The following is a 57,671-nucleotide window of genomic DNA, read 5'->3' on the forward strand; positions in this document are numbered from 1 at the left end:
TATTGCCCTTCTTGACTATGGCATGGGAAATCTTCACTCAGCAGCAAAAGCCCTCGAACACGTGGGTGCAACTGTTGATGTCACCAATGATCCTAAGTTGATTGCACAAGCAGATAAAATTGTGTTCCCCGGTGTGGGAGCAATGCGTGACTGTATGCAAGGCATGCATGATGCAGGCATTGATGAAGTGGTCCGTAAAGCGGCATTTAATAAACCTGTGCTTGCGATCTGTGTCGGTATGCAAGCCCTAATGCAGCATTCCGAAGAAAATGGAGGTGCAGATGCATTGGGTATTTTTGAAGGTTCGGTTAAACGCTTCCCTGATGTAGAGGGATTAAAAGTGCCTCACATGGGCTGGAACCAAGTGCATCAGGCAGACCCTAGCCATCCGATGTGGAAAAACATTGAGCAAGATGCACGTTTCTATTTCGTACATAGCTTCTATGTAGAGCCGCAAGACTCAAGCATTGTCGCTGCTACCTGTGACTATGGTTTGGAATTTTGTACCGCAATTCACAAGGAAAACTTGTTTGCGACACAATTTCACCCAGAAAAAAGTCATACAGCCGGCCTACAATTGCTGAAAAACTTTGTGGAATGGGATATTTAAAATACCTTCCTCTCAAAAAAGCCCGCTCCTTGCGGGCTTTTTTGTACTGTTTATTTTTCATCCTTTTATTTTCTACATATTCATTTTAAAATTTGCCTACTTATAAAAACACCAAAGCCTAGGAATAATAATGAATACCTTCACATCTGACTCACCGACCCAAGCCAGTGGTCGCTTTAGCCGTCGCGCTTATCTTGCATGGAATCTACTGCTCGGCATTATTTTTACACTAATTGCTGTTGTAGTCGGCCTGCTCATACCCGGCGCGCAAAATGCGTTGACTGAGGGTGCTATGTCGACGCCACTCATGATTATTTTCTTTATCATGTATGCCATCGTCATTTATTACAGCGTCATTTTCTTAATCCGTCGTTTACATGACCGAGACCATTCTGGATGGCTTGCACTGCTGATCTTAGTTCCTGTAGTGAATATATTGTTTGCGCTCTATGTGTTATTTGCACCGGGTAATAGTGGTAGTAATAGCTTTGGACAACCACGCCCGACCAAAGGCTGGGAAACTGTGCTGGCTGTTTTGTATATCGTGGTGTTTATAGTCGGGATACTTGCTGCGATCATGATTCCGTCTTAGCAAAACTATGTGATCCGCTCTCAGCAAACCACGATTCAACAACAATAATGATAAATCATTAGATGCCGCCTATATCACTCTAAACAGCAATACATCTACTCAAACAAGCTCACACAAGTGGGCTTTTTTTGTACTTTACCTTTATAATCAACGCGCTTTTTAGATTCAGGATAAAATCCTGTACTTTTTCACATTTTTATGTCGTTTTTAGCTCAATTTTTTGCGGCTAAAAATGAATGATAACAATACTTTTTACGATAATTTAAGATCATTTAATATGAATAATTCACCCAATATAAACTCTGGTTGGAACCGTGACGGTCGTTTTAATCGCATGTCTTTTATCGGTTGGAATGTCTTCTATGGCCTCATGCTGAGCATATTGATGCTACTGATCGTCAGCATGATGCCCAATACCCTCAATGCCCTAATAGCTCATGCTGAAAATCCAATGACGCAAGTGATTGGATTGATCCTAAATATTTTAATGCTGATCCCTTTGATGATTTTTTCAGTGCGTCGTTTGCATGACTTTAATCTCTCAGGCTGGTTTGCACTCTTAGAGCTGATTCCGTTGCTCAATATCGTCATGTGCATTGCGCTGATGCTCATCCCGGGGTCTGCAAATGCCAATCAATATGGTGAGCCACGTGAATCCAAAACATGGGAGGTGGTTCTCGCCTTTCTCTTTATCGGTTTATTCTTACTGATCTTGGTAAATGTATTATTTACTGCGCGTTTTCTGTTTTAAGTTACTGTCTTTAAACCTCTTGGTCACTGTGTTTAAGTGCCCTCGTCACTGTCATAGCAACGCGCTATGACAGGCCGATGAGTCAATCGCTCATGCTCAACGCCACATCTCGGTATTTGCATTTCCCTACTAAACGCTCTAGGCTGCAACAACAAGCCTTTGAATTGAATCACAATGACTGATGCTCTACTGACACCTATTTTGCCAACAAAAGAACAGATTAAAGATTTTCCATTGTTCCAAAATTTAGTGCCAGAGCAGATCCATGTCATTCACAATGCCGAACAATGCCAACACTGGTCCGATGAATTACAGACAACTGCCTTATTCGGTTTCGACTCTGAATCTAAGCCGACTTTTCGTAAAGGTGAGGTCTCTACCGGCCCACATTTAATCCAACTCGCGACGGCGCAACAGGCATGGTTGTTTCAAATGAACGAATGCACTTGGGATTTTTTAAGACCAATCTTGAGTAATCGTGATCAAATTAAAGTGGGTTTTGGCTTAAAAAATGATGCGCATTTATTTCGTAAAAAAGGCATCGAACTGAATAGTGTATTGGAACTCTCCAAGTGCTTTGCTTCTTTTGGCTTAAGCCAACCCGTCGGTTTAAAAAATGCCATGGCACTGCTTTTTCGTGTGAATTTTCCAAAATCTAAATCGGTCAGCACCTCCAATTGGGCCAAAAAGCGCATAAGTCCGGAGCAAATTCGTTATGCCGCTGCCGATGCTTATGCCCCTGTTTTGGTCTTTGAAGAATTATTACAACGTGGCTTATTACCTAAAACCATTCCCAATACCTCCCTCAAACTAAGAATTCGTCCGCACATGAAATTATAAACCCTTAATTATTTTAATGATTTAAATTAAGCCTCTTTCATAAATCAAAAAACGAACAGTCTCTTGCTGATTATTTGTACCGAAGAATTTTAAATATTCATGCATAATCTGCGGATGAAATATATCGATTCAAAGAAGCTTTCTGAAACACAGTTTAAGCGATACACCGGCATATCATGGTCAACCTTTGATTTAATGGTTGAACAACTGAAAATGCATGTTCCTGCTAAAGGTAGACCAACTAAATTGAGCATAGAAGATCAAATCCTTCTGTGCTTAAGTTATTGGCGCGAATACCGAACCTTGTTCCATGTTGCAACAAGTTATGGTGTGTCAGAGCCGACTGCTTCAAGAATTGTCCGTCATGTAGAGGACTGCCTGACCAAGTCCAATTTATTTAATTTACCGAAGCATTTGCCTGAGGGCGAAGGCATCGACTGGAACGTGGTGATTGTTGATGCCACAGAAATTCCAATACAAAGACTTAAAAAAACAGAAGAAAAGCTATAGTGGCAAAAAGAAGGCACATACTTTCAAAGTCCAGGCCATCATTCATTATAGAACTCAGCAAATTCTGAGTTTATGCACTGACCGTGGTGCTGTACATGATTTCGAACTCTTCAAACAAAACTTACATCAGATTCCGGCAGGTGCCTTTATCCTTGCAGATAAAGGCTATCAAGGGATTTATGCAATGTATCCAAATAGCTTGTTGCCATTAAAAGCAAAAAAGCGCTGTAAATTGGATCCTGAACTAAAAATCTATAATCAAGAAATCAACAAAAGAAGAATTGGGGTTGAGCATGTATTTGGTAGTTTAAAAACTTTCAAAATCCTTGCCGAGCGATATCGTAATCGAGGAAAAAGACTGGGCTTAAGATTCAATTTAATTGCGGGAATCTATAATTTAGAGCTGAGCAAAAAATGAATTATGAAAGAAGTCTATTATATTCAGCGATGTAACCGCTCTGTAACTGGATATTGCCCCAATCTATGGCATGACCAAGTGCAAAGATCGGCTGAAGAGTGCCAATGAATTTGCAGTTTATTTGCGCTAAAGATTTGAACAGTACGTTATTGCTTTAAAAATAGTCACAGCACAGCCTAAAAACAATAAATTTGCACCTTTTAAGTACATTTATATCTTTGATTTAACTAATTTTAATTACATTAATATACATTTATATTTTTATTCAACTAAGGTTTTGATCTCTCTGGGTTTTCTAGCAGAATTACATGATTTATCTCATTCTTTCTATACTTTCATAATTTGTTTTCATCAATCTCCTTTTGCTAAAACAAGTCTGCCAAATACATAACACATCATAATTTAAAAGCTTGGAGAACCTGACATGTTGAACTTATTTACAGGAAAAATCAGCGGTGTACTCAGCCTGACTTTACAAGGGATCAGTAAAGCGGTTGGACTGGTCTTAAATACTGTTTTGGATACAGTAGACAGCGTATTAGAGACCGTAAGTAGCTTAACAGCGCCCTTAACGGATGCACTGACTGAGCTTCCGCTCATTGGTGGGACCATCGAAAAAGTACTCGCGGTTGAAAATCAGTTGGTTGGCACCTTAGGTGATGGCTTACATGCTGTAGCCGATCAACTAGCGACAGGTGATCTTCTCGGCGGTGTACAAACCGCTCTCAATGGCGTAACTGGTGTGGTCGGTCAAACCGTGACGGAAGTTGCAGGTTTGGTTGATCATCTCAGTGGCGTGGCTGCACCAATCACAGATGTACTTTCTGACCTGCCATTGCTGGGCGGTCTATTGGATGCAGTAGGCGAAACTACGGGGAATTTAACAGGCTTGTTGGCTGAAACGGGCGACTATGTAGCCAGTATTGATCCTACCGAATTATTAACATCCGTCCTGAATGATCCTTTAGCAAGTATGGGTAGTGTCGTGCAAGATGTTTCAGGCACTTTAGATGCCTTACTGGATGACATTGTACCGATTACATCGATTGCCACTGAACTTCCTGTGGTGGGTGATCTTGTTCAAGTGGTCGGTGAAAGTACCACAGCCCTCAATCAAGGCCTATACGATGTCGGTAGCTTACTTCAATCCGTAAACAGCGATTTATTACAAACAACCGCTTATGTTTAATGACTAAAAATACTAATACACAGCGCATTTTTATAGACCAACAATAAAATCCAATCCTCTATTTGCACTAGCCTGACCTATGTCAGGCTTTTTTAATTCATCAATTCTGATATTAGCATTTAGTGAATAGCCGTTTATTTGATAAGATTAGGTACAAATTCATTCTTAATTTGATTGAGCAAGGAGCGAAAGCATGCTGATCATCCCTGCAATTGACCTGAAAGATGGCAAATGTGTCCGTTTAAAACAAGGTCGTATGGAAGACGATACCGTATTTTCTGACGATCCAGTGGCAACTGCACAGCATTGGGTAAATGAAGGCGCGCGTCGCTTACATTTGGTAGATTTAAACGGTGCTTTCGCTGGTACACCGATTCATAAGCCTGTGGTTGAAGCGATTGCTAAAGCACAGCCTGAATTACCAATTCAAATTGGTGGTGGTATCCGCTCTCTTGAAACCATTGAACATTACCTTGATGCAGGCGTTTCGTTTGTCATTATTGGTACAAAAGCGGTAAAAGAGCCTGAATTTGTTGAAGAAGCGTGCAAAAAATTTGCAGGCCATATCATTGTCGGTATCGATGCCATGAACGGTATGGTAGCAACAGATGGTTGGGCAAATGTCACTGACGTGAAAGCTACTGATTTGGCAAAACGCTTTGCAGATGCCGGCGTATCGAGCATCGTCTACACCGACATCGCACGTGATGGCATGATGCAAGGTGTGAACGTCGAACAAACCGTAAACCTTGCAACATATTCAGGCTTACCTGTTATTGCATCGGGTGGCGTGACTAACCTTGACGACGTACGTAACTTAAAAGGCCAACCGGGCATTTTAGGTGCGATTACTGGTCGTGCAATTTATGAAGGGACATTGAACCTTCGTGAAGCTCAATTACTGCTTGATCAACAAAGCTTATAATTTGCCCGAGCAGAAAAGAGGTCTTCGGGCCTCTTTTTTATTTCTCCTCTTTGAACATTCAAATACACATGCCAACCGTACAATCTGCCTGGAAAGCCAAGTTTCCGCAGCTCGCACTCATCCTGATTACCATGATTTGGGGTGCCAGTTTTATCACCGTGCAATACGGTTTAAATTTTAGCAGTCCAGTGCTGTTTGTCGGTCTACGTTTTGCCGCAGCAACACTGGCTGTGAGTCTTTTATCACTTAAATATCTTAGACACTTTTCTCAATATGATGTCATTGCGGGCGCAAGTATCGGCGCGGTGATTGCGATCGGCTATGCGACGCAAACAATCGGCCTGCAAAGCATCAGCAGCAGTGAATCGGCTTTTTTAACAGCGCTGTATGTACCGCTGGTGCCGATTTTTATGTGGCTCTGTTTTCGGCATAAACCGCATGTAATGACATGGCTGGGTGTGTGTTTGGCTTTTGTTGGTTTGGTCTTTTTAACTGGTAATGGTTTTGGCGCTATTCAGCTCAATTTTGGACAAATCATTACGCTGCTCGGTTCGATTGCCATTGCCTTTGAAATTATCTTGATCAGCTATTTTGCGCCCCGCGTCAATCTGCGCAGAGTGACGGTTCTACAACTGGCATTTGCCTCACTGTTCTGTTTTTGCTTTGCTCCACTGGTAGGTGAAACCACATTGCCCAAATTTGAATGGCCATTAATCGCTGTACTCTGCGGATTGGGGCTGGCCAGCGCCGTGATTCAACTGGTGATGAACTGGGCGCAGCGTATGGTTGATCCTGCACAGGCGGCAATCATCTATGCAGGTGAACCGGTTTGGGCCGCAATCATTGGGCGGCTTGCGGGTGAACGCTTAACACCGCTCGCTCTCATTGGCGGACTGTGTGTAGTGCTTGGTGTGATTGTGAGTGAATGGCGGCCGAAATGGTTAAAGAAACGCTAATTTCTGCATCCTCTATTAGATCAAAAAAGCGACTCATACGGTCGCTTTTTTGATGCCAAGATTTTTATGCCAAAAAGTTCTGAACTCGCATTACTCATACATCGGTCGGTTGTCATTGACACGGATTAAACCTTTAATCGCGCGGTACACAATCCATAACCAAGACAGTCCGATCACCGTGACGCAGAAGGTACTCGCTCCCAGTGCCACACCCGCAAAGGCATTGGCATTATTGCCAGTAAAGAACAGAAAAATAAAAGGCACGAAAGCAATGATATTCCAAATGAGATACCACCAAAACGTACGGATCTGCCAAGTAAAATGGCTTTCAAAAATCGTGCCGCGCACATCACTGCGTTTGACGTAATTGATAATCAACGCGAGGACCGCAAGCAAGCCGGCAGAAAAAATCGCCACAATATAAAGAATATACAAAATAATCGTGAGCAGGCGGTTTGGATCTTTATCAATGGAATAATTCATTTCGCTCTCCGTCATGATGATTTTGCGGATCATTCCACCCTAGATATGCAGGATATTAAATGGTGAAATCAGCCATAAAATCAGTAATATGTTAAAGGCTATAGTATAGAAATATATTTTTCGAAATGGTTGTTTTTGTGTTTTATGCCGCAAACGTTGCTGAGCCAGCCATGCCGCCGGCCACCCACCTAAAAAAGACAAAAGATGCAGTGTATTTTCTGGCACGCGTCGGTTCCCCATTTGCGCAGCTTCTTTATCTTGAGCGTAGAACCAATAGGTCAAGACATTGATAATACTCACAAAAAGCAGCACCATGCCACTGAGTAAACCCGCCACAGATAAGCCCGCCAAGGCTAGGATATACACAATGCACAAGATTTGCATCGGCTCTGCCTGACGCGGCATCTGCACCACATTTTTTTTATTGGGGCGTTGTGTAGCTTTGGTTTGTGAGGCTTTTAAATAATGCACTTGCTGCGCACGAAAGCGTCCGCGTTCGTCTAAGATCACAGCATAATCCAACGCGCAGCCCACGATTGGTCGTGGGCCGGGACGGGAAAAGTCTTTAATGTGCAAAAATACGCGATCTTTGGTGCTATCGTTCGGTTGAATGAAGCCGTAGCCCTTATCATCAAACCATTCTACTAAGCGTCCTTGATCACGCATGCTTTTCCCTCTCGTTGTTTTTAAAATTTATGCAGTGACGAATTTTAATCGTTCAATCAGCATATTACGCATTTCAGCAGGGTTTTTCTGCAAAATATCATCACCTGTACGACCTTCTGCAGCATTTTTCTGTGCCACCTGTAAACGCATCATCCAGAAGCGACCCGCCGCCATCGCCAAATATAACTCTAGGCATGATTTTTCATCTGCGGTTAATGGACGCACGCTTTCATAGGCATTTAAAAAGGCAATGGCTTTGTCTTCATTCAAATGTACATCCGGATATTCAGTACAAAAGTCATTTAAAGTAATAGCAATATCAAACAAGAGTTCGTCTTTATTTAACTCATAAAAGTCTAAAATGCCGTTGAGTTGATCGCCTTCAAATAGAGTATTGTCACGGAACAGATCAGAATGAATAAAACCGGTAGGACGGTCTGGATACATCGCCGTTAAGATGTCATATAAGCCCAACAGATTGTTAAGTAACGTGGTATCTGCTTCATTTAATGTTGGACGAATATCACGTGAAACTTGTAACCAATAAGCATGATCACGATATTCTGCACGTTCCAAAGGGAAATCTTGTAAAGCCACATGCATTTTCGCTTGGGCTACAGCAATCGCTTCTGCTTGCGCTAAGCTCGCAGGCATGGGATGTTGACCTTGCATGCGTGGCGCAATCTGTGCAGGTTTATCCTTTAAGCTATGAATCGCTTTACCTGAATGATTCAGTGGTACAGGCACAGCTAGACCAGCCTGCCCCAAGTGTTCGAGTACAGGAACCAGCTCCCCTGCACCTTGCTCGTCCATCTCTTCAAAAACGGTTAATACATACTGCGTGCCATTTTCGCAAACAATAAAATAGTTGGTATTTTGAATACCGCCTTGAATCGGAATCAGGTCAATCACCTCCAGTCCATAAGGTGCTGCAAAATCCTGAACTTCCTTTAAAGTCAAAGTGGTATAAACCGACATAGAAAACCTGCGAAAAAACTTACATATTTTTGATAGAATAACCGCTCCGACTACTAAGGTGTAGCATCTAAGTCGCGAAGTTTCATAATCGGCTGTTATTTTTGGAAAAAATTATGCTTGCTAAACGTATTATTCCTTGCCTCGACGTGGACAACGGTCGTGTAGTGAAAGGTGTTCAATTTCTTGATATTCGTGATGCAGGCGATCCAGTTGAAGTTGCACGCCGTTATAACGAACAAGGTGCGGACGAAATTACCTTCTTAGACATCACCGCAACCTCAAATGGTCGTGATACCACTTACCGTACGGTAGAGCGTATGGCTGAGTCTGTATTTGTGCCATTAACAGTCGGTGGTGGCGTGCGTAAAGTAGAAGATATCCGCCTGTTATTAAATGCTGGTGCGGACAAAGTTTCGATTAACTCTGCGGCTATTTATAACCCTGAATTTGTACAAGAAGCCTCTCAGCGTTTTGGCGCACAGTGTATTGTGGTTGCTATTGATGCGAAAAAAACCGGCGACAATAAATGGGAAATTTTCACCCACGGTGGTCGTAAAGAAACCGGTATCGATGCCATCGAATGGGCAGTAAAAATGGCGGACTTCGGTGCAGGTGAATTACTTATCACCTCGATGGATGCCGATGGAACCAAAGCCGGTTATGACATTGAACTGATGCGTAATATCAATGACCGTGTGACCATTCCAACCATTGCTTCTGGTGGTGTCGGTAATCTACAACATTTGGCCGATGGTATTTTAAAAGGCGGTGCAGATGCGGTGCTTGCAGCCTCTATTTTCCACTTTGGTCAACACACCATTCCTGAAGCGAAAAAATATCTAGCAGAACAAGGCATTGAAATGCGCCTTTAATTGATTCATTTTCAATGAAGATTTAAAAGAGCGATGATTCGCTCTTTTTTTGCTTTGGTGTTTTTGATGCAACAACATGGAGTTACAGCAGAGCATCGTCCATACAATTCATTTACTATAGACATAAAAAAAGGAGCCTTGTCGGCTCCTATAAACCAAGAAAAACTACAGCACTTGGTCTGATACTTAAAACAAATGAAAAAATATACATAGCAACTTCATCAATCAACTCGTCGTGTACAAGCCTTTTGATGATTTAAATATAGGGCATTTACACCGTATTTGATTGACAGTAGATTCATAATTTATTGACAAATTGCGACAGCTCAATTGGGTAGCAACGCTTGTTGTCAAAACGCACAGTGCATTCATATTAGACCGTTTCAAGAAGTGCAACTGGCTTTTCTCGCTCAGCCACCCACTTTGCAGGAAATACCCGATTGACCCAGTGCGACAATGGCTTGGCAATCGCTGTCGGCAGTAGCACACCCAATGGGTTTTGTTCCTGTAATTTCGCCGAGGAGATCACCCGAGTCCCTAAAATATAATCAAACCACGGTTTGGTCACACACCAATTGGCATCCTGATTTGAATTCATATGGTGGTCATAGTGCCATGGAATCTTTTTCATCGCCCACTCTGGCTCAAGATGTGCGCGACGATGGATATAATAATAATTGCAAGCACTATACAGCACTGCCAAGCTCATTCCTTTAGACACAGGATAAAATAAGGGCGTAAATACACCTGCAACTATAGCCAAAGATATAATTTCATTTTTCGTGCGCCAGTTCTGTACACCTTCAACATAGCCATGATCATGAAAATCTGTTTTTCGAACTTCACGATGATGTTCCCAATGTGATTTCATGCTTTTCGGTACTGGACTAAAACGTGGCTTGCCTGACCGATGTGTCCCATGCAAAACATATTTATGTGCGAACCATTCAAAGGCATTGGCGACGACCAACCCTGCAATAAAACCTTTTAACATGACCAATATCTCCTTTTCTTAGCTCCACTATAGGTAATGAAAAGGGCTAGATATTGACCGTTTTTTTTAATATTATTGACAAAACACGACAAAATTTAGAATTAAAAAAATATGCAACAACTCAAGGACTATACAGGATCGGTCTATGGAGGACTGGGCCATTTGCTCTATGCTTATCACCAAGCTCAAGGCATTGCTATTCCTGAAAAACTGAATAAAGTTCAAAACTTAGAGCGTTTTGATTATGCCATTTGGCGTGATTTATTGATGGATTTAGATCAAAAGATCCAAAAGCCGGCGCTGGGTTTAGAAATTGCTGAACATGTGCAACCCAAACATATTGGCATTATTGCGTATATTGCCCTGTCCTGTGAAAACTTGGGCGAAGCAATGCTCCGCTACCATGATTTTCATCGCTTAATCTTCGATGGCAGTCCATTGCTGATTGATATTCAAAATGATTTTTTCTCCATCGGTTGGAATGATTTACCCATGAATATGGCCAATCAATTGACCGATGAAATTGCGATTGCCTTAATGCTGCAGTTTCTAAAATTATTCATGCGTTTTGAAGATATCAATTTACACGAAGTACATTTTCATAATCCTGCACCAAAAAATGTCGCTCAATATGAACAATATTTTCGCTGCAAAGTTCGTTTTTCCCAAGAAAAGTCGAAGGTTATTGTTCCCATTCAAGAACTGTCTCGTCCCTTTTCCCAAGGCGATCAGACCTTACAAAAACTGTTGATGCAACAGGCACAGTCTTTATTAGAAAAACTGCCGAATACCACGCAAATCGACCAACGCTTACAGCAAGCCATCTTAATGGGTTTGCAAAAAAATCAGTTCCAAATTGAACATGTCGCTACGCAACTCAATCTTTCCGTCCGACAATTACAACGCCATTTACAACAACAAGGCAGCACCTATCAGCAGCGTATGCAGGAAGTCCGCTGCATGATGGCTGAAGAATTTTTAAGAGACCCACATTTAAGTTTGCAAGAAATTACGCTACTGCTGGGTTATTCAGAACAGAGTGCATTTCAACGTGCTTTTAAACAATGGCGAAATTTAACCCCACAGCAATGGCGCTTATCGCAAATTGAAGCAGCAAGTTAAAAATGTGATGCAGTTATCATTTTATATATTGTGATTTTCAGCAAAATCTATTAAATCTATGCATATTCAATAAATGAATAAAACAACACTTCACAACTAGATTGCACTCATGCTGAGTGAAAGATTGAAAATCTATTCCAAATGACAAAAACAAATGGAGTTTTAAATGAATAAATATTTAGCAGAACTGATCGGTACCTTTTGGCTGGTCTTTGGTGGTTGTGGTAGTGCGGTCTTGGCTGCGGCCTTTCCTGAACTTGGCATTGGCTTCGCTGGCGTGGCACTGGCCTTCGGTTTAACCGTATTGACGGCTGCTTATGCACTGGGACATATCTCAGGCGGACATTTTAACCCTGCAGTGAGTATCGGCTTGTGGGCCGGTGGTCGTTTTGAAGCAAAAGAACTGGCTCCATATATTATTTCTCAATTACTAGGTGCAACCCTCGCCGCATTTATTCTATTCATCATTGTGCAAGGTCAGGCTGGATTTACAGGCGTCGGCGGTTTTGCCACCAATGGGTATGGTGAATTATCTCCGGGCAAATACTCTATGCTCTCAGCCTTAATCATTGAAATTGTGCTGACTGCTGGCTTTCTGATTGTGATCATGGGAGCCACGGATAAACGTGCCCCTGCTGGATTTGCCCCAATTGCGATCGGTCTTGCGCTTACATTGATCCATCTCATCAGCATTCCCGTCACCAATACTTCGGTCAACCCAGCGCGTAGTATGGGTGTGGCATTCTTTGCTGAAACTGCTGCACTATCACAAGTTTGGCTGTTTTGGGTAGCCCCTATCATTGGCGCAGTGATTGGTGCGGTCATCTATAAACTGATGGCAAAAGACGCATAAATAGAAAAATACGCCACAAAAAAAGCTCACAACCTGTGAGCTTTTTTTCATTCATCCCGAATTGAGCATTGCGTCCTTCGACAGCCGATGACACAGCATTAAAGAAATGGATTTTCCACTTCGTTGCCTTCACCGCCCTGCGCTATTTTTTCAGCTAAGTTGGTTTCTGCCTCAAGCGTGGTCACCACATCATTGAAAAATGCCTGTAAAGCTTTCGCTGCAGCTAAACCAGCTTGGTCTTTCGTCACCTGTAAGTTGCCATAAATATTAATTCGATCTTGGCCATTTTCTAGTGTTAAGTCATGAATTGCATGCGACGCTGTGTCATTTTCAAATGCTTTAAACATGTTGGATATCCTTCTTTTTTGTTGTATTGATGCTGCAATAGAAATACGTGAAAAAGATTTCAACTGCAAGCAATGCTCCTCTTCATCGCTCGCAGTTCAACGCTATTAGCTGCTCGATTATTTCAAAATTTGTAGCAGATATTGCAAAATTTCTTCAATCAATTGTTTGACCAAGGCATCTTGATTGTTGTCATTTTCACTGCTTGCCATGGATGTCCCTCCCACAGAACCACCACTCGATTTAAACTCTTTTTGCAAACTTAAAATCTTGTCTTCTGCGACATCTGCAGCACACTGGCTTTCAGCATCCCAATGCAAATAAGCGATTTCTTGATTTGCTTTTACTTGAGTGGCTTTGAGTGGCAAACGGTAGGTATTACGCTTTTGGTCTTCGGTTAATTCTGGAAAGAAATTAATTCCAGTCAGTTCTTCTAGCGCACAAATACTCATGACTTTGACTGTCGGTGCCGTATCACGCAAGGTATTGTCCGCATAGTACACGCCTGCAACACCTTTTTTCGGTAAATAGATCGCCTTATAAGTAGCGGTCGGCACGATGACCCCTTGCCCGATGGTTTTTAATTTTTTCGCACTATATACCGGCCCCGTTACCACATAGACATCTTGCTTTTGTTTGGTCACTATCGCCCGTGTGGCTTCTTCTAACTCACGCCACACTTGCTGATTATTTTTTGGAGCTTGCGGCACCATATTGGCCAAAGAAAAACTGTCTAACTGCGCAGCTTTATTGGGCATATCGGCATTTGGCGCCATGTGTCCACGGTCATAGCCTGAAGATTTATAGTCTGAAAGCAAAGCCCGATATTCAGACGGCACGCGAGTCTCTTCATGAAAGTTATCTTCACGCGGAATTTTTTGACTCAGGCGTGCGGGGGTTAATGCTTCTGCAACCCAAAGCGGTGTCTTGGATATCCCTGAATACATGACATTAAAGCCATTAAAACACAGTGGAAAACTGTTTTTATGTAGGCGTTCACGGACCAAATAAGGTGGCACTTCACGATAAAATTGGTCCAAACAGGCGCTATTTGAAGTGCTGCTCATAGAAACAAGTTGTTGAATTTTTTCTTGCCCGAAAGCAATAGCAAAGCTTCCTGTTGCCACCAGACCCAACAGCACTTTTATGCCATTTGGCCCAAATAACTGTGAAAGCGGATTTGCTGAATTGCGTTTCTTTTTGACCATGACTTACAACAATGACTTCTAAAAGGACTATTTTTCCGCAGCTTAGCAAGGGCGCAAATTTTAGTACACTTTTCTTTTTTAATTTGCTTAACAATCACACAAATATTGTTTAACAAAGCAGCAGTTGATGTAACTTTATGTCGCAGTTGTGCAGTTCTTTATAGGAGGTCATGAAGCAGTTGCGTATGTTTCATTGAATTCGCCTCAAGAATTATGACAAGGTAAAAATACGAAAAATTGCGATAAAAATATACGGAGTGATTATGCATTCTAAAATTTTAGGTTTAGGTTTAATTTCAGGTTTAATGAGCGCAGCAGCATTTGCAGAGCCGCCGATTCAACCCGGTGATACATTAGAAAGCTTATCTAAAGTCAAAATTGTGACCACCGTGAATGGTCAACCTGGTTCCATTCAGGACTTAGTTTCAAGTGGCCAAGTTCAATTGGTTGAAGCTCCTGCCGGACAAGTCAATGCCGCTGCAACAGAACAGCCCTTAAACCCTGAACAGGCTCAGGCAAACCAAATCGATCCGAATGCCCCTGCAGTCCCTGCAAATGCTGAACAAGCCGTGACTGAAGCGGAAAATGCACTCGCAAATGAACAACAAAGTGTAGCTGCTGCACCTACAGAGCAGTCCGTTCCAACTGAACAAACAGCAGTGGCCAATACACCTGAAGCCGCGGTAACTGAAGCACCTGTGGAAACAGCACAGCAAGCACCTGAAGCCGTATCAGCGGATAACAACGCTGCACCCGTCATTGCCTCTTCTGCAGAAGCGCCAGTGAATGCCGATAGCGCATCGGCTGCATTGCCTGAAGCTCCTCAAGGACAACAAGATGCTTTTATGGCAGCACCTGAGACTCAAAGTGTAAATCCTGCAGATGCATCAATTCAAGCCAACCCAGAAGCACCTGTTGCTGACGAAGCCATCCAAGCTGCGCCTGAAGCCTCTGCAGATGTAGACGCGACAATCAACTAATCAGCGTATTTTCAAGGATGAAATAACGCAACATCTTCATTCTGTTGTTTTGCTCGCATACTCCTCCCAGGAAAAAGCAACAGAATGATCTCTATGTCTTTGGACTAAAAAAGTTTAATTATTACAGATAAAAAAAGCCAGAATTGATCTGGCTTTTTCGTGTCTAACTTTTAAATCTATGCCTAAAAGTTCAATCTACGTCTTAAATTTCAATCTGACTGCCCAACTCAACCACACGGTTGGTTGGAATTTGATAAAAATCGCTGACTGGACTGGTATTTCGCTGCATAGAGATAAACAGCTTTTCTCGCCAAGGTGCCATGCCTTCACCCAAGGTATGAATAATACGGTCTCTGGAAATAAAGAAACTGATTTGCATTAGATCAAATTCAAAGCCCAATTCACGATACGCATGCTCCAAAGCGGCAGGAATATTCGGCTGATCTTTAAACCCATAAAACATCGTGATTCGATAGAATCGATCATCTAGTTTTTCCGTGATCACCCGCTCATTTTCGGGTACAAATGGCACATCTCGGGTGTTGACCGTAACCATAATATTGCGTTCATGCAGAACTTTGTTGTGCTTAATATTATGCAACATGGCATGAGGCACGATCTCAGGCGTTCCTGTCAAGAATACGGCATCACCTGGAACAAACTTGGTTTCACTACCCATGCTGACACTGCGAATAAACAGGTCAATAGGCAAAGCATCTTTACCGAGTCGATTGAGCACCAATGCCCGACCATCTTTCCACGTCATTAAAATCGTAAACAATACCGCACCAATCAGGATTGGAACCCAACCGCCCGCTGCAATTTTTAATGATGTCGATGCAACAAAGATCAAATCAATCAATAAAAATGGCACTGCAAAAATCGCCACTTTCCAAACCGGCCAACGCCATAAACCATAAGCTAAAACTGAGATCAAAATCGTACCGCAGAGCATGGTCATGGTCACAGCTACGCCATACGCACTGGCCAAATTCGCACTGTTTTCAAACAGCAAGATCAAGATCAGCACCGAGATAAACAATGCCCAGTTAATAAATGGCAAATAAATCTGACCACGTTCAACTTCAGAGGTATGTTTCACTGTCAAACGCGGCAAATAACGCAATTGAATCGCCTGATTGACCATAGAGAATACCCCTGTGATCACCGCTTGAGAGGCAATCACCGCGGCCGCTGTCGCCAAAGCAATCATTGGATACAGTGCCCATTCTGGGATCAGCATATAAAATGGATTGGCTAAAGCTTCTGGATTACGCAGTAGCAAGGCACCTTGGCCTGCATAGTTCAACAGTAAACACGGCATGACCACAATAAACCATGCCAAGCGGATTGGGAGTCGGCCAAAATGCCCCATATCGGCATAGATTGCCTCACCACCCGTCATCGTCAAGATAACCGCACCCATGGTCAAAAACGCAACATAGGGCTGCTGTACCACAAAATTGAAAGCCCAATGCGGACTGATCATGGTCAACACAAATGGCGTTTGCGAAATACTCCATAATCCAAATCCGCCAATGGATAAAAACCACATGAGCGTCAATGGACCAAAGAATTTACCCATCGTGCCTGTGCCATGGCGTTGCACTAAAAATAGCCCCGCCAAAATACCAATCGATAAAGGTTGCAGCCATTGGTTAAACATCGGCGTCGCAATACTTAAACCTTCAATCGCGGATAACACGGAGATTGCGGGGGTAATGATCCCATCACCAAAGAACAAAGATGCCCCAATAAAGCCAAGGGCAATCAGGTAGATTTTTTTGTTTTCGGCAATTCGTGTGGTCCGTAGATTTAAGGCCAACAGCGACATAATACCGCCCTCGCCATTGTTATCTGCGCGCATAATGATGCTGACGTATTTAAAACTAATCGTCAGCATGATGCACCAGAAAATCAGGGACAGAATACCCAGCACAGACGCTTCGCTAATCGCCAAGTGTGCTGTGAGGAAACATTGGCGCAGCGCATATAACGGGCTCGTCCCAATGTCTCCGAATACTACGCCCAAAGCTGCCAAGGTGATGGCAGGCAATGCGGCTTTTTGTGCAGTACTTTGCATATAATTGTCTTCAATTTAGACAGGATTTTTGCGAATCATAGCACCGCTCAAGATGTTTTTGTCTAATTCAATTGTTTCTCTTGGCAGAATATATTTTTTTCGCTATTATCCACCGCGCAAAAGGTGAAGTGTCCGAGTGGCTGAAGGAGCACGCCTGGAAAGTGTGTAAACGTTTATAGCGTTTCGAGGGTTCGAATCCCTCTTTCACCGCCAGAATAAACTGCAATGCCAAGCAGAATGAAGGTCTAAATTGATAAAATTTAGGCCTTTTTTAATTTTATTGTCCTCAATATTAAATATTTCTACCTAATTGATCTTTAAACTTTTTGGCTTAATGACATCACAATATTTGAGTCCTGATTGATGGATTTAATTCACACGTTTTTTTCCTAATGCACGACTTATGGATTTTTTATTGGCAGCAAGAAAGACACGTTTATTTACAAATACAAATTTTATATTCTAAAGACAATTACTTAAGCCTATGCTAAAAATTAATCATCCTCTCAATATAGGCACTATTCAAAAAATTATTCATTAATTTAAACATCATAGAACTGAAACGCGATTGCGGTACTTTTAACTTGATCAACGAAAAACTTAAAAAACACCTTTCATATATCACTGCTATTCGGGAGAGAACATGAATAACAGCCAGAATTATGTTAAGCAGATCAAGAACGCCAAACGTGGTGGCTATACCCCAACCCTTGCCAAAGACATCAATAAACATAAAATTCAAAAAGCACAGCGTCTGATTGACGAATGGCGAAAGCTCGCCAATGAACTCCGCCCCCAAATGCAACTGGAGATGGCATATACACTTGAAGAATGCGCACAGGATCTAGATCAAATTTTAAGAATGAAATAGCACTCAACGTTCATCCATCCTATTTTTTCGCCCACATCTTGTGGGCGAAACATTGCCTAATTTTATTTCTCTGGTTTTAGAGCCAAACATCGGTTGAATGCTGAATAAATCAAACGTATAAATTACATTCGATTTGCTGTTTTTTTAACTTGCACCACTTCAAAAAATCTGTAGAATGCATTCCACAACGCCGGCATAGCTCAGTTGGTAGAGCAACTGACTTGTAATCAGTAGGTCCACAGTTCGAATCCGTGTGCCGGCACCATTTCTTAGCCTCGATTTTTAGTGAGGCTTTGATGTTTTTAGAGCCGCTCTTTTATGGCTTCCTCGCGCTAATCTGCACATAACGAATCAGCCCGTCTCGATACAACTTCTCACACAATTTTGCCGTCATCTTGATTTTGAATTGATCCACATGACTCAGGCTCATCTGACTTTTTTGTTCTTGAATATAATCGGCAAAACCCTGAAATACGAATTCGCTGATATCTTCAATCTGGATATTTTCGAAACCTGCCTGTTGCACTTGTTGTTGTAAATTTTGCTTTGAATTTAAATTTTTCAAATTCACATCTGCTGCTTTCAACAGACTTTGATATTTCAGTCGCTGTAATGAATTTAAATTCAAAAACGTATCGGACAACATTAAATAGTGAAAAGCAAAGCGCCCTTTTGAATTCAAAACATGAAATATCGATAAAAGCAATAAATTCAAATCACTATGATACGCAGCATCAATACACAGTACGGCATCCATACAGTTTTGTGGATAAATATTTTTTAAATTCAAAAATGAATCTTGTTGTATTTTGATTTTTGAATTTAAATTTTTTTGGATTTTTTCCACACATTCGGTTTGCAATTCGACTGCGGATAAGTTTTGAATTTGAAAATGTTCCATCCAAAAAACCAAGCTCGCGCCCTGCCCACAACCAAGGTCTAAAACACGATCTGTAGATTTTAATTGAATGGATTCGGCAAGATATAAAGCGAGTTTTTGACAGGCTGCAGGATAGGATGATTTTGCATCATCCCAATAGCCCAAATTGCTCCAAGCAAGCTCCGCATCATCTCCGAGTAATCGACTGTTAATCGCATATTTATGGCTAGGGACGTACTGACGAATTGCTTGAAGCCATTTCATGTTAGTAACCGAGTTGAGGGGCAACCTCCACTTTAGGTTTTAAACCCACAAACGGCAATGGCGCACCAAAAATTTCTGCAATATGCATAGCAGATGTTACCGCGGACTCTAAAATCGGCAGACCATCGCAAGACCATGAGCCACAAAAGAAGACTTTACGCTCAGGGGATAAATGTCGTTGCTGTAACTCTTTATTCAGCGCCACGGTATGTGAATCCACCACTGCGCGTGTCAAACTGACCGAAGAGATCACTTTTTTAGGATCAATCGGTGTCACTGGCTGCCAAGTTTGGAACACTGGAGTTTTACCCACCAAGCTCGGCTCGATTGAGTTAAGCCACACGGTAAATTGCTGACGGGTAAATTTACGGTCCATCATATAACTCAGTACAGACCAATCTTTACGCTTCGGCGGCATCACGGTTTGATCGGTGTGAATCACCAACTGACCTTGCTCAAATTTAAATTTCTTTAAGAGCTCCATATCGTCAGCAAACTGGGTTGAATCTAAAAATTCTTCCGTTTTGGTGGTTGGTGTCGCAACAACTACACGATCGAATAGATGATGTGCTCCCGCCTCAGTTTCCACCAAGACTTTATCGTCTTGCTCGTGCACTTTGGTAATTGCCGTACCACTTTGAATATTTAAACCTTCAATCAGTTTATCAACCAACGCAGGTGTACCACCTTGGATACGCAGCAAGGCATCACCATTGGTCAATTGACGCAAGAAAATCAATAGCGGTTTTGCAGGCCATTCGCCAATCGTTTTCGGGTTACAGGTGCAAATGGTATACAACACAGGCATGACCGCACCATGCCAAAATACTTCTTCAATTTCATTTTTATTAATGAACTCGGCAAGCGTGATGTCCTGATTTTTTGATTTAAAAAATCGAGTGATCGCGGCTTTGAGTTGCAACATTCCTTTGACTAAACGCCAGCCATATTGTTGTAAGCCTTTACGGTTATTAATAATTGGGAAATTACCAATACGGCTACGACTAGTGGTCAACCACGTTTCTGTACGATCTTCAAATAGCCAACTGCATGCCATATAGGTACGGACTGGGAAAGTTTTAATCCCTAAATGGGTCGCCAAACTTAAGGTATTTTTCCAGAGGTGTGGATTCATCACACGCAAAGGGGCATCGATCAAGCCACCTTCAAACTCAGTGCTGTGGCTATCCATACCACGACCAGGCAGAGCTTCGAAAATTGTAATGTTATGCCCTGCGTCTTTAAGAATTCTTGCGGTAGCCAGCCCAGCCATGCCACTACCGATGACTGCAATTTCCAATTTTCTTTTCCATCTATAAAACACAGTTTAAAAGTATGACTGATCAGAAGTTAAAAATAGCTATTAAAAAATACCAGATTCGCACTTTTTGTATGGATTTCAGTACAGCGGTTTTTAAGTTAAATTTACAAATATTTACAGTCAAAAAGCACACAATTTAAGCTTTGTTTTTTAAACATATTTTTCTTTAAAATTTTAATTACTCTATAAAACCAAACAATTAAATTAACCATTTTTATAACTTTCGGTTTACTTTAAAGCCAAGTCTCGCTAAGATGCGCCACATAAGAAAGTGATAAATTCATCACAATTTATAAAAAGTAAAATGATATTTAAATCATGACAACTATAAATACTACAGCGCTCAATAAAAAAGCCTCTGACTGTTCAGAGGCTTTTTTTTCGGCTATTTCAATGTCATGAATTTCGCTTAAGCTTCATGCGCCAGTGCAATTTCACCAAATTTTCCGTTATTGAAATCATCAAAGGCTTGAATGATTTCAGCTTTGCTATTCATCACAAATGGGCCATAACCTTGAATCGGCTCATTTAGTGGCTCACCGCTAAGTAACAGAAATTGTGTGTCCTGCAACGCTTGTAGCTGAATGGCGATATCGTCTTTGGCAAACATGACCATCGAACTGTCTTGCACTTTATGGCTTTCATTCACCACAACCTCACCCTTCAAGACCACCAAAATGGTGTTATGCCCTTCAGGTACATGTAAGGTGGTTTCATATTGAGCTTTCAACTCACCATCCCAGACATTCACTGGACTAAAGGTCTGTGCTGGCCCAAGGTGACCACCCATTTCACCGGCAATCACCCGAATATGCCCTGCACCTTCATCCATGTCTATGCGAGGAATATCTTGGCGTGTGATCGCTTGGTAACGAGGCTGAGTCATTTTGTCTTTTGCCGGTAAATTCACCCACAATTGAACCATCTCAAAAAGACCACCTGCTTGAGCAAATTCAGGCGAATGAAATTCTTCATGTACCAAACCCGAACCTGCGGTCATCCATTGCACATCACCCGTTTGAATTGTGCCGCCACCACCACTTGAGTCTTTATGAGTCACTTCACCGCTGTAGGCGATAGTCACGGTTTCAAAACCACGATGTGGATGTGAACCCACGCCATGCTGTGCAGTGGTGGGATCGAACTGATAAGGTGCTGCATAATCCAAAAGCAAAAATGGGCTAATCGCCTGACCTAGACGATCATAGGAAAATAAGCTTTTGACTGGAAAACCATCGCCCACCCAGTGCATTTGCTGATTACGATAAACACCAATTACTTTTTTCATTTCTTAGCTCCTATATTCATACGATAGGATGAACATAGCGCTAATTTTAAACTTTGAAATACTTACTGACCATCATCCAGATAGCATTCTATATCTCAAATATAGAACAATAATCAGTAATACAATCTAAAATTTACTCAAAAACAAGCATTGATTTGAAAAATATAGGGGTTTAAGTCATATTCAACAATAAATTATCCCAATTTTATGATTGTTTTTCTCATTTAAACCCATTCCGTTATCCCATTTTTATAGCTATGCTAAATCGAGTTAACACGCAGACTTCATCTGATCCTGCGTACTTGCAAACAGGAAAGAGGACAATAAAATGGGCAAACCTTACGTTCGTTTAGACAAAGACAATGCCGCGGTACTTTTAGTTGACCATCAAACAGGTCTACTTTCATTGGTTCGCGATATTGATCCAGATAAATTTAAAAATAATGTGCTTGCACTGGCTGCAGCCGCGAAATATTTTAATCTTCCAACAATTCTCACCACCAGTTTTGAACAAGGTCCAAACGGGCCATTGGTTCCAGAACTCAAAGAAATGTTCCCTGACGCACCTTATATTGCACGACCAGGTCAAATTAATGCTTGGGATAATGAAGATTTTGTGAAAGCAGTCAAAGCAACCGGCAAAAAACAATTGATTATTGCCGGTGTAGTGACTGAGGTTTGTGTGGCATTCCCAACCTTGTCTGCTTTAGAAGAAGACTTTGACGTCTTTGTGGTGACCGATGCTTCAGGTACTTTCAACCATTTAACCCGCGACTCAGCGTGGGAACGTATGACGCAAGCGGGTGCACAGCTCATGACGTGGTTTGGTACCGCGTGTGAATTACACCGTGACTGGCGTAATGATATTGAAGGTTTAGGTGCGCTTTTCGGCAATCATATTCCAGACTACCGTAACTTAATCAACAGCTATACGCAAAATACTGAAAAGAAATAATCCTCCAGTAGTAAAAAGCGGCTTCGAGCCGCTTTTTTTATACCTGATGTATAAATTGACGTATGATGATTTGAATTGAAATAATTTTTCACTGCATAAGGTGATCCATGCATTCATTTGATGACTATTACTACTTTTATTTGGTGGTGAAACATGGCGGTTTTAGCGCTGCAAGTGAAGCATCGAATATTACAAAATCAAAATTAAGCCGACGCATTTTAGATCTCGAAGCCAAATATAATGTCACCCTTATTCAGCGTTCTACCCGACACTTTAAGGTCACGACATTAGGCCAAGAATTGTATGAAGAATGCATAAAAGTGATCGAACAAGTCGAATGTGCGCATCAGGTACTCCTGAAGCAAAAAAGTGAACTTGAAGGCTTGGTTAAAATTAGCTGTCCACCGGTCATGATGAAACATCAAATTCGCCCCTTGTTAAATCAGTTTTTAAAAGATCATCCCAAAGTTCAGGTCGAACTCGAGCTGTCTAGCCGCCGTGTGGATGTCTTACATGACGACATTGATTTAGCGATTCGCACCAATTTTAGTAAGAATGAAGACTCGAGCATTATTGTACGTGACGTGATTAAAACCGTGCATTGCTTAGTGATTAGTCCTGAACTTTTACAAGGACGCGAGTTAAAGCATATTACGGAATTGACAGAATTTCCGAGTATCGTTTTGGGCACACAGAAAAACCGCTATCAATGGCATTTGCATCATACGGGACAGCAAGAACAGATTGAAATTACCTTACAGCCTCGGATTAAAAGCAATGACTTAGCCGGTGCTTATTATGCAGCACTCGATGGTTTAGGCATTGCAGACTTACCCTATTTAACCGTGCAAGCAGATATTGAGGCAGGTCGTTTAATTCACCTCTTCCCCGAATGGTGCTCAAATGTCGGTACGGTACAATTGGTATATGCTTCGCGCAAAGGTCAACGCCTAGTCATGGAAAGATTAATTGACTATTTAGTCGATGGAGTTCGTGGCTATGCTCCAGAACATGATGGCTATTTAGTCTAATGATCTAAACCACAAAAAAGCCAGAACTGAGTTCTGGCTTTTTTAAATCTACGGTTGGATCACCAAATTAGATTTTACCCACTAGGTCGATCGATGGTGCAAGCGTCGCTTCACCTTCTTTCCATTTTGCAGGACATACTTCACCTGGGTGTGCATGTACATATTGAGCAGCTTTTACTTTACGCATCAATTCAGAAGCATCACGACCAATACCACCTGCATTGATTTCAACGATTTGGATCTTACCTTCAGGGTCAATTACGAAAGTACCACGGTCAGCAAGACCATCCGCTTCAATTAAAACATCAAAGTTTTTCGCAAGTGTCCAAGTTGGATCGCCAACCATTGGGTATTCGATTTTCTTAATTTCTTCAGAAGAATCGTGCCAAGCTTTATGCGTGAAGTGTGTATCAGTAGATACTGAATAAATTTCTACGCCCATTTTTTTGAATTCAGCATAGTGATCAGCAAGATCGCCTAATTCTGTTGGACATACAAAAGTAAAGTCAGCAGGATAGAAAAACACCACAGACCATTTACCGTAGAAGTCTTTTTCTGAAACTTCAATAAATTGACCGTCTTGGTAAGCGGTAGCGTTAAATGGTTTTACTTCAGTATTAATTAAACTCATTTGATATTCCTCTAACTCATTTCAAGGATTGCTTATCTGTTGAAGCTAGAATACGACTTATCAAATCATAGGTAAAACCGAACTTTTTTATAAAAACTATCGGATTTTTAGATTTATTATTTAAATCAATCTTTACCTTTCCATCGTACAAAGCAATCAATTTCAATGAGTGCAAGCCTTTATATCCATACAGAGGGCCTGCCAAGCAGCCTGTGTAAACTGTTGTTTATAGTGTGATGGTGGCGTTTTGACTTTATGCGACAACCATGCCCGACAATAATTTTCCGTTGCCCCTAAGACCAAAGACATCATTAATTCTTTGGGTAAATGCTCGATCAAATGCCAATCGGATTGTGCGGTCAACCAATCCAGCAGCGCGGTATTGCGTTGTAGATTATGTTGTTTTAACTCGGCTTGTAGCGTTTCCTTACGCATACTAAACCCTGCCGCATACAAGAATGCTGCAAAATCAGGATACGCTTCGACCCAGTCGATATACGAGCACAAAATGGCTTGAATGCCTTCCTGCAGCGATTGGGCCTGTGTCAAGGCGTCTGCCCTTTTCGCAAATTGATCTTGCAATGCCGCAAAATACAATGCTGCTACTAAACCATCTTTATTTTTAAAATGATGGTAAATCGCACCAACACTGGTCTCTGCGCGGTCTCGCACAAGTTCAATCGTCGTCGTTTCAATCCCTTGTTCTAAAAAACATGCAAGGGCTTCTCCTAAGATCTGCCGTTTAAGTTCCGCTCTGCGACCGCTGTAAATTCGTTGCAATAATGCTTGATTTGACGACATTGATACTTTCCTTTGCTCGGGTCATTTTAAAACAATGTTGGCTTTTTTTAATAGCTGTAACGTCATTTACGCCATTAACAGAATATTATTCCGTATTAGAATTATATTCTGAATAATGAAGGATAATTAAGCATGAGCCAAGCATTAAAATTATGGAAGACCTTCCAAAACAAACCCGCAGGGAAATGGACTTTTTCTAAATTGCTGTGTTTAAAAGCACCGTATTTCAGTAGTATTTCGCCTGTTTTTGATGAATTAAAGCCCCAATACTGTGAACTACATATTAAAAAACAGCGCAGTGTGCTGAATCATATTGGCACTGTCCACGCGATTGCCATGTGTAATATGGCTGAATTGGCTGGCGGTACCATGACCGATGTGACCGTTCCGAGCAGCCATCGTTGGATTCCCAAAGGCATGACTGTGGAATATTTGAAAAAAGCCGATACAGATTTAACGGCCATTGCCACGCCTGTCGATGCTAATTTTACGTGGAATGCAGGGAGTGATTATTTGGTGAATGTCGTGGTGAACAACACGCGTAATGAAGCCGTTTTTAAAGCCGTAATTACCATGTGGGTTTCTGCAAAAAAATAAGTCGTCGACTCAATTGCAAAATGAAACTGATCTTTCAAGATGAGACCTACGAAAAAAACCCTCAAGATTGAGGGCTTTTTTTGATGATGATCTACCGTTTTAAACGCTGTGTTTAAGGTTCATTAAAACGGTAAGTCATCATCTAAATCTGCTGCTGCAGGAGCCGGTGTCGGTGCAGGCTGTTGTTTTGGCGCAAAACCACCTGGGTTGTTATTGCCATAGCTATTGCCTTGAGCCGGTTGGTTATTGCCATAACCGCCTTGGTTTGAGCTATTACCGTAGCCACCTTGGTTTTGGTTATTGTTATAACCACCTTGTTGATTATTAAAACGAGGCTGACCAAAATCACTGCCTTGACCTTGTTCGCCTTGTTGGCGATTATTGTCAAGCATTTGCATTTGTTCACCACGAATTTCAGTCGTGTAACGCTCTTGACCGCCTTGATCTGTCCACTGACGAGTACGTAATGAACCTTCAATATAAACTTTAGAACCTTTGCGCAAATATTGCTGTGCAATTTCACCTAAGCGGTTATGTAACACAATACGGTGCCATTCTGTTTGCTCTTTACGTTCACCTGTATTTTTATCTGTCCATGAATCACTCGTTGCAATTGAAAACTGAGTGAGAGAACCACCATTTGGGAAAGTTTTTGTTTCAGGGTCACGACCCAAAGTACCAACTAAAATGACCTTATTTACACCACGCATCAGACGTATTCTTCCTATTTGTTTCTATTATTTACTTTATAAGAGTTATGCTTAAATGGCTACCTCTTTCCCTAACAAGTGCGTTAAATGTTGTCGCGCAGATTCATCCATCTGCTGCTTATCCACTTTTACATAAGCCACTTGCTGGTCAGACATCACCACAACTTCTTCAATACCACGAATTGCTAAAAGCTGAGAAGTCCATTCATCCGTTTCTTTATCTTCAGGCAAACTGAAAACCATAGACGATAAATAACGCGGCTGAGCCAACCCAAAACTAATGATCAACCATAAAATGGCTAGCCCTGTCAGGATGCCCCATCCCATTGCCGTATCATTTAGCAACAGAAGTTGCCCACCAATCATACCACCAAAAAATGCCCCCAGAAACTGACTGCTGGCGTTCACCCCCATGGCAGTCGCTTTGGATTGAATTGGAGCCGCTTTCGATAACCATGACGGTAATAATGCCTCCATCACATTAAATGCAATAAAGAATAAACCTAAGCCTGTCAGCAAAATATATTTTGATTCGAAACCAAAAATTAAGATGCCCAATCCTAAAATAATGCCACCAATGGCGGTCAAGAAAATGCCGCGCATTTTGCGATATTTTTCCGCCAAAATAATACTTGGAAATGCAAAAAACAGGCTCACGACCAAAAGCGGCAAATACACCAGACCATGTGAATGTAATGGAATATTGGCAAAGTCAATCAACTGAGACGGCACATAGATAAACATCGCTGTGAGCAGTAAATGCAATGAAAAGACTGAAACGTGCAACCGATTTAGATCAGGCATTTTCAGTACTTGCTTTAACTGCGTCAGATAACCTTGTTGAAAATTTTTATGATGACGCGTTACTTTCGGTACCAATAGCAACATCGCAATCGCGGCAAGTCCCATGATGGTGGTCACCCAAAATAAACCCGAGATGCCGACTAAACCTGTGAGCCAAGGCCCAAGGCTGAACGCGACCACAAAGGACAAACCGATACTCATCCCCATCATAGCCATGGCTTTGGTACGCTGTTCTTCACGTGTAACATCGGCTAACAAAGCCATCACTACCGCAGATACAGCACCACCACCAGCAATCGCACGCCCGATAATTACGCCATAGATGCTATCGGACATCGCCGCAATTGCACCGCCTAAAGCAAACAACAGCAGCCCAATTACCACCAACGGTTTACGACTATAACGGTCTGCAATTAGACTAAACGGGATCTGTAAAATCGCTTGAGTTAAACCATAAACACCCACCGCTAAACCAATAAGTGCTGGTGTTGCCCCTGCATATTGCTGACCTGCCACAGAGAAAACAGGAATAATCATGAACAGCCCCAGCATACGTAAGGCGAAAATACTACTCAAAGCAAAAGTTGAGCGTCGTTCAAGAGCATTCATCATAGCTGGTTAAAAATTCATTAATCTTGGAATGGGATTATAGGACATTCAGCTTAAAGCGAAGCAGGATTTTTATTGATTTTAAATATCCTGATGATTGGACAAATAAAAAGCGCAGCTGATGCTGCGCTTTTTGGGAGATTTTAGGCAAATTTAAATTAGCCTAGATTTTCTTGACGCTTTTTATATTGAATTGAGGCAATCACAGCCCAAACAATAAATGCCACACCAATTAGACCCGTTACCACTTCAGGGACATGAAGACCTGTGCCACTCGCCAACATAATGAAGGCCAAAGCACCAATCGCATAATGCGCACCATGTTCAAGGAAGATATAAGCATCTAAGGTGCCTTTATCCACTAAGTAAATGGTCATTGAACGCACGAACATAGCACCAATAGCAAGACCGAGCATAATGATTACGACATCAGAGGTAATCGCAAATGCACCAATCACACCATCAAAACTGAATGAGGCATCGAGTACTTCAAGGTAAAGGAAACCACCAAAACCTGCTTTGATCACGCCCGTCGGTACGCCATTTGCGTCATGTCCAACCGCATTACCGTTTTCATCGACTTCAGGTTCGCCACCCAATAAATGACTCAGTACTTGGACACCGATATATACCACGATCCCCCAAATACCCGCCATCACTACCGCTAAACGAGAAGCTTCAGCCACGTTTGCTGCCATTACCAATAATGCAATTAGGGCAATAAACACGGACATCGCAGGAACGTTCGCAAGATTGGCCAAACGGCGCTCTAACCAACGGAACCAATGGGTATCTTTCCCTTCATCTAAGAAGAAGTTCAGGAACACCAACAATAAGAAAGCACCACCAAAGGCCGCAATTTCTGCATGATGTGCCATCAATTTTGCAGAGTATTCAATTGGATTATTCAATGCCAATTGCACCACTTCCATTGCGCCCATGTCAGCCGTTACAGCAACAATGACGATTGGGAAAATCAAACGCATACCGAATACAGCAATCACGATCCCGACGGTTAAGAAAATCATTTTCCAGAAATGATCCCAACCACGGAGTACCGATGCATTCACTACAGCGTTATCAAATGACAATGATACTTCCATCACTGCCAAAATTGCAGTAATGGTCAGTGCTGTCAGCATGGCTTGCACGCCTGCATTTGGGCCATGATTCAGCCCCCAATATGCAGAAATAGCAAGACACACGATCGTAAAGACGATTGAGAAACCAAAATGTTTCATCATGATAGATCGACCTATTCATTTAATAAGATTTCAAAATGAGGGAATACCCAGTTTGAAGCTAAGTTTATGGCGCAATTATGCCGCTTTTCAGGATTGAAACCAAAAATTATTCGTTACATTTTGAATAAACACTCTAAGATGGAGGCTCTCAATTACATCGCATCATGGTGTAGACCCGTCTTTCATTTTTAACGACAGGAATGTTCAATGCGTTTTTCTGAAGAAGTTTGGCAACGTAATACCGCGTTATATCAGCAGATTCTCCATCTACCGTTTAATCAGGAATTGGCTCAGGGCAGTTTAAGCCGCGACGCCTTTTGCCACTATGTCATTCAGGATGCCCATTATTTATTGGCCTATGGTCGTGCACTTGCAGTGTGTGCAGCCAAGGCATTTGATGCCGACGATGTGATTCAGTTTTCTGAAGCGGCAAAAATTGCCATCGTGGTGGAACGCAGTCTGCACAATGACTTTATGCAAGGTTTCAATATTAGCAAAGAACAGTTTGAAAATACTCCACTGACCCTTGCCTGCCATCATTACACTTCATTTCTAACAGCGACAGCATGGTCAGAAAGTTACCCTGTGGTCCTTGCCTCACTCCTGCCTTGCTTTTGGATCTATGCTGAAGTCGGCAAAGCCATTGTCAGCCAATCTGTGCCTAATAACCCTTACCAAGCATGGATCGACACCTACTCAGGTGAAGACTTCAATACTGCTGTGCAAAACGTGATTCAAACTATTGATCGAGTGGCGGCTCGCTGCGATGCAGATACACGTGAAAAAATGCATGCGGCTTATACGAACGGCGCAAAATTAGAATGGATGTTCTGGGACAGCGCGTATCAACAGCGCACATGGCCTGTAGAATAAACCTTTGATTTAAAATGTATAAAAAATTAAGGATCTAAAATTGCTTTTAGATCCTTTTTTATACGGTTGGATTCGGTTCAAATGACCTTGCACGATCATTTCAGGCATTAGCGTTTAAAACGATACCATCCGAGGAAAATCCCCATCGCGATAATCACCAAAAAAATCGCAAAACGTGCTTCACGCAACTCACTGCGCGCTGCTTTGCGTTCCTGCATTTCTTCTGAATGAAATTGTGATTTGATCATCGGATCTAGTTGAGCAATAGCCAATAAATCTTTGGGCTTTTCACCTTTGCCTAAAATGAAATACAGCCCTTTCACCTGCATTTCATTGAGTTTACCCAGTTCAATATTCAGTTGAGTAGCTTGTGCATTATAGTCAGGCACCCAATCTTCTACGCGGGCATATACATGGGCACGACTAATATCAAAGATTGATGCATCCTGCACTTTCTTGCCCGTTTGATCTTCCAGTTGTTCACTCAAATCGGAGAATTGGGACAGTACATAGTCTTTTTTCTGTGCCAACTGTACACCATCAAAAGCATACTCTTGTATTTTTTGTGCAGGATTATTTTTCGATAATAAACCTTGGGGAGCGACTTTAAAGTCCAGAACAGTATTGTCAGGGACTTGGTTGGTTTGCAGCACCATATAGACCACAGACCATAGCTGTTCATTTTGCCCGACCGCAGGCACGCTCACGCTATAACGCTGCTCGGCTGCAGGGTCAATAAACTGTTCAAACGCGAGGATTTGACTGTCTTCAGCCCACAGGATTTGGCTTAAAAACATGAGGCAGATGATCACCCAAAATTGTTTTAACATTATTTGCTCTTATCATGATTATTTGCTGTTCTTTCAGAATTATAATTAATTATTCAAATGCTTACATTTAAAATCACACATTTAACGATTGGAAATTCATCATAATTTTAGCCAAATCTATAGTTTTATAAATGATCTAGAACCCATAAAAAATTGATCTAAATCAGCATCGATATAGGCTTTTGATGCTTACTGAAAACTCTGCCATGCATAAATCAAAACAGCCGCAGCAAGTACCCAACTCAACGTTGCTACACTCAAACATGCCGTTAAACTCACACGTGTTGCGAGCAGGTACACCATCAATAAATAAATGAAATACGGGATGAGAGACCAGAGTCCAAACAGTGCAGTTTTTTGTAATGCGGCTGCACCCTGATCATTTGCCACGATCACATGGGCAATCAACGCAAAAGTCGGAAACAATGGAACCAAACCTGCAATATAAAACGCCTTACTTTTAGACAGCAAAGCAATTAATACCACAACAAAGGCACCCATTAAGCTTTTGAGAAATAAGGACAACATGGCATTCTATAGTTTCGAGAAAACTGCATTTTACGCCTTTTCTGCGATAGTCCTGAGATTTTCCAATGGATTGTTATGCGCATGACACAGGAGATTTAAACGATGAACTCAAAACAGTCACAGCGCTTTTATATTAACGATGAACTCAAAACAGTCACAGCGCTTTTATATTTATGCACCTTTACACCACAGGCTAGATGTAAAGCGCGCCTTTTGTTGCTCAGCCATGTGCTTAAACTGTGCTTGAACTTTTAAATCTTCAGCACTCATCAAATGTTGATTGTTTTCAACAATTGCCAAAACCAAATCAAACTGTTGAGGAATTTTTTCGCAAGCCAGCTGCTTTTTTTCAGCTTCTGTTTTGGCTTGACCTAATTTCGCAATATACAGATCAATTTTTTCACTTTCGGTATTCAGCGCCAAAGTTGCTTGTTCTAAGCTGTCATATTTTTGCGCTTTCGGTGTTTGGTTCGGGGTACATGCACTCAAAAACACACTACACATCAATAAACCCATCACACCTAATGTTGGATTGAGATGAAGTTGCCATTTCATGTTAAAAGTCCTAGATTGCTGATTTGCAGATGTTTTAGGGCATCGGCACAGACAGCTATATTTTGATTCGGCCTTTTTTCTCACAAAGTCACGCATAAATCTAGGTTTAAATTACACTTGAACATTTTTCATGCGCTATCATATATAGGTTTTTCGATGAATATTTTAGGACCCCTTGCATGAGCCAAAGCCATATCCGTATTCGAGGCGCACGTACCCATAACTTAAAAAATGTGTCACTCGATATTCCACGCGACAAGTTTGTGGTCATTACGGGTCTTTCTGGTTCAGGGAAGTCCTCTTTGGCTTTTGATACCTTGTATGCTGAAGGTCAACGTCGCTATGTTGAGTCCTTATCTGCCTATGCACGCCAATTCCTTTCGCAAATGGAAAAGCCCGAAGTTGACTCGATTGAAGGCTTGAGTCCTGCGATTGCCATCGAACAAAAATCAACGAGCCACAACCCGCGCTCAACAGTGGGAACAATCACCGAAATTTACGACTATTTACGTCTACTCTATGCCCGTGTCGGCACGCCGTATTGTCCTGAACATGACCTCCCGATGGTGGCTCAGACTGTGTCTGAAATGGTTGATACCGTCAAAGGTCTAGAAGAAGGTACGGCGCTTATGTTGCTTGCCCCTGTGGTCCGTGACCGTAAGGGTGAATACACCAACTTATTTGAACAATTACAAGGTCAGGGTTTTGTCCGTGCCCGTGTCGATGGTGAAGTTATTGATATCGACACACCACCCGAATTAGACAAAAAGAAAAAGCACACCATCGAAGTCGTTGTTGACCGTTTTAAAGTTCGTGATGACCTCGGTAACCGTATTGCAGAAAGCTTTGAAACGGCTTTACGCATGGGCGGCGATATTGCCATTTTGTCGTGGATGAAAGGCGAACAAGAAGATCGCGTATTTTCTGCGAAACACTCTTGCCCTGAATGTGAACGTGCCGTTGGTGAACTTGAACCACGGCTATTTTCCTTCAACAATCCATTCGGTGCCTGCCCTGTTTGTGATGGTTTAGGCACACGCAGCCATTTTAGTGCTGACAAATTGATTCCCAATAATGAAGTTTCGATTAGCCAAGGGGCAATCCGTGGTTGGGACCGTCAACGTCCGTATTACTACAGCATGATCCAAAAAGTTGCCGATCATTTTGGTTATTCTCTAGACACACCGTGGAATGAACTCGATGCCGAGACCAAAAAGAAATTCCTTTATGGTACAGGCAAGGAAAAAGTTGACCTCAGCTATATTGATGAACGTGGTCGTTCGCACAAACGTGTGCAAGCCTTTGAAGGGATTCTACCTCACCTAGAGCGTCGCTATCGTGAAACGGAGTCGAACTATGTGCGTGAGGATTTAGCACAGTATTTATCCAATGCCGCATGTGATGCTTGCGGTGGCTCACGTCTCAATGAAATTTCACGTCATGTCCGAGTTAAAGATAAAACCATCGCGCAAATCACCAAGATGTCGATTGGCGATGCTGAAAGCTATTATCAAGACCTCAACTTAAGCGGTGCCAAAGGCGAAATTGCTGACAAGATTTTCAAAGAGATTCGTGAACGTTTGCACTTCCTCGTCTCTGTGGGTTTGAACTATTTAAGTTTATCGCGTTCGGCAGAAACACTGTCGGGTGGTGAAGCTCAGCGTATTCGTTTGGCTTCGCAAATTGGCGCGGGCCTGATGGGCGTAATGTACGTGCTGGATGAACCCTCTATTGGTTTGCATCAGCGTGATAATGACCGCCTATTGGAAACCCTAGTACGTTTGCGTGACTTAGGTAATACCGTATTAGTTGTAGAACATGATGAAGATGCGATCCGTGCCGCCGACCATATTATTGATATTGGCCCCGGTGCAGGTGTGCATGGCGGTCATGTGATTGCCGAAGGGACGTATGATGAAATTTTGGCAAATCCAGATTCATTAACTGGTCAATATCTATCAGGAAAGCTCAGTATTGATGTGCCGAAAACACGCACACAACCGCCAAAACCTGAAGAGCAAATTAAGTTAATGGGCGCTGCGGGTCATAACCTGAAAAATGTCGATTTGACTATTCCTTTAGGTGTGATGACCTGTGTAACGGGTGTATCAGGTTCAGGTAAATCGACGCTGATTAACCGTACTTTGTTACCGCTTGCAGCGACTCAATTGAATGGTGCAACCACACTGACTGCGGAAAAATTTGACTCGATTGATGGCTTACAGTTCCTCGATAAAGTCGTCGATATTGATCAAAGCCCAATTGGTCGTACACCACGTTCAAACCCAGCAACTTACACCGGTTTGTTCACCCCAATTCGTGAACTGTTTGCGCAAACACCTGAAGCCAAAGCACGTGGTTATGCGGCAGGTCGTTTCTCGTTTAATGTGAAAGGCGGTCGCTGTGAAGCCTGCGAAGGCGACGGTATGATTAAGGTCGCAATGCACTTCTTACCTGATATGTATGTGCCTTGTGATGCCTGCCACGGCAAGCGCTATAACCGTGAAACGTTAGAAGTTGGTTATAAAGGTCGTAATATTTCAGATGTCTTAGAAATGACGGTTGAAGATGCAATGCATTTCTTCGATGCCATTCCTGTGATCCACCGTCGTTTGGAAACCTTGAACCAAGTAGGCTTGGGCTATATCCGTTTGGGTCAGTCTGCAACCACACTTTCAGGTGGTGAAGCGCAGCGTGTGAAATTGGCTCGTGAGTTGGCAAAACGTGATACAGGTAAAACCTTGTACGTGCTTGATGAACCGACGACAGGTCTGCATTTCCATGATATTGCCAAATTACTCGACATCCTGCATGAGCTACGTAATAAGGGCAATACCATTGTGGTGATTGAGCATAACTTGGATGTGATTAAAACCGCCGATTGGATTGTAGACTTAGGCCCTGAAGGTGGTGCGGGCGGCGGTATGATTATTGCCGAAGGTACGCCTGAATTTGTTGCGAAGAATAAAGTGTCACATACAGCGAAGTTCTTAAAGCCGATGTTGAAATAAGATTCACTTTCCTTTAAGTGCATGATAAAACGGTGATTCATTCACCGTTTTTTATTTATATGACTTTATTAGAGATAATTGATACAGCCGTAAAAATTGGTTTAGGAGCACTGATAACTGGCGTAATTACCTACTTAAATCAAAAGGCAAATATTTCAGCATCAGTAGCAAAAGATAACCTTCTATATAATCGTAATTTATTGACCAATATTTCCAAAGATCTCGAGGAAATAAATCATCTCGTTTTAAAAATTTGGGCAATTTTTGAATTTGAAACAAAACAATCTCAACCAGCTCTTAATGAGATTTCAGACAGACTTAAACCTCTAAGACACGCACTTTTTAATGACTTTAATTTGCTTAGCAAAAATGAAGGTTTACTTCTTTTACATGGATATATTGAACAACAAGAAAAGCTAAGAATTTATGGCGAATTACTCGGAAAATTTAACGCTTATACACTTTGTAAAAATGGAGCTATCAATGTTGAAACAACTGCTCAATATAGAGTTGAAATTTTAGAAGCTAGAAAATCACTTTATACGAGCTTAAACAAAGCCCTTTCTAAATAAATTCTTGTTCTTCACAATATTCAATCACATGACGGCGACATGGATGTCGCCTGTTTGACTGGGGCAGCACGGATGTGCCCTCAGTCAAACAAAAGCATTTTGCCTACTTTTGTGCTTTCAAAAGTAGGAATCTCCTACGCAATGGAAACTCAAACCCAATGCAAAGCGAGGACGTTTAGAAAGCATATTTTTTTGAAAATAACCTGAACTAAATCCATCCACAAAATTTGCGCCATCCTTTTATACATTCTACTCGAACCGTTCGGACGTACCTTCAGTCAAACAAAAGCATTTTGCTTACTTTTGTGCTTTCAAAAGTAAGATAAATCCTACGCAATGGAAGCTAAAACCTAATGCAAAGCGAGGACGTGCCAAATTAAAATTCAAAATTCAAAATTCAAAATTCAAAATTCAAAATTCAAAATTCAAAATTCAAAATTCAAAATTCAAAAAATTAACGTAAATAATGAAACACACCCAACTTATCCAACACATCCAAAGTTAACTGCTTACGCTCTGCCACATCATCCCCTGCTGCCATCTGCAAATTCAAACTAAACGCCGTGATCTTGCCATGACCATCATCCACCCAACCGGTATACCAACCGACTTGGGGTTCCACATCCATGCCCCAACCGCTCTTGGCATATAACTTTGCATCGCCACGGCTTTCAATAAAAAGCATGTCTTTGACCTGCTTTTGTACCGTAACATCAAACGGTAATTTCTCTGTCGCAAGCTGATACGCAAATTTGACTTCTTGTTCAGGCGTAATCTTTAACGGCCCGACCAACCAAAAATTATCCACCTGTTTGCCAATATTGGCATTGCCAAAACCGACCCGTTTGACTTCTTGTTGCATTAGCGCCAAGCCTATTCGCCTTGCCAGTTCCTGATATACAGGAACTGCAGATGCTTGCATCGCTTCACCCAAAGTCAGGTCTTTTTCCCATGACGGGAAAGCACGTTTTTCACCTTTCCATTTAAAAACTTCAGTGGTTGTCGCCTTCTCATGCTGCAAACCAATTAAAGCATTTAACATTTTAAAGGTAGATGCAGGAATGTATTCAGTGTGGGCGCGCTGTAAGTCATTGCCATAATGACTTAAACGCTGACCATCAAATGTGACAAATACTGCCTGTGTTTGTGCTTGATTAAATAAAGACGGAATCTCACTCACCCGTGAATTTTCTAAATTGGCTTGAGTGGTTTGTTTTAAATGTTGAGATGAATCCAACATGCCTTCATTTGTTGTACATGCTGACAAACCCAGGACAGTCATCAACGGTAGATATATTTTTTTCATTGCACTATTTTTATGGCGTTTAAAGTCCACAGTATAAGATGAAGTTCAGACCTGAATTGTGTACTTTTCAACAGTCTTGTATCTGTTCCAAACTTAGCTTAACCACTATTTATTTTTAAACAAAACATCCTTATGATGACGCCTATCGTGGACTCAACAACGAATAATTTTTAATTTTTTAAAATATAAAAGCATACTAACAATGAATAAATTTATCTTAAGTTTCAGCCTCTTATTATGTCCGATATATAGCTTTGCCGATGGCTATCTAAACGAATACATGGTGCTGTTTGTCTCACAAGAAGACCCCGATCTTAGCCCATGGAAAGATAAGCCGCAGTGTAAAGCCCTCAGTACCCCGACTTCACACAAAGGGATCTATGAAAATCAATATGTCTATGCCAATGGCAATGCCCTAACCACCATCTTTCTGAGCAACAGCAAAATTAAAAATGGTGAATGTGAACATCTCATTCACTTTCCAGATGGTATTCAAGGCTCAGGCGTATTTGAAAGTTTCTTCCCCAACGGCAAATCCCGTAGCCGCATTGCCTATAAAAATGGGGAGTACGAAGGCAAACTCGAGTTTTGGTTTGCCAATGGGATAAAAGAGCAAGAAAGTAGCATCATCAATGGTGAATCTCAGGGGGATTACAAAATTTGGCATCCGAATGGCCAACTGGCTTTTTCTCAAAATTATAAAAATGGGATCGAAAATGGCCTGCGCCAACGCTGGTATAGCGATGGTAAACCGTGGACCTATGCCAATTTTCAAAACAATAAATTGATTGGCGAGCTGAAAATGTGGTTTGAAAACGGCAAACTAGAACGCCAAGGTTATTATCGTAATGGCGTTCGTCATAACAGTTATAAAATTTGGTATGACAATGGGCAACCTGAAGCGGTGCTTCAGTACAATTTAGGCAAAATTACCCAAGCCCAGTGTTGGAATGTAGATGGTAGTCAAATGAACCAACAAGCCTGCAATAAATTATATAAAGATGAAGATTAATTCATTTGTCTGGCTAACTTTATGAATCTGCCAAGCTGCGTTTAGACTGAAACACGATCACGCCCCGCAGCTTTGGCTTTAAATAATGCTTGGTCTGCTCGCTCTAATAAATCGATCCAGTTTTCGGCCCCCACTGCCACACCAATACTCACCGTCACAATGAGATCGGCTTCGTCCTCTGCCAAATTAAAATTCACATTCTGAATATCGTGCCGTATAGTTTCGGCAATGTGTTGGGCTTTGAGCATATTAATCCCCTCGATCAGGACTAAAAACTCATCTCCACCATATCGCACCACCAAGTCGGATGAACGAATATGTTTTCGTAATTGATTGGCAACATGTTGAATCACCAAATCGCCGACAATATGCCCATAGCGATCATTCACCTGTTTAAAGTGATCAATATCAATCACGATCAGTGCTGTATGTAAAAAGCCTGAATTTTGGCTGTCGCGAAATTTAATATATTCATCTAAGGCAAAACGATTGGCGACATTGGTGAGTGAGTCAGTATTGGCAATATGTTTAAGCTGAAATTCAAAGGCATCACGCTGTTCCAGCATGTTTTCAATATGCTGAATGGCGTCAAATAAACTGAGATAACCTACTTTGGCAGGTTCAATCACGCCTTGATCCATTTGTCGGTGCCGAGCCAGTTTAAATAACTGATTACGAGCACGAATTAAAGGTTCAAACACCCATTTCTTGGCATAGAACATCGTTAATAATGCAGTCAGTAATGACACGAGTGAGACAAAAAGCGTAAAGATCAATTTATTTCGCGCTTCACGTTGTTCATCCGCAGCTACTTTGAGACTGTAATCTAAAATATAACTTTGCAATTCCACCACTGTGACAAATTTGTTGACCATTGCATCAGTGAGCTGGGTGCCATCCATGTGATAACGCTGATGTTGAAGACTTTTTTGAGTCAAACCATCAATAATTGGCAAACCTTTATCTAAAAATTCCGTCCTTACCGCATGATGTAACTGTTTAAACTCGGGAGTTTTGTCATGTTCAGACTGCACGACATTGATCAATTCCCATAGATAGCGTGTTTGACGCTGGGTTTGTAAACTCCGCGCTAAATTTTGCTCTGGAATTTCCTGTTGAAATGATACCGCAGCCATAATATTTGATGCGACTCTTCCCGCCTGATCACGTAATTCTGCCAGTAATAAAATCAGCGTGTAATAATTCGATACACGGGTATCTTTACCATGTGAATGATTGACCAATTTCTGCATGGCAATATAGCTTTGATCCCAAGCTTGGAACATCGCCAAAATGGCATGATCCAATTTTTTAGCTTCACGCTGTTGTGTCGGCAGCGCAATATATTGATCGACCGTTTTGCGACCCTGCAACAAATATGGATATAAATTGGACTCTAACTGCTGGGCGATCGGTGCAAAGCCCGTTTCTTTTAAAACTTTCAGTGTATCTTGATATTGCCGATCAACGCCTTGACGATATTCAGCCAACTCAATAATTTTTTGCTCGCGCTGTTCACCTTGACTCGACATTGCACTGTTAGCTGGCGCACGTTCACGGGAAATTTGGTTGGTTAAATCTGCCACCATTTTCAGCATCTGAATTTCTTTCAGCGCTTCGGCACTTTTGAGGTAGTTTTGATTGCTGCTCACAATCAATGGAACACTGATAAATACGATAGACAAGACGATTACTAGCATCGCAAGTTGCAAGCGCTTACTAATATGCTCTGTTCGTAATGTTTCCATCTATTTTATGCCCCACACTTGTTGCATACCCCAACCCACTTCTCAACTAAACGCGGGAATATTTAAATTAATGACCAATAATTTATTAATTTGTAAAAGTGAACATTTATAGCTCTAAATTCTATATAAATGTGCTTAATCTGTCACATTTTTATCACTTTAGAACGAGATAATTTGCTAAAAAACAGCAGCATATTTCAAAGCGAAATATTTTTTATTAACTTGTTTAAATAAATATTTACAATTGCAATAAATTGGTGCAGAATGCACCGTATTAGGGCACACTAGATTTCTTCCTCAGCAGAATATTTTAGTTTCCCGAAAATTTTGGCTAAAAAATCCTGATTTTCCTTGAAAATCAGGATTTTTTTTGTCTATATCACTTTAATTGAAAGATAAATAGAATTATTAACGCACCATAAAAGTGCATTTATTTCTACAAGATATTTGCTCTATATTTTATCTTTAATATAAAGTTGCATTTTTGAATAAAAAAAAAGCCCAACCTTGGGGAAAGCTGGGCGAATAAAAAACAATAATGGAGAATCAGGGTCAAAGTCACACTTTTAAACCGTGTGACGACTCGATTGGCAAATTATGAATCAAATAAAACCTGATGTAAAGCCAAGTATTTCACTAGGATATTAAAAATATCACAAAGACACATATTTAAGTGACATATCCCTCAAACTTAAAACAAAAATGTCTATTTAATATACAAATAAGTGGTTTTAGCCCAACAATTCAGCAGTCAAAGTCCCGATTTATTACCTCAAATGCGTGAAAAGCGTTAGAATTTACCCACTACAATAAATGTTATTTTGAATTAAAATAACAATAATAATTGTTATTTTAGATTGAAAAGTTGTGTATTTTTTCAAGTGTATTTTTTTAATTAAGAATTTAATCAAACTTACTTAATTGTTCTCAATGATTTTTTTTCAGTGACTTATTAGTTAGAGTAAAAACTGAATTTCTTATTATGAAATAAAGATCTGAGTCAGAGACTGAATAATAACCTTTAGGATCATTGACTTAATATATTGTTACAATACAATGCTCAATGTTTAATCCATTTGTAACAACTGGTAGAAAATCATGAAAAAACTCGGTTTAGCCACTGCTTTATTATTAGCCATGACCGGTGCTCAAGCTTACCAATTTGAAGTTCAAGGCCAAGCAGAATACATCGACAACACTGCAAACGACAAAGACTTCACAGGCGCTGTTCAAGGTACTTACTACCTTAAAAACGTTGACTCTACAAAAGGTCCTTTAGCTGAAGCTGCTTTCCTAAACCATGCATCTAATGTTTCTGCTGCTTATAGCTATGGCGAAACTAGTGAAGCTGGTGAACGCGATGCTGTTCACGTATATGGCGTGAAAGGTGAAGCTTACATTCCAACTAAAGTAGTACCTGCTTATGCAAGTGCTTCTTATAACCACACTATCGTAGATAGCAAAACTGGTAATGCTGATGACAATGGCGACCGTTATGCTTTAGAAGTTGGTGCTCTTCTTAAACCTAACTTCTTAGTTGCAGTTGGTTATACAAGCGTTGCTGATCAAGCTTCTTTAGATGCATTCAACATTGTTTCAAATGGTGTTGCTAAAGCAGCTCTTGAAACGTTAACAATTTCTGAAGATCAAGACGCAATCACTGCACGTGCTAAATATGTAGGTCCAATCGATGGCACTAACATGTCAATCGGTTTTGATTCTGGTTTAGTTTATGGCGAATCTACTGCTTACAACCTAGGCACTACACTTTACCTTAACCCTAAACTAAGCGTTGGCGTTTCTTACATGGAATCTAGCTATGCTGGTTCTCCTGACAAAGCTTTAGCTGCTAACGTAAACTACTTCGTTACTCCAGCTGTTTCAGTTGGTGCTAGCTATGTAAATGCTAACTATGAAGCTAAAAACGATGCATTTGAAGATGCTGTAGCGCTTGACACTCAAACTGTTGGCGTAAATGCTAAATTCCGTTTCTAATTCATATTAGATACTGAATACCAAAAAGGACGCATTTGCGTCCTTTTTTATTCTGTCATTATTTGTCTTTAGGCTCATGGCGTTCCGGTAAATGGGCAATATATTGCAAAGCAATTAAGCGAGAAACGATGAGAGCCAAATACATCACTCCACAAAACATTTGAAGCATAGCCAACACCCGTACAGGCGCGCTCACTGGCATGAGATCTGACAAACCCGTGGCAGACTGCAAACTAAAACTTAAAAATAATAAATCTAACCACGACTGCATACCCGGCTCTGCAGGATTTACAAAACTATCCGGATAAATCAGCTGACAAATACTATAGAGAAAAGCAAAACCCCATGCGATGAGGGTAAATACTGCCCCTGCTGCAAAAAGTTCATCTTTGGTTAAATAACGATCGGCAAACATATAGCGTAATAAGCCATAGGCTGCACTAAAATATGCGCATGCTTCAAAACCATGCGCAATAATTTGAATATTGGGATGATTTACACCGAGCATAATCAAAGTAGAAAACAATACGGCGCAGCCAACAAAACTCAGTCCTAGAATCGTAAACATTGGAGTTTGGCGAATCACTTTGGCAATGATCAATAGTACCGACACCCCAAGTACCCAAATTAGCGCACGAAAAGACAGACTTTCTCGGGTAATCGCGGTTAAAACCAAGATCAGAAACTGCACCAGTAACAGCCATGCTGAGGGTAAAAGTCTAAAGCTTTTCCAAAAATCTACAAAACCTTGCATTATTTTCAATCTCTATATTTTTTTCATGCGCTGAAATGATCGATCTGAAGCATCATCAACTGATTGATTTTAAATTAGCATGAAGTAAGTTTCTTCTACTGCAAAGATTTGTTGATCCTAATCTGAAAAAGCATCCATATGAGCACTGTTCTAGCTGGGTTTCTTATTACCAAAGAGGTTCAAAAAAACTACTGTAAGTTTCAGTTTTCAGGCACATATTCAAAGGAATCTCCTGCGTGGTAGATTTCATTATGAAAAAACATCTCGTATTTGCACCCCTCTGTCTGCTCATGCTCTCTGCCTGTACACAAAACAGTCCGCTCCTCAAAGGCCATGAAAATTATGTGGGGACTTGGCAAAACAACCACAGTGAATTAGTGATCAAATCGTCGGGCGAAGTGACGTATTACCATCAAGAACATACTGAAAAAAGTATTGCCAACCAAACCTTCAGTGGTGCTGAACAGTCGCGAATAAAAGCCCATTTGAGCAGTTTTGGTGATCAGAGCTTTAGCATCGGTCAGGATAATTTCTCTCAACAATTCACCATTCAGCGCTCGCCTTATCAAGATGATCAAGGCCATTGGAAGATGTCGATCAATGGAGAAAATTATACACGCAAATAGGACAGAGATTTGTCCACAAACCACTGTTTCATATCATTCACTCAAATATAAAAAAAGCCCCTTATTAGGGGCTTTTTAGGCGATTCAGATTAGTGATCTGAAGCACCAGAGATACCAATACCAGTTTGTGAACGTACATACTGTGCATCGAATGCTTTACGCTCAGCTTGTGCTTGTGCTGAATTATCAGTCACAGAGAACAACCAGCAGCAGATGAATGCCAATGGCATTGCAAAGATAGCAGGACCATTGAATGGGTTAATTGGTGTTTCAGAGATTGCGAATGTATCTACCCAAACTGCTTTAGACAATACAATTAGAATCACAGCAGTTGCTAGACCAACCACACCACCAATCACTGCACCACGCGTCGTTAAACCTTTCCAGAACATCGATAATACAAGCACTGGGAAGTTTGCACATGCAGCTACAGAGAATGCAAGACCGACCATGAATGCAACGTTTTGTTTCTCGAACAAGATACCTAAAATCATTGCGAAGATCGCAAGACCTAAAGTCGCGATTTTAGACATACGAAGTTCAGATTCTGGCGTTGTTTGACCTTTCTTGAATACGTTTGCATACAAGTCATGTGAAATAGCTGAAGCACCAGACAATGTTAGACCTGCAACAACTGCAAGAATCGTTGCGAATGCCACCGCTGAAATGAAGCCCATGAACAAGTCACCGCCCAATGCATCAGACAAGTGAACCGCTGCCATGTTGTTACCACCAACAAGTTCTAACTTGCCAGTTACCGCCATTTTCGCTACATCAAGGAATTGTGGGTTGTTTGAAACATAAAGGATCGCACCAAAACCAATGATGAAAGTTAAAAGGTAGAAATAACCAATGAAACCTGTTGCCACAACTACTGATTTACGCGCTTCTTTCGCATCTTTTACTGTGAAGAAACGCATTAAAATGTGTGGCAGACCTGCTGTACCGAACATTAATGCAAGACCGAGAGAGATCGCATCAATTGGGTTTGCAGCCAATTTACCAGGCCCCATAATGTTTGCAGCTTCAGCTAAAGATACATCATGCACCTTCGAGAAAACTTGGATCGATTGAGAGAACATTTCAGAGAAGCTGAAGCCCACGCCTTTCATGACCATGAATGCCATGAAAGTTGCGCCAGAAAGTAGCATCACTGCTTTAATGATCTGTACCCAAGTTGTTGCCAACATACCACCGAAGATTACATACGCCATCATCAGTAGACCAACGATCACAACCGCAATGTTGTAGTTTAGACCGAATAGTAGTTTGATCAACTGACCTGCACCCACCATCTGTGCAATCAGGTAGAACGCTACAACCACAAGCGAGCTGACTGCTGCAAGTGTACGTACAGGTTTCTCAGCCAGACGGAATGACACCACGTCAGATAAGTTAAACTTACCTAAGTTACGCAGACGTTCAGCCACCAAGAACAGTACGATTGGCCAACCCACCATGAAGCCCAATGAATACAGCAAGCCGTCAAAGCCTGAACTGAATACCATTGCGGAAATACCGAGGAACGATGCTGCTGACATGTAGTCACCGGCAATCGCTAAACCATTTTGGAAACCCGAAATACCACCACCGGCAGTATAGAAGTCTGCAGTGTTCGTGGTTTGCTTCGCTGCCCATTTGGTAATAAACAAAGTCAAACCAACAAAGATTGCGAACATGATAATCGCATGCCAGTTGGTCGCTTGCTGCTGTGCTTCACCTAAATCTGGTCCTGCCATTGCCATGCTTGACATGAGCAGAGCGGGAGCCGCCAGTGCTGTTGCTTTCAATGAATTCCATTTCATCTTAGTGAAGTCCTTTTTCTTGAGTAATTGCTTCTACTTCACGCATTGCTTCTTCGTTTAATGCATCTAATTTATTATTTGCAATGTACGAATACACACCACAGAGCAGGAATGACAATACAATAATGCTCAAACCTAATGGCATACCAATCGTGGTTACACCACCACTCACGGATTGCATCAAGAACTCTTTGTTATAGCCCACAAGTAGCATGAAGCCGACATAGACCACCAACATGATGATCGTCAAAGTCCAGCTCAACTTACTTTTACGGCTAACCATTTCCTTAAATTTTGGATTCTGTAGAATTTGTTCTACCTGTCTCTCATCCATAATGTTCTCCTTACGCCGAACCTTGGCGCGCAATTTTCTAATTCGAATTATTTCGAAGCTAAACTTACCAATGTTCCTTATCTCTTGTAATTTAGACTTTGGTCGTTAAATTTTGAGCAATAACCTCCCTAAGCCTATGGATGCGTTATCATTAAGCGAGAATTAATATGCTGCAGGCTCTATGAATAGTTGGCTTATCGTCGGGGTATTGGCCCTTTACATCGCATTACTCTTTGTATGTGCATTCTTTGGTGAAAAGCATGCCAGCAGGCTCAGTACTCGCGGCAGAATGCTTCTCTTTAGTCTAACTTTAGGGGTTTACTGTTCATCTTGGACGTTTTATGGCGCAACAGGTGCCGCGGTTCGTGAGGGCATTATTTTCCTGCCGATCTATCTAGGACCGCTGCTATTTGTTGCGCTCGGCTATGATATTTGGCGACGTTTAGGCCGTGTCCGTCAGCATCATGCCATTTCATCGATTGCCGACTTTGTAGCAGCACGATATGGTAAAAGTGGCCCCTTAGCGTCATTAGTCACGATCCTTGCCGTGATTGCCATTATTCCCTATTTAGCCTTGCAACTACGTGCAATTGCCCTAAGTGCAACGGTCATTTTAGAACCGACCGCTGGTCTGACCGGCACCACCAATAGTGTGCTGTTTTTGACTGGTGTATTGGCGATTTTGGCGATGATGTTTGGGACACGACAGATTGCCAATACAGAACAGCACGGCGGCTTAATGTTGGCTGTGGCATTTGAGTCTTTCGTCAAGCTGTTTGCACTACTTGCAGTCGCATTTTTCTTTGTTTTTGAATCACCTGAAAACATGGCGCAAATCAGCCATGACATCAACACCACCTTTAAAGATGTCCAGCTCAAAGGTGTGCCAGAAAGCTTCTGGATTCAAACTTTACTGGCTGCTTTAGCGATTATTTGTCTACCACGTCAGTTCCATGTCGCGGTGGTTGAACTGCGAGATGAAAAGCATATCCGTGGTGCTCGTCGTTGGTTTGCCATTTATCTGATTTTAACCATTATCGCGATCATCCCGATTGCCAGTTGGGCGCTGCATGCAGCACCTGCCTACTTGGCAATTCCCGATGTTGCTGTGCTCTCACTGCCTTTAAGTTATAACCAAGACTGGTTGACCTTACTGGCATTTCTCGGTGGTTTTTCAGCTTCGACAGGTATGCTGTTGGTGTCTTCAGTGGCTTTGTCGATTATGCTCAGTAATGACTTGATCATGCCTGCACTGTGGCGAACACGTTTATTGTCACGTCATGACAAACGCCTACCACTCGTACTGAAATTTACACGTCGTGTGTGTATTTTAGCGGTCATGTTATTGGGTTTCTTGTTCTTTCATTTCTTCAATGACATTGACCAATTATCGGTATTTGGCCTATTGGCCTTCAGTGCTGTGGCACAGTTTGCACCGGCGTTAATTGGTGGTTTATATTGGCGCGGCGGAAGTAAGCAAGGCGTATATGCAGGTCTGTTGGTCGGCTTTGGCATGTGGGCTTATACCCTGTTATTACCAACCGTATTGCGTAGCCTGCCTGAACAATTTAAAACATTTACCGAAAATCTTTTAAGTCAGGGTCCGCTAGGCTTGAATTGGTTACGTCCTGAAGCACTGTTAGGGTTTGAATCTTTCGATCCACTTACCCATGGCGTAGTTTGGGCACTGGGTTTAAATATCACCCTCTATATTTGGATTTCCCGCGTCTTCCGTCCAAGTGTTGCCGAGCAAATTCAGGCCGAAAGTTTCTTTTATTATGAAACCAAGCCCCTCCCGGCTCAAAGTACATCAAACGACATCAGCTATATTCACCATGATGTGGCACGCTTAAAAGTAGGTGATCTGATTACTTTGGCAAAACGCATTACCGGTGAAGGCCCAACCATGCGTGCCTTCAACCAGTTCTGCGCACAAAACAATGTCGTTTTGAATGAAAATAGCAGCGCCAACGGCATGTGGTGGCGTTTTACCGAACAGTATCTTGCAGGCACAATCGGTGCGGCATCTGCCCGTACCTTACTCACCACAGCCATGGTTAATAATGGTTTAGCACTCGGTCAGGTCGCCAATATTCTTGACCAAGCCTCACAGTGGCAGCGCTTTAACCAAAACCTGATCATGACCATGATCGACCATATGACTCAAGGTGTGTCCGTGGTTGATGAAAATATGTGTTTGGTGGCATGGAACAATCAATACCTCAAACTGTTTGATTATCCAAAAGACATTGTCTACGTCGGTTGCCCAATTTCAGACTTGATTCGTTATAACGCTGAACGCGGCGAATGTGGTCCCGGTTCAGTCGAAGAACATGTGCGTAAACGCATGCATTGGATGCAAGTCGGCAGCGCACACGAATTTGAACGGATTCGTAAAGATGGTCGTGTAATTCAGATGCGTGGTAATCCAATCGAAGGCGGTGGTTTCGTCACGACCTTTGCCGATATTACCGCATTCCGTGAAAATGAAGCCTTGCTTGAAGGGCGTGTACAAGACCGTACCCAACAGTTGGCAGATGCCCTGTCCGAACAACAATTGGCACGTGAGCAAGCCGATAAAGCCAATATGTCGAAAAGCCGCTTTATTGCTGCAGCAAGCCATGACTTATTGCAACCGATGCATGCTGCGCGCCTGTTTAGTACCGCCCTCGAGCAAAGCGTACAAAATGACGATGATCGTAAAACGCTTCAGCAACTTGATCGTGCGCTGCATGGTGCGGAAAGTATGCTCTCTGCCCTCTTGGATATTGCACGACTCGAAGGTGGAACGATCCAGCCGAAACGTCAGCCTTATCCGCTGCATGACTTACTCAGCGACCTTGAACTGCAATTTAAATCGATTGCAGCACAGCGTAATATCAAACTGACCGTACACGATGCTCAGTTCTGGATTGACACCGACCCACAGTGGATTCGTCGTATTATTCAAAACTTCGTCAGTAATGCCCTACGCTATACAGCGCGTGGTCGTGTTGTGGTAGGTGTACTGCGTTCAGCACGTCCGGGGCATATTCGTATTGGCGTTTGGGATACAGGTCCTGGGATCGCGGAAGAACAGCGCATTAAGTTGTTCCAAGAGTTCGAACGCTGTGGACACACCTCTCCATGGGGCGAACAGGGTCTAGGTTTAGGTTTAGCCATCGTGCAAAGGATGACCAGCCTACTCGACTATCCTGTGCATGTGTTCTCAGAACTTGGTCATGGTTCGTGCTTTATGATTGAAGTGCCGGTGGTCGCTGCGCCAAAAGTGGTCGCTGCACCGACCCAAGCGGTTCCGCTGAAAACCAAAGCCTATAAGATTCTGTGCTTAGACAATGATGAAACGATTTTGGAAGGTATGTCGACCTTACTGACCAAATGGGGCTATCAAGTCTTTAAGGCCACTGAACCTGAACAGGCCATGGAGTTAATTCAACAAGAAAATATTCAAGTTTGGTTGGTTGACCAACACTTAAATAATAATAAGATCGGTCTCGACTTTATTTTAGATAACCGTCAGGAAAATGTCCCTGTGGCGCTGATTACCGCAGATTCTGATCCTGAATTACCGCAACGTCTAAAAGAGTTAAACATCGTCTTACTGAAAAAACCGTTGAAACCGGCTTCACTCCGTTCATGGTTATCTGGTTTGAAGATTTCAAATCAGTAGCGCTGTTACATGACATCGCTCTGTGAAAAATAGCCCATTTCATTCACATGAAATGGGCTTTTGTTTACCTTGTTCTTACTTAAACTTACCTAACTGGCAAAAAAATTTGTCTCAGCGGCAAGATCATTCAAAATAGCCCCGACATTTCGTCTATTTATTAGCCATAAATATCAAATTTAGATTGCCTATGGCAAAAGATATCGAATGCATGAGTGAACACTTGTACACTTAGTTACAATTAAAAATCTATTTGATTTAAATCAGATTTTTATAACCAAAAATAAAAACTAAAACTTTAGTCTTATATTTAGCTGCCGCCATTCGTTTTAAAAATATTCATAAGAAGTTGATCAGTTTCAAGCCAATTCAAGAAGCGTCATAACTCAACACTTGAGAAGCTGATCTCCCCCGCATATTAGGAGTGATCTTGTGAATATTTCAGAAACAATGCCGCATGGTTTTGATCAAAATCTACAGTTTCATCGTCAGTATGGTGCCAATGCCATTTGGCCAGAGATCGATTGGCGTCAGCTATTTAAGTTCAGCAAATTAAGTGATGTGCATGTCGAAGCGCTAGAAACGCTCTATCGCAGTGCCGTTCCTCTCGCGTTGCAGGTGTTTGACGAACTGAATTTTGATGTCTTTGCACCAAATGCCTACAAACCCCAAGGTCTTGGCTTATTCGATCGACTGGCAGAACAAGAAGATCTACTGCTGCAGAATTTAGAAGCAGAATCCAATTGCTTAGGCTTGGACACCCGTCATCAGATTTGGAGCATGCTACTGCGCGGCGGTGCGGTATTGGTGTTCAAAGCGTGGCTCGGTAAAGTCAAAACCGACAAAAACCAGCTGGATAAAACACAGTTTGATGAATTATCCGATTTACTGTTTATTAAAACAGCGCCATTTGAATTGGCACAACGTTTAAATGTCGATGCCAACTCCAAGCAAGACCATATCTTCCTGATGTATGACAATGATGTCTATCTGGACCGTTTTAACAGTTTAGAAACCGCAGCCCTATTTGTGGATTTGGGCGTTTATGATGCGGCTTTCCTGAGTTTACGTGATGACCGTGTCGCGGATTATCTCAAAGCGCGCGGCTATGTGACCGATGAACAAATTGATGAATTGCAATGTGCGCTCAACCCTTTGTACTGTACCGATCTGACGCCTAAGCAAGACTATATTGCTTAAGTTGAAGTGGTTTGTTTAAGTCATTGTTAAGTTGCATTGCTCTATTGCTTTTAAACCGCATGTAAAGACCTAACAGCATTTACACCGAAATGATCCAGCGCCAGCATTAGCGCTTAAACAGCATAAAAAAAGACCTCCACGATGGAGGTCTTTTTTTTTGAAAAAATCCTTAAATTTTCTTTTCTTCAATATTCAATGCATTAATTGCCAAAACAGCTTGAGTTCGGTTTTGTACGCCCAACTTACGGAAAATTGCCGTTACATGTGCTTTGATGGTTGCTTCAGACACATCCAACTCATAGGCAATTTGTTTATTCAACAAACCTTCCGCCACCATCATTAACACGCGGAATTGCTGTGGTGTTAAAGACTGAATACGTTCTGCCAATGCCGTTTCATCTGCAGCACGTGGATCAAAGTTCATATTGGCTGGTAAATTTGGTGGCAACCAAATCTCGCCTTCTAAGACTTGACGAATCGCTTCACCAATGTGACTTGGATGCGCAGATTTTGGAATATAACCCATCGCGCCATGTGCAATCGCACGTTGAATAATCGACGCTTCTTCATGCGCAGAGACCACAATGATTGGAATCGATGGATATTGTGCGCGTATATGCACCAAGGCAGAAAAGCCTGAAGCACCCGGCAAGTTTAAATCCAATAACACAAGATCAGGCTCAGGGCCATTTTCAAGACGTTCATAGCATTCATTGACTGCTGCAGTCTCATGAATTTGCGCCTGAGGCAAACTATAACGAACCGCCTGAATTAAAGCATGACGAAACAGCGGGTGATCATCAACGATTAAAATATTCATAAGCAACGTGAGAGATCTTGTGCACAATGACCCTATTCTAACCACACATGCTATGTGAAGGATATGCAAGAACTTATTTTTTTGCATTTAAAATGTAGATTTTCACCTAAAATGCGTCTTTTTTCGCATTTTCTATAAATCTTTAAATCTAATCATATTTTCATATAAATTTTATCAACTCAGTAAAAATGCTTATATCTAAGCATTATATGTTGAAATATCAACAGTTTAAAATTTGAAATTTCACGAATCTTCTGGTTTTTCCAACATATCTAAAAATCAGATAACTTTTCTGATTTTCGTTATTTTACAGTGATCCACCCATCGGGATTAATAAAAGGCATTCCGAGAAACCACACTTTTAGGTTTAAAAAATGTCTCAAGTTAATCTACAAAAACCCCTGAATATTGTTGCTGTGTCAGGTGGTCTAAACAATCCATCTAAAACTGAAGCTTTGGTACAAGCCATTGTTGATGAACTCGGTGATGCAACTCCAATCAATGTGCATTTTATTAAGTTTAGTGAAATTGGCAATTTATTAGGTGGCGCGATTTACCGTAACCAATTGCCACAACGTGTACAAGATGACCTTGCTGCTGTTGAAGCTGCTGATGCACTGATTGTTGGAACACCAGTTTATCGTGCTTCATTTACAGGTCTGTTTAAACACTTCTTTGACTTTGTCGAACAAACTGCATTGGTCGATGTTCCTGTCTTGCTTGCAGCTTCAGGTGGTTCTGAACGCCATGCCTTAGTGCTTGAACATCAACTGCGTCCATTGTTCAGTTTCTTCCAAGCGCAAACATTACCAATTGGTGTGTATGCAACTGATAAAGACTTCACGCCTGAATACACCATTCACAGTGAATTATTACATGACCGTATTACCCTTGCAGTTGCACGTGCGCTGCCGATTTTGGAATGGGCTCCAGCCAAAGGTCAGCGTGCTGAAGTGGTGAAAGCCAAGTCTCAACAAGCCAACCAAAACTTGGGCATTAATAAGCAAATCGAGCAAGAAGAAGTCCTTCCTTCTGCAGCTGTTCCAAGTTTGGATGCCGCTGAAGCTCGACTGCATAGTAAAAAGCCAAAAACGCAAGTGGCCTAAACACCACAGCATAACAATTCGATCCCGAGGGTTTGCAAAATGTCAGTACAAGAAAAAAACATTACATTTGCGTACTGGGTACCAAACGTCAGTGGTGGTTTGGTGGTCAGTAATATTGAACAGCGTACCGATTGGAGCTATGACTATAACGTGCGTTTGGCACAAGCTGCAGAAAAAAGTGGCTTTGATTATGCGCTGACTCAAATTCGTTTTACAGCAGGTTATAACGCAGAGAATCAACACGAATCGGTTAGTTTCAGCTATGGAATTTTGGCCAAAACTGAAAAACTCAAAGTCATTGCAGCGATTTTACCAGGCCCTTGGAAACCGGCTCTGGCTGCAAAACAATTGGCGACCATCGATCATCTTACCAATGGCCGTATTGCAATCAATGTTGTAAGTGGTTGGTTCCGTGGTGAGTTTGATGCGATTGGAGAAGAATGGCCCGAGCATGATCAACGCTATGCGCGTTCTGAAGAATTCATTCGTAGCCTAAAAGGCGTTTGGACGCAGGATAACTTTAGTTTTGATGGTAAATACTATCAATTTAAAGACTACACTCTATCTCCGAAACCGGTGCAAAAACCGCATATTGAAATCTTTCAAGGTGGCAGTTCACGTGCAGCACGTGACATGGCATCACGTGTTTCCGATTGGTACTTCACCAACGGCAATACCCCTGCTGAGTTGAAAAAGCAGATCGATGATATTCGTGAAAAAGCCAAGGCCAATAACCATCAGGTCAAAATCGGGGTGAATGCCTTCATCATTGCCCGAGATACTGAGGAAGAAGCCCAAGCGGTGCTTCAAGCTATTATCGACAATGCCAATACTGAAGCGGTCAATGCCTTTGGCGATGCAACTCGTGAAGCAGGTGCATCCACAAAAGAAGGCGAAGGTAACTGGGCAAAATCTACTTTTGAAGATTTGGTTCAATATAACGACGGCTTTAAAACCAATCTGATTGGCACGCCACAACAAATTGCCGAACGCATTGTGGAACTCAAAAGTGTAGGTGTCGATTTGGTTCTCTCAGGTTTTCTCCACTTCATTGAAGAGGTGGAATACTTTGGCGAAAAAGTGTTGCCACTGGTTCGTGAACTGGAAGCTCAACAGCAGCAAGTTGTGCAGGCTAAATCAGCATAATTGTTGATGCAGTCACAGCTCATGTAATCAGCATAATAATCACAACCGGCTCACTTCACTTTCCTCCCCTAAGGCTCGGCTTAGGGGATTTTTTATCTCGAGTACCATTTAAAGACATGCTCTGATTCTAGAAAATGAGCTGACCTGTAGACAAAGAAAAAGCCCGACATCCTGTCGGGCTTTTTCTATATGGATACTTAAGCATGACTCCTGTCTTGCTTCACGGTCCTGATGGTGAACACTTTGTTATTGTTTTATGTTCCGGAACGTCCTGTTCCTGTATGAGTTCATCTTAGGTAAAATTTAAAAGTGCGCCTAGCGTCAAAAACTTCGTTGCTTGTACGCTTAAGCTGACAGAATTGTGCGCAATCGGTTAAGTTAAACGATAGATATTATATGGTTTTTTATTAAAATCGATATTTTTTAGATGATTTTATCACCAATTGACACCCCCCGTAATTCTGGTGATATTTCCAACAAAAACGAGGCAATAAACATGCAACTGGTTTGGTTTCGACAAGATTTAAGACGACATGACCATAGCGCACTGTGGCAGGCGACACAGTCTGGTCAAACGGTTGCATTTATTGCGCTTTCTCCTGAACAATGGGCAAGGCATGATGATGCCCCCATTAAAATCCATCGCTATCTTGCCCAACTGGAACTTTTGCGACAGCAATTGGCTGAGCTAAATATTCCACTGATTATTCAGCATATTCCCCATTGGTCAGACATCGCCACTGAGCTATTAACCTTATGTACTCAGCTCAATATACACACTGTTCATGCACATATTGAACATGGTGTGAATGAGCTTAAACGAGATCGCGAAGTACAACAGTTATTAGAACAGCAGCACATCTCTGTTGAGCTGTACCATGACCGCACCCTGTTTCCTGTAGGTAGTATTCGCAATCAATCTGGACATCCTTATCAAGTTTTCGGTGCATTTAAGAAAAATTGCTACGAAAAATTAAGCATCAGTCTGCCTACTTGTTATCCCGCTATTGAAGCCCAAGCGGCTCTCAAACCGCATCCGCTGTGGCAAAATCAATTTGATTTACGTCCTTTTTATCCCACATCGCTGTTAGCTGCTCAAATCGAGCTTTGGCCGATTGGAGAAGATCACGCAATACAGTGCTTAGATGAATTTATTGAACAACATCTGCATCGTTATGCTGATGATCGGGACTTTCCTGCGCTCAATGGAACCAGTCGAATTGGCATGTATTTAAACTTGGGCATCTTGTCTATTCGCCAATGTCTGCAAGCCCTGTTTCGTGAACAAGGCGGCTATTTCCAGATCGACCACAGAGGACAACAAACTTGGCTCGATGAGCTGCTTTGGCGTGAATTTTACCAGCACATTTTATTTGACTACCCGCAAGTTTCTCAGCACCAGCCGTTTCAAACCAAAACCTTAAAAATAAAATGGCGCCATGCACCACAAGACTTTGCTGCGTGGCAATACGGCCAGACGGGCATTCCGATTGTCGATGCAGGGATGCGTCAACTACTGGCTACGGGTTGGATGCATAATCGGGTGCGGATGATTTGTGCCATGTTCCTTAGTAAGAATCTACTGATCGATTGGCGGTTGGGGGAGCAATGGTTTATGCAGCACCTTGTCGATGGTGACTTAGCAGCCAATAATGGCGGTTGGCAATGGTGCGCCTCGACGGGTACAGATGCTGTACCTTATTTTCGGATTTTTAACCCGATCAGCCAATCTCAGAAATTTGATCCGAACGGGGATTATTTACGTCAATGGCTACCTGAACTGGCAGATTTGGATGCAAAGCAAATTCACCAACCCTTTGCCAAAAATCCTCAATTGGAATTGAGCTACCCTCAGCCTATCGTCGATTTAAAGCAGTCTCGCCTAGCGGCAATTGAAACATTCCGAGCATTGTAGGCCATTGCCAAAATCGAACTGCTAGGGATCAAAACGCTGTACTGAAATGGTCACTCTAAGGCATAGCCGAGCGGTCGTTTTGTCCCTACAATACAGAAAACGCAAATCATTTTAGAGACGCTCCCATGTATACAGGCATCGTGCAAGGTTTAGAAAAAGTCTTAGAGATTCGTCAAGGTAATGGCTTCACAACCTTGGTGATTTCAAATCATCAGAATTTTTTTCATGATGTCTTTATCGGGGCAAGTGTGGCGATTAATGGCGTGTGTTTAACGGCTACACATATTGATTTGGCAGCCAACCAAGTGCATTTTGATGTCTCTGATTTGACCAATCAACTCACCACGTTAAAAGCACTCAAGGCCGGTGATGAGGTCAATGTCGAACGCTCTGCCAAAGTTGGAGCAGAAAATGGTGGTCACAATCTATATGGTCATATCGAAGGCACAGCCACGATCAAAAACTTAGAGCATCGCGGGGAAACCTTTCATCTCGATATTCACATTCCAGCAGGCAATATTAAATATTTCTTTCTCAAAGGTTTTATTGGACTCAATGGTTGCAGTTTGACTGTGAACCGTGTTGATCGTGCCAATAGTGAAATTTCAATCGATCTTATTCCTGAAACACTGCGCCTCACTACATGGAAAGATGTCCAAGTCGGTGATGCCGTGAATTATGAAATTGATCAAACAACGCGAACCTTAGTCGATACCTTAGAAAATATTCATCAGCGTTAAATCGACTGACAGCACATTGCAAAAAAGCCTCCAAAACGGAGGCTTTTTATTGGCTCATTTGCAATATACGTTTAAGAATAAAAACTTGGATCTGGCACTTTGGCTGTGAGCACCCATTCACCGACCTCCTGATATTTATAATCAATCGGATCGTGTAAGGTCTGGGTACGTACATTGCGCCAGAAGCGATCTAAATTTAGTTTGGCAGTTGTGGCACGTGCGCCCATCACTTGGAAAATATTTTGCGTAATGTATAGCGAGCTATTGGTGGCTGCGATTTTGGCAGTTGCAATCGCAATAGATACTTCTCCACGTTGTTCCGCCGTCAAAGCTTCACCAATCTCCCAAGCCCATTGCAAACGCTGAACCGCTTTATCTGCCAATAAACGTACACTTTCTAATTGCACATAAAACTCAGCAAAATGCTTTTGAATAAATGGGTCATTCACTGCATTTTCAACCAATGATTTTGACCATGCTTTTTGGTTTTGAACCGTCTGTTTTGCTGTTTCAAAAGCCCCTTCTGCCACCCCTAAAAACATATGCACAAAGATCAACTGTGCAATCAACGGACGTAAGCTTGAATACGGTGTACTCAAAGGCCCCGGGTTCAGTAGTAATTCATCTTTGGAAATTTTAACTTGTTCAAAATGGCTACTTCCACTGTCGGTTTGACGTTGTCCCATATTGTCCCAATCGCCGACAAAACTGACGCCTTCACGTGCTGTAGGAATCACCCCGATCAATAATTTTCCATCTTCATTGAAGCCAGAACACAGCAAAATGTCGGAATCCATGGAACCCGAACAAAAACTTTTATCGCCATGAAACACATATTCATGTTCAGACAGTTGCGTCGCTGTAGTACGGCGGTCTAAAGGGTTTAGGGTGTTGCCCCAAAATAAATGCTCACGTGCAGTCTGTTCAAACCACGGGCCATATTGCTCTGGCTGCGCGAACAACTGTACCGTTGCAATTAATAAATGATGGAAACCATAAACATGCGCCAATGAGCTATCCACTTGAGCAATGGTTTGAATGGTTTTAAAAATCGTCTGCCAATCTGCACCCTGTCCACCGTATTGTTTTCCAATGGACAATGCAAGTAAACCACTTTGACGAATCAAATCACGTTCAGCTTTGGGATTTCCCCCCTGCTTATCACGCTGAGCAGCCGTCGTGGCAAATTCTGCCGCCAGTTTTTGGGCAATATCGATCGGATCTTGAGTCAATGGAGTTGAAGCGTTCATATGTCTGTCTGATTATTCTGTTACCGTTTTAGCTTAACAAAGTAGAGGCATTCAGCTTATCTCAATGCCTGCAGTCTATATCTGTAAAATCTATATCTCATGAAATCTAAGTCACCAAGATTCAGGCGACTTATAATTTGATCATTTTATACGTCGTATTTAGGATGGATAAAATGCATCATGAACGTCCCTTCATCCTAATCAACTTTTATAGGAGAAAGGACGTTCATTATTGCTTTAATAATCCTTCATATAAGCCATAGTGAACTTTCATCAGAACGTGATCACTCACGCTCAAATGGTTTTTATGACTTCGGATAAACCGTAGCAATCAAATGTTCAACCACTTGAGGTTCTGCCAAGGTCGAGGTATCACCTAAAGAGTCCAATTCATTGGCCGCAATTTTTCTTAAAATACGGCGCATGATTTTACCAGAACGGGTTTTCGGTAAGGCCGGCGCCCAATGCAATGCATCTGGCGTTGCCACTGGTCCAAG

At 41.8% G+C, this 57,671-nt stretch carries 55 protein-coding genes and 2 tRNA genes (2 of these 57 running past the window's edge); 31 read left to right on the top strand and 26 right to left on the bottom strand.

The features are described from left to right. From hisH to FTU80_RS04990, 9 genes are all read left to right on the top strand, one after another. On the top strand, window positions 1–610 hold the 3' portion of the coding sequence (hisH, locus tag FTU80_RS04950; protein WP_078193147.1) for an imidazole glycerol phosphate synthase subunit HisH. The gene continues 8 nt to the left of window position 1, outside the view; only the last 610 of its 618 coding nucleotides appear in the window; its start codon lies beyond the left edge, outside the window; its stop codon occupies window positions 608–610. A 130-nt stretch (window positions 611–740) separates the two neighbouring features. Continuing rightward, entirely contained in the window at window positions 741–1,202 is a 462-nt protein-coding gene (locus FTU80_RS04955) for a DUF805 domain-containing protein (protein ID WP_180084398.1), read from the top strand. A gap of 277 nt (window positions 1,203–1,479) precedes the next feature. Beyond that, window positions 1,480–1,953 carry a DUF805 domain-containing protein gene (locus FTU80_RS04960; protein WP_162689739.1) on the top strand — a complete coding sequence of 158 codons (474 nt, stop codon included), beginning with the start codon at window positions 1,480–1,482 and terminating at the stop codon, window positions 1,951–1,953. Window positions 1,954–2,127: 174 nt separating this feature from the next. Continuing rightward, window positions 2,128–2,793 (top strand): 3'-5' exonuclease, encoded by a 666-nt coding sequence (locus FTU80_RS04965; RefSeq protein ID WP_180084399.1) that lies wholly within the window; start codon window positions 2,128–2,130, stop codon window positions 2,791–2,793. 99 nt (window positions 2,794–2,892) lie between these two features. After that, on the top strand, window positions 2,893–3,303 hold the full coding sequence (locus FTU80_RS04970; RefSeq protein ID WP_180084400.1) for a transposase family protein: 411 nt from the start codon (window positions 2,893–2,895) through the stop codon (window positions 3,301–3,303). Continuing rightward, a complete protein-coding gene (locus FTU80_RS04975; protein WP_180084401.1) occupies window positions 3,251–3,721 on the top strand; it encodes a transposase family protein in 471 nt (156 codons plus the stop codon). Before FTU80_RS04970 ends, FTU80_RS04975 begins: the two co-directional genes overlap by 53 nt. 424 nt (window positions 3,722–4,145) lie before the next feature. Continuing rightward, a complete protein-coding gene (locus FTU80_RS04980) occupies window positions 4,146–4,910 on the top strand; it encodes a hypothetical protein (RefSeq protein WP_180084402.1) in 765 nt (254 codons plus the stop codon). Window positions 4,911–5,103: 193 nt separating this feature from the next. Next, window positions 5,104–5,835, top strand: a complete 732-nt coding sequence (gene hisA / locus FTU80_RS04985; RefSeq protein ID WP_078190493.1) for a 1-(5-phosphoribosyl)-5-[(5-phosphoribosylamino)methylideneamino]imidazole-4-carboxamide isomerase — start codon at window positions 5,104–5,106, stop codon at window positions 5,833–5,835. A gap of 68 nt (window positions 5,836–5,903) precedes the next feature. Continuing rightward, window positions 5,904–6,791, top strand: coding sequence for a DMT family transporter (locus FTU80_RS04990; protein ID WP_180077980.1), 888 nt, complete (start codon window positions 5,904–5,906; stop codon window positions 6,789–6,791). A gap of 90 nt (window positions 6,792–6,881) precedes the next feature. Here the strand turns inward: FTU80_RS04990 and FTU80_RS04995 are convergent, their stop codons facing one another. From FTU80_RS04995 to FTU80_RS05005, 3 genes are read right to left on the bottom strand one after another with little or no spacing between them, the layout of a single operon-like run. Beyond that, entirely contained in the window at window positions 6,882–7,274 is a 393-nt protein-coding gene (locus FTU80_RS04995; protein ID WP_168378990.1) for a hypothetical protein, read from the bottom strand. Window positions 7,275–7,313: 39 nt separating this feature from the next. After that, window positions 7,314–7,940, bottom strand: a complete 627-nt coding sequence (locus FTU80_RS05000) for a DUF1294 domain-containing protein (RefSeq protein WP_180084403.1) — start codon at window positions 7,938–7,940, stop codon at window positions 7,314–7,316. Between the two features lie 27 nt (window positions 7,941–7,967). After that, window positions 7,968–8,918, bottom strand: coding sequence for a homoserine kinase (locus tag FTU80_RS05005; protein WP_111884520.1), 951 nt, complete (start codon window positions 8,916–8,918; stop codon window positions 7,968–7,970). A gap of 110 nt (window positions 8,919–9,028) precedes the next feature. Between FTU80_RS05005 and hisF the strand changes: the two genes are divergently transcribed. Beyond that, complete coding sequence (gene hisF / locus FTU80_RS05010) at window positions 9,029–9,790, top strand: imidazole glycerol phosphate synthase subunit HisF (protein ID WP_320109244.1); 762 nt, start codon at window positions 9,029–9,031, stop codon at window positions 9,788–9,790. A 373-nt stretch (window positions 9,791–10,163) separates the two neighbouring features. Here hisF and FTU80_RS05015 read toward each other — a convergent pair whose 3' ends face one another. Continuing rightward, complete coding sequence (locus tag FTU80_RS05015; RefSeq protein ID WP_180084404.1) at window positions 10,164–10,784, bottom strand: hypothetical protein; 621 nt, start codon at window positions 10,782–10,784, stop codon at window positions 10,164–10,166. A gap of 111 nt (window positions 10,785–10,895) precedes the next feature. On the opposite strand from FTU80_RS05015, the gene FTU80_RS05020 reads away from it, so the two are divergent. Beyond that, a complete protein-coding gene (locus tag FTU80_RS05020; RefSeq protein WP_180084405.1) occupies window positions 10,896–11,906 on the top strand; it encodes an AraC family transcriptional regulator in 1,011 nt (336 codons plus the stop codon). A 166-nt stretch (window positions 11,907–12,072) separates the two neighbouring features. After that, window positions 12,073–12,759 carry an aquaporin Z gene (aqpZ, locus tag FTU80_RS05025; protein ID WP_078190501.1) on the top strand — a complete coding sequence of 229 codons (687 nt, stop codon included), beginning with the start codon at window positions 12,073–12,075 and terminating at the stop codon, window positions 12,757–12,759. Between the two features lie 98 nt (window positions 12,760–12,857). Here aqpZ and FTU80_RS05030 read toward each other — a convergent pair whose 3' ends face one another. Then, the gene (locus tag FTU80_RS05030) at window positions 12,858–13,106 is read right to left on the bottom strand and encodes a hypothetical protein (protein WP_180024915.1); all 249 of its coding nucleotides are present in this window, start codon (window positions 13,104–13,106) and stop codon (window positions 12,858–12,860) included. Window positions 13,107–13,223: 117 nt separating this feature from the next. Beyond that, window positions 13,224–14,312 (bottom strand): DNA/RNA non-specific endonuclease, encoded by a 1,089-nt coding sequence (locus tag FTU80_RS05035; protein ID WP_180084406.1) that lies wholly within the window; start codon window positions 14,310–14,312, stop codon window positions 13,224–13,226. A 263-nt stretch (window positions 14,313–14,575) separates the two neighbouring features. Here FTU80_RS05035 and FTU80_RS05040 point away from each other — a divergent pair, with 263 nt between their 5' ends. Then, the gene (locus FTU80_RS05040) at window positions 14,576–15,292 is read left to right on the top strand and encodes a hypothetical protein (protein WP_180073387.1); all 717 of its coding nucleotides are present in this window, start codon (window positions 14,576–14,578) and stop codon (window positions 15,290–15,292) included. 202 nt (window positions 15,293–15,494) lie between these two features. On the opposite strand, the gene FTU80_RS05045 is transcribed toward FTU80_RS05040, so the two are convergent. After that, a complete protein-coding gene (locus FTU80_RS05045; protein ID WP_078193161.1) occupies window positions 15,495–17,375 on the bottom strand; it encodes a potassium transporter Kup in 1,881 nt (626 codons plus the stop codon). Window positions 17,376–17,497: 122 nt separating this feature from the next. Between FTU80_RS05045 and FTU80_RS05050 the strand changes: the two genes are divergently transcribed. From FTU80_RS05050 to FTU80_RS05060, 3 genes are all read left to right on the top strand, one after another. Next, a tRNA-Ser gene (locus tag FTU80_RS05050) sits at window positions 17,498–17,588 on the top strand. Window positions 17,589–18,018: 430 nt separating this feature from the next. Then, the gene (locus FTU80_RS05055) at window positions 18,019–18,246 is read left to right on the top strand and encodes a hypothetical protein (RefSeq protein WP_078190515.1); all 228 of its coding nucleotides are present in this window, start codon (window positions 18,019–18,021) and stop codon (window positions 18,244–18,246) included. Window positions 18,247–18,435: 189 nt separating this feature from the next. After that, window positions 18,436–18,511 (top strand) — tRNA-Thr (locus tag FTU80_RS05060). Window positions 18,512–18,562: 51 nt separating this feature from the next. Here FTU80_RS05060 and FTU80_RS05065 read toward each other — a convergent pair. The 3 genes from FTU80_RS05065 to FTU80_RS05075 all read right to left on the bottom strand — a co-directional run bounded on the left by FTU80_RS05065 (window position 18,563) and on the right by FTU80_RS05075 (window position 21,999). After that, on the bottom strand, window positions 18,563–19,390 hold the full coding sequence (locus FTU80_RS05065) for a cyclopropane-fatty-acyl-phospholipid synthase family protein (RefSeq protein ID WP_180084407.1): 828 nt from the start codon (window positions 19,388–19,390) through the stop codon (window positions 18,563–18,565). A 1-nt stretch (window position 19,391) separates the two neighbouring features. Continuing rightward, window positions 19,392–20,690, bottom strand: coding sequence for an FAD-dependent oxidoreductase (locus FTU80_RS05070; protein WP_180084408.1), 1,299 nt, complete (start codon window positions 20,688–20,690; stop codon window positions 19,392–19,394). A 430-nt stretch (window positions 20,691–21,120) separates the two neighbouring features. Beyond that, window positions 21,121–21,999, bottom strand: a complete 879-nt coding sequence (locus tag FTU80_RS05075; protein WP_078190517.1) for a pirin family protein — start codon at window positions 21,997–21,999, stop codon at window positions 21,121–21,123. Window positions 22,000–22,327: 328 nt separating this feature from the next. Between FTU80_RS05075 and ycaC the strand changes: the two genes are divergently transcribed. Both ycaC and FTU80_RS05085 read left to right on the top strand, forming a co-directional pair. Next, the gene (gene ycaC, locus FTU80_RS05080; protein ID WP_078193174.1) at window positions 22,328–22,954 is read left to right on the top strand and encodes an isochorismate family cysteine hydrolase YcaC; all 627 of its coding nucleotides are present in this window, start codon (window positions 22,328–22,330) and stop codon (window positions 22,952–22,954) included. Window positions 22,955–23,061: 107 nt separating this feature from the next. Further along, window positions 23,062–23,985: a LysR substrate-binding domain-containing protein gene (locus tag FTU80_RS05085; RefSeq protein ID WP_180084409.1), complete on the top strand. Its 924-nt coding sequence runs from the start codon at window positions 23,062–23,064 to the stop codon at window positions 23,983–23,985. Between the two features lie 67 nt (window positions 23,986–24,052). On the opposite strand, the gene ahpC is transcribed toward FTU80_RS05085, so the two are convergent. Both ahpC and FTU80_RS05095 read right to left on the bottom strand, forming a co-directional pair. After that, on the bottom strand, window positions 24,053–24,616 hold the full coding sequence (ahpC, locus tag FTU80_RS05090) for an alkyl hydroperoxide reductase subunit C (RefSeq protein ID WP_078190520.1): 564 nt from the start codon (window positions 24,614–24,616) through the stop codon (window positions 24,053–24,055). A gap of 162 nt (window positions 24,617–24,778) precedes the next feature. Further along, window positions 24,779–25,417, bottom strand: a complete 639-nt coding sequence (locus FTU80_RS05095) for a TetR/AcrR family transcriptional regulator (RefSeq protein ID WP_180084410.1) — start codon at window positions 25,415–25,417, stop codon at window positions 24,779–24,781. Window positions 25,418–25,549: 132 nt separating this feature from the next. On the opposite strand from FTU80_RS05095, the gene FTU80_RS05100 reads away from it, so the two are divergent. After that, the gene (locus FTU80_RS05100; RefSeq protein WP_180054205.1) at window positions 25,550–26,014 is read left to right on the top strand and encodes a hotdog fold domain-containing protein; all 465 of its coding nucleotides are present in this window, start codon (window positions 25,550–25,552) and stop codon (window positions 26,012–26,014) included. A 122-nt stretch (window positions 26,015–26,136) separates the two neighbouring features. On the opposite strand, the gene ssb is transcribed toward FTU80_RS05100, so the two are convergent. The 3 genes from ssb to FTU80_RS05115 form a co-directional block, all read right to left on the bottom strand. Beyond that, on the bottom strand, window positions 26,137–26,724 hold the full coding sequence (gene ssb / locus FTU80_RS05105) for a single-stranded DNA-binding protein (RefSeq protein WP_180084411.1): 588 nt from the start codon (window positions 26,722–26,724) through the stop codon (window positions 26,137–26,139). A gap of 51 nt (window positions 26,725–26,775) precedes the next feature. Then, window positions 26,776–28,140 (bottom strand): MFS transporter, encoded by a 1,365-nt coding sequence (locus FTU80_RS05110; protein ID WP_111884498.1) that lies wholly within the window; start codon window positions 28,138–28,140, stop codon window positions 26,776–26,778. Between the two features lie 155 nt (window positions 28,141–28,295). Then, the gene (locus FTU80_RS05115) at window positions 28,296–29,381 is read right to left on the bottom strand and encodes a DUF475 domain-containing protein (RefSeq protein ID WP_180035454.1); all 1,086 of its coding nucleotides are present in this window, start codon (window positions 29,379–29,381) and stop codon (window positions 28,296–28,298) included. A 207-nt stretch (window positions 29,382–29,588) separates the two neighbouring features. Here FTU80_RS05115 and tenA point away from each other — a divergent pair, with 207 nt between their 5' ends. Next, window positions 29,589–30,254 carry a thiaminase II gene (gene tenA, locus FTU80_RS05120; RefSeq protein ID WP_078193179.1) on the top strand — a complete coding sequence of 222 codons (666 nt, stop codon included), beginning with the start codon at window positions 29,589–29,591 and terminating at the stop codon, window positions 30,252–30,254. 107 nt (window positions 30,255–30,361) lie between these two features. Here the strand turns inward: tenA and FTU80_RS05125 are convergent, their stop codons facing one another. From FTU80_RS05125 to FTU80_RS05135, 3 genes are all read right to left on the bottom strand, one after another. Next, entirely contained in the window at window positions 30,362–31,084 is a 723-nt protein-coding gene (locus FTU80_RS05125; RefSeq protein ID WP_180084412.1) for a hypothetical protein, read from the bottom strand. Window positions 31,085–31,273: 189 nt separating this feature from the next. Then, complete coding sequence (locus FTU80_RS05130) at window positions 31,274–31,612, bottom strand: GlpM family protein (protein ID WP_111884495.1); 339 nt, start codon at window positions 31,610–31,612, stop codon at window positions 31,274–31,276. A 171-nt stretch (window positions 31,613–31,783) separates the two neighbouring features. Next, entirely contained in the window at window positions 31,784–32,167 is a 384-nt protein-coding gene (locus FTU80_RS05135; protein WP_257221437.1) for a hypothetical protein, read from the bottom strand. A 179-nt stretch (window positions 32,168–32,346) separates the two neighbouring features. Between FTU80_RS05135 and uvrA the strand changes: the two genes are divergently transcribed. Together uvrA and FTU80_RS05145 are read left to right on the top strand one after the other, a co-directional pair. After that, window positions 32,347–35,178 (top strand): excinuclease ABC subunit UvrA, encoded by a 2,832-nt coding sequence (gene uvrA / locus FTU80_RS05140; protein ID WP_180084413.1) that lies wholly within the window; start codon window positions 32,347–32,349, stop codon window positions 35,176–35,178. A 59-nt stretch (window positions 35,179–35,237) separates the two neighbouring features. Continuing rightward, window positions 35,238–35,750 (top strand): hypothetical protein, encoded by a 513-nt coding sequence (locus FTU80_RS05145; protein ID WP_180084414.1) that lies wholly within the window; start codon window positions 35,238–35,240, stop codon window positions 35,748–35,750. Window positions 35,751–36,204: 454 nt separating this feature from the next. Here the strand turns inward: FTU80_RS05145 and blaOXA are convergent, their stop codons facing one another. Further along, window positions 36,205–37,056 carry a class D beta-lactamase gene (gene blaOXA / locus FTU80_RS05150; RefSeq protein WP_373685174.1) on the bottom strand — a complete coding sequence of 284 codons (852 nt, stop codon included), beginning with the start codon at window positions 37,054–37,056 and terminating at the stop codon, window positions 36,205–36,207. Window positions 37,057–37,258: 202 nt separating this feature from the next. Between blaOXA and FTU80_RS05155 the strand changes: the two genes are divergently transcribed. After that, a complete protein-coding gene (locus FTU80_RS05155; protein ID WP_180084415.1) occupies window positions 37,259–38,068 on the top strand; it encodes a toxin-antitoxin system YwqK family antitoxin in 810 nt (269 codons plus the stop codon). A 41-nt stretch (window positions 38,069–38,109) separates the two neighbouring features. Here FTU80_RS05155 and FTU80_RS05160 read toward each other — a convergent pair whose 3' ends face one another. Continuing rightward, on the bottom strand, window positions 38,110–39,816 hold the full coding sequence (locus FTU80_RS05160; RefSeq protein ID WP_180084416.1) for a diguanylate cyclase: 1,707 nt from the start codon (window positions 39,814–39,816) through the stop codon (window positions 38,110–38,112). A 1,098-nt stretch (window positions 39,817–40,914) separates the two neighbouring features. Here FTU80_RS05160 and omp33-36 point away from each other — a divergent pair. Continuing rightward, window positions 40,915–41,811 (top strand): porin Omp33-36, encoded by an 897-nt coding sequence (gene omp33-36 / locus FTU80_RS05165; RefSeq protein ID WP_180066450.1) that lies wholly within the window; start codon window positions 40,915–40,917, stop codon window positions 41,809–41,811. A gap of 58 nt (window positions 41,812–41,869) precedes the next feature. Here the strand turns inward: omp33-36 and FTU80_RS05170 are convergent, their stop codons facing one another. After that, window positions 41,870–42,565, bottom strand: coding sequence for an ion channel (locus tag FTU80_RS05170; RefSeq protein ID WP_180084417.1), 696 nt, complete (start codon window positions 42,563–42,565; stop codon window positions 41,870–41,872). Between the two features lie 251 nt (window positions 42,566–42,816). Here FTU80_RS05170 and FTU80_RS05175 point away from each other — a divergent pair, with 251 nt between their 5' ends. Beyond that, entirely contained in the window at window positions 42,817–43,191 is a 375-nt protein-coding gene (locus FTU80_RS05175) for a hypothetical protein (protein ID WP_180008801.1), read from the top strand. 89 nt (window positions 43,192–43,280) lie between these two features. On the opposite strand, the gene FTU80_RS05180 is transcribed toward FTU80_RS05175, so the two are convergent. Beyond that, window positions 43,281–44,996 carry a cation acetate symporter gene (locus FTU80_RS05180; protein WP_180084418.1) on the bottom strand — a complete coding sequence of 572 codons (1,716 nt, stop codon included), beginning with the start codon at window positions 44,994–44,996 and terminating at the stop codon, window positions 43,281–43,283. 1 nt (window position 44,997) lies between these two features. Continuing rightward, window positions 44,998–45,330, bottom strand: a complete 333-nt coding sequence (locus tag FTU80_RS05185; protein ID WP_078190540.1) for a DUF485 domain-containing protein — start codon at window positions 45,328–45,330, stop codon at window positions 44,998–45,000. A 181-nt stretch (window positions 45,331–45,511) separates the two neighbouring features. On the opposite strand from FTU80_RS05185, the gene FTU80_RS05190 reads away from it, so the two are divergent. Both FTU80_RS05190 and FTU80_RS05195 read left to right on the top strand, forming a co-directional pair. After that, window positions 45,512–49,000 carry a PAS domain-containing hybrid sensor histidine kinase/response regulator gene (locus FTU80_RS05190; protein WP_180084419.1) on the top strand — a complete coding sequence of 1,163 codons (3,489 nt, stop codon included), beginning with the start codon at window positions 45,512–45,514 and terminating at the stop codon, window positions 48,998–49,000. A 447-nt stretch (window positions 49,001–49,447) separates the two neighbouring features. Next, window positions 49,448–50,197, top strand: coding sequence for a hypothetical protein (locus FTU80_RS05195; RefSeq protein WP_218949013.1), 750 nt, complete (start codon window positions 49,448–49,450; stop codon window positions 50,195–50,197). A gap of 169 nt (window positions 50,198–50,366) precedes the next feature. Here the strand turns inward: FTU80_RS05195 and FTU80_RS05200 are convergent, their stop codons facing one another. After that, window positions 50,367–51,017 (bottom strand): response regulator transcription factor, encoded by a 651-nt coding sequence (locus tag FTU80_RS05200; RefSeq protein ID WP_078190543.1) that lies wholly within the window; start codon window positions 51,015–51,017, stop codon window positions 50,367–50,369. A 374-nt stretch (window positions 51,018–51,391) separates the two neighbouring features. On the opposite strand from FTU80_RS05200, the gene msuE reads away from it, so the two are divergent. The 4 genes from msuE to FTU80_RS05220 all read left to right on the top strand — a co-directional run bounded on the left by msuE (window position 51,392) and on the right by FTU80_RS05220 (window position 55,924). Continuing rightward, on the top strand, window positions 51,392–52,123 hold the full coding sequence (gene msuE / locus FTU80_RS05205; protein WP_180084421.1) for an FMN reductase: 732 nt from the start codon (window positions 51,392–51,394) through the stop codon (window positions 52,121–52,123). 39 nt (window positions 52,124–52,162) lie between these two features. Next, complete coding sequence (sfnG, locus tag FTU80_RS05210) at window positions 52,163–53,269, top strand: dimethylsulfone monooxygenase SfnG (protein ID WP_180084422.1); 1,107 nt, start codon at window positions 52,163–52,165, stop codon at window positions 53,267–53,269. A gap of 496 nt (window positions 53,270–53,765) precedes the next feature. Beyond that, entirely contained in the window at window positions 53,766–55,184 is a 1,419-nt protein-coding gene (locus FTU80_RS05215) for a deoxyribodipyrimidine photo-lyase (RefSeq protein ID WP_180084423.1), read from the top strand. 125 nt (window positions 55,185–55,309) lie between these two features. Continuing rightward, the gene (locus FTU80_RS05220; RefSeq protein WP_180084424.1) at window positions 55,310–55,924 is read left to right on the top strand and encodes a riboflavin synthase subunit alpha; all 615 of its coding nucleotides are present in this window, start codon (window positions 55,310–55,312) and stop codon (window positions 55,922–55,924) included. 71 nt (window positions 55,925–55,995) lie between these two features. Here the strand turns inward: FTU80_RS05220 and FTU80_RS05225 are convergent, their stop codons facing one another. Together FTU80_RS05225 and acs are read right to left on the bottom strand one after the other, a co-directional pair. Then, window positions 55,996–57,174 carry an acyl-CoA dehydrogenase family protein gene (locus tag FTU80_RS05225; RefSeq protein ID WP_180084425.1) on the bottom strand — a complete coding sequence of 393 codons (1,179 nt, stop codon included), beginning with the start codon at window positions 57,172–57,174 and terminating at the stop codon, window positions 55,996–55,998. A gap of 305 nt (window positions 57,175–57,479) precedes the next feature. Beyond that, window positions 57,480–57,671, bottom strand: partial view of an acetate--CoA ligase gene (acs, locus tag FTU80_RS05230; RefSeq protein WP_111884479.1) — the final stretch only. 1,752 nt of this gene lie beyond the right edge of the window; the window shows 192 of its 1,944 coding nt (coding positions 1,753–1,944); the start codon falls outside the window, past its right edge; the stop codon is at window positions 57,480–57,482.

Source organism: Acinetobacter sp. YH12145, from assembly GCF_013418335.1.
Classification (GTDB): domain Bacteria; phylum Pseudomonadota; class Gammaproteobacteria; order Pseudomonadales; family Moraxellaceae; genus Acinetobacter; species Acinetobacter amyesii.

What these genes read in the sequence shown, in the direction of transcription:
- FTU80_RS05065 (WP_180084407.1), bottom strand. Translation starts at nt 19,390, where the DNA reads ATGAAATGGCTTCAAGCAATTCGTCAGTACGTCCCTAGCCATAAATAT.
- FTU80_RS05035 (WP_180084406.1), bottom strand. Translation starts at nt 14,312, where the DNA reads ATGGTCAAAAAGAAACGCAATTCAGCAAATCCGCTTTCACAGTTATTT.
- FTU80_RS05125 (WP_180084412.1), bottom strand. Translation starts at nt 31,084, where the DNA reads ATGTTAAAACAATTTTGGGTGATCATCTGCCTCATGTTTTTAAGCCAA.
- FTU80_RS05195 (WP_218949013.1), top strand. Translation starts at nt 49,448, where the DNA reads ATGCCGCATGGTTTTGATCAAAATCTACAGTTTCATCGTCAGTATGGT.
- FTU80_RS04995 (WP_168378990.1), bottom strand. Translation starts at nt 7,274, where the DNA reads ATGAATTATTCCATTGATAAAGATCCAAACCGCCTGCTCACGATTATT.
- FTU80_RS04955 (WP_180084398.1), top strand. Translation starts at nt 741, where the DNA reads ATGAATACCTTCACATCTGACTCACCGACCCAAGCCAGTGGTCGCTTT.
- FTU80_RS04975 (WP_180084401.1), top strand. Translation starts at nt 3,251, where the DNA reads ATGCCACAGAAATTCCAATACAAAGACTTAAAAAAACAGAAGAAAAGC.
- FTU80_RS05020 (WP_180084405.1), top strand. Translation starts at nt 10,896, where the DNA reads ATGCAACAACTCAAGGACTATACAGGATCGGTCTATGGAGGACTGGGC.
- FTU80_RS05100 (WP_180054205.1), top strand. Translation starts at nt 25,550, where the DNA reads ATGAGCCAAGCATTAAAATTATGGAAGACCTTCCAAAACAAACCCGCA.
- FTU80_RS05115 (WP_180035454.1), bottom strand. Translation starts at nt 29,381, where the DNA reads ATGATGAAACATTTTGGTTTCTCAATCGTCTTTACGATCGTGTGTCTT.
- sfnG (WP_180084422.1), top strand. Translation starts at nt 52,163, where the DNA reads ATGTCAGTACAAGAAAAAAACATTACATTTGCGTACTGGGTACCAAAC.
- blaOXA (WP_373685174.1), bottom strand. Translation starts at nt 37,056, where the DNA reads ATGAAAAAAATATATCTACCGTTGATGACTGTCCTGGGTTTGTCAGCA.
- FTU80_RS05130 (WP_111884495.1), bottom strand. Translation starts at nt 31,612, where the DNA reads ATGTTGTCCTTATTTCTCAAAAGCTTAATGGGTGCCTTTGTTGTGGTA.
- FTU80_RS05215 (WP_180084423.1), top strand. Translation starts at nt 53,766, where the DNA reads ATGCAACTGGTTTGGTTTCGACAAGATTTAAGACGACATGACCATAGC.
- FTU80_RS05180 (WP_180084418.1), bottom strand. Translation starts at nt 44,996, where the DNA reads ATGAAATGGAATTCATTGAAAGCAACAGCACTGGCGGCTCCCGCTCTG.
- FTU80_RS05030 (WP_180024915.1), bottom strand. Translation starts at nt 13,106, where the DNA reads ATGTTTAAAGCATTTGAAAATGACACAGCGTCGCATGCAATTCATGAC.
- FTU80_RS05135 (WP_257221437.1), bottom strand. Translation starts at nt 32,167, where the DNA reads ATGAAATGGCAACTTCATCTCAATCCAACATTAGGTGTGATGGGTTTA.
- FTU80_RS04965 (WP_180084399.1), top strand. Translation starts at nt 2,128, where the DNA reads ATGACTGATGCTCTACTGACACCTATTTTGCCAACAAAAGAACAGATT.
- FTU80_RS05225 (WP_180084425.1), bottom strand. Translation starts at nt 57,174, where the DNA reads ATGAACGCTTCAACTCCATTGACTCAAGATCCGATCGATATTGCCCAA.
- FTU80_RS05075 (WP_078190517.1), bottom strand. Translation starts at nt 21,999, where the DNA reads ATGAAAAAAGTAATTGGTGTTTATCGTAATCAGCAAATGCACTGGGTG.
- msuE (WP_180084421.1), top strand. Translation starts at nt 51,392, where the DNA reads ATGTCTCAAGTTAATCTACAAAAACCCCTGAATATTGTTGCTGTGTCA.
- aqpZ (WP_078190501.1), top strand. Translation starts at nt 12,073, where the DNA reads ATGAATAAATATTTAGCAGAACTGATCGGTACCTTTTGGCTGGTCTTT.
- FTU80_RS05145 (WP_180084414.1), top strand. Translation starts at nt 35,238, where the DNA reads ATGACTTTATTAGAGATAATTGATACAGCCGTAAAAATTGGTTTAGGA.
- FTU80_RS05040 (WP_180073387.1), top strand. Translation starts at nt 14,576, where the DNA reads ATGCATTCTAAAATTTTAGGTTTAGGTTTAATTTCAGGTTTAATGAGC.
- FTU80_RS04960 (WP_162689739.1), top strand. Translation starts at nt 1,480, where the DNA reads ATGAATAATTCACCCAATATAAACTCTGGTTGGAACCGTGACGGTCGT.
- FTU80_RS05185 (WP_078190540.1), bottom strand. Translation starts at nt 45,330, where the DNA reads ATGGATGAGAGACAGGTAGAACAAATTCTACAGAATCCAAAATTTAAG.
- FTU80_RS05190 (WP_180084419.1), top strand. Translation starts at nt 45,512, where the DNA reads ATGAATAGTTGGCTTATCGTCGGGGTATTGGCCCTTTACATCGCATTA.
- uvrA (WP_180084413.1), top strand. Translation starts at nt 32,347, where the DNA reads ATGAGCCAAAGCCATATCCGTATTCGAGGCGCACGTACCCATAACTTA.
- FTU80_RS05000 (WP_180084403.1), bottom strand. Translation starts at nt 7,940, where the DNA reads ATGCGTGATCAAGGACGCTTAGTAGAATGGTTTGATGATAAGGGCTAC.
- FTU80_RS05045 (WP_078193161.1), bottom strand. Translation starts at nt 17,375, where the DNA reads ATGCAAAGTACTGCACAAAAAGCCGCATTGCCTGCCATCACCTTGGCA.
- FTU80_RS05095 (WP_180084410.1), bottom strand. Translation starts at nt 25,417, where the DNA reads ATGTCGTCAAATCAAGCATTATTGCAACGAATTTACAGCGGTCGCAGA.
- hisA (WP_078190493.1), top strand. Translation starts at nt 5,104, where the DNA reads ATGCTGATCATCCCTGCAATTGACCTGAAAGATGGCAAATGTGTCCGT.
- FTU80_RS05055 (WP_078190515.1), top strand. Translation starts at nt 18,019, where the DNA reads ATGAATAACAGCCAGAATTATGTTAAGCAGATCAAGAACGCCAAACGT.
- FTU80_RS05110 (WP_111884498.1), bottom strand. Translation starts at nt 28,140, where the DNA reads ATGATGAATGCTCTTGAACGACGCTCAACTTTTGCTTTGAGTAGTATT.
- FTU80_RS05015 (WP_180084404.1), bottom strand. Translation starts at nt 10,784, where the DNA reads ATGTTAAAAGGTTTTATTGCAGGGTTGGTCGTCGCCAATGCCTTTGAA.
- FTU80_RS04980 (WP_180084402.1), top strand. Translation starts at nt 4,146, where the DNA reads ATGTTGAACTTATTTACAGGAAAAATCAGCGGTGTACTCAGCCTGACT.
- FTU80_RS04990 (WP_180077980.1), top strand. Translation starts at nt 5,904, where the DNA reads ATGCCAACCGTACAATCTGCCTGGAAAGCCAAGTTTCCGCAGCTCGCA.
- FTU80_RS05175 (WP_180008801.1), top strand. Translation starts at nt 42,817, where the DNA reads ATGAAAAAACATCTCGTATTTGCACCCCTCTGTCTGCTCATGCTCTCT.
- FTU80_RS05170 (WP_180084417.1), bottom strand. Translation starts at nt 42,565, where the DNA reads ATGCAAGGTTTTGTAGATTTTTGGAAAAGCTTTAGACTTTTACCCTCA.
- FTU80_RS05200 (WP_078190543.1), bottom strand. Translation starts at nt 51,017, where the DNA reads ATGAATATTTTAATCGTTGATGATCACCCGCTGTTTCGTCATGCTTTA.
- FTU80_RS05155 (WP_180084415.1), top strand. Translation starts at nt 37,259, where the DNA reads ATGAATAAATTTATCTTAAGTTTCAGCCTCTTATTATGTCCGATATAT.
- ahpC (WP_078190520.1), bottom strand. Translation starts at nt 24,616, where the DNA reads ATGAGTTTAATTAATACTGAAGTAAAACCATTTAACGCTACCGCTTAC.
- tenA (WP_078193179.1), top strand. Translation starts at nt 29,589, where the DNA reads ATGCGTTTTTCTGAAGAAGTTTGGCAACGTAATACCGCGTTATATCAG.
- FTU80_RS05005 (WP_111884520.1), bottom strand. Translation starts at nt 8,918, where the DNA reads ATGTCGGTTTATACCACTTTGACTTTAAAGGAAGTTCAGGATTTTGCA.
- FTU80_RS05160 (WP_180084416.1), bottom strand. Translation starts at nt 39,816, where the DNA reads ATGGAAACATTACGAACAGAGCATATTAGTAAGCGCTTGCAACTTGCG.
- ycaC (WP_078193174.1), top strand. Translation starts at nt 22,328, where the DNA reads ATGGGCAAACCTTACGTTCGTTTAGACAAAGACAATGCCGCGGTACTT.
- FTU80_RS04970 (WP_180084400.1), top strand. Translation starts at nt 2,893, where the DNA reads ATGCATAATCTGCGGATGAAATATATCGATTCAAAGAAGCTTTCTGAA.
- ssb (WP_180084411.1), bottom strand. Translation starts at nt 26,724, where the DNA reads ATGCGTGGTGTAAATAAGGTCATTTTAGTTGGTACTTTGGGTCGTGAC.
- FTU80_RS05220 (WP_180084424.1), top strand. Translation starts at nt 55,310, where the DNA reads ATGTATACAGGCATCGTGCAAGGTTTAGAAAAAGTCTTAGAGATTCGT.
- omp33-36 (WP_180066450.1), top strand. Translation starts at nt 40,915, where the DNA reads ATGAAAAAACTCGGTTTAGCCACTGCTTTATTATTAGCCATGACCGGT.
- FTU80_RS05085 (WP_180084409.1), top strand. Translation starts at nt 23,062, where the DNA reads ATGCATTCATTTGATGACTATTACTACTTTTATTTGGTGGTGAAACAT.